The organism is Lipingzhangella rawalii, from assembly GCF_031628175.1.
In the GTDB taxonomy this organism is placed as follows: Bacteria; Actinomycetota; Actinomycetes; order Streptosporangiales; family Streptosporangiaceae; genus Lipingzhangella_A; species Lipingzhangella_A rawalii.
In genome coordinates, this window is sequence record NZ_JAVLVT010000001.1 from 571,669 (window position 1) to 629,339 (window position 57,671).

General features: G+C 67.9%; 47 protein-coding genes, 2 pseudogenes and 1 riboswitch (2 of these 50 only partly in view). Of the genes and pseudogenes, 24 read left to right on the forward strand and 25 right to left on the reverse strand.

Going from position 1 to position 57,671, the window contains the following annotated elements:
* Nucleotides 1–1,006 carry the 3' portion of an allantoicase gene (gene alc / locus RIF23_RS02570; RefSeq protein WP_310910688.1) on the forward strand. Its footprint begins 131 nt before the window's first position, so the window shows 1,006 of its 1,137 coding nt (coding positions 132–1,137); its start codon lies off the left edge, out of view; its stop codon occupies nt 1,004–1,006.
* Nucleotides 1,007–1,232: 226 nt separating this feature from the next.
* Here alc and RIF23_RS02575 read toward each other — a convergent pair whose 3' ends face one another.
* The gene (locus RIF23_RS02575; RefSeq protein ID WP_310910689.1) at nt 1,233–1,874 is read right to left on the reverse strand and encodes a hypothetical protein; all 642 of its coding nucleotides are present in this window, start codon (nt 1,872–1,874) and stop codon (nt 1,233–1,235) included.
* A 688-nt stretch (nt 1,875–2,562) separates the two neighbouring features.
* Between RIF23_RS02575 and RIF23_RS20760 the strand changes: the two are divergent.
* From RIF23_RS20760 to RIF23_RS02610, 8 genes and pseudogenes are all read left to right on the forward strand, one after another.
* Nucleotides 2,563–2,964: pseudogene (locus RIF23_RS20760) on the forward strand (transposase); the annotation flags it as partial.
* A gap of 215 nt (nt 2,965–3,179) precedes the next feature.
* Entirely contained in the window at nt 3,180–4,145 is a 966-nt protein-coding gene (locus RIF23_RS02580; RefSeq protein WP_310910690.1) for a terpene synthase family protein, read from the forward strand.
* 247 nt (nt 4,146–4,392) lie between these two features.
* A complete protein-coding gene (locus RIF23_RS02585) occupies nt 4,393–4,632 on the forward strand; it encodes a hypothetical protein (protein WP_310910691.1) in 240 nt (79 codons plus the stop codon).
* 196 nt (nt 4,633–4,828) lie between these two features.
* The gene (locus RIF23_RS02590) at nt 4,829–5,419 is read left to right on the forward strand and encodes a DUF1648 domain-containing protein (RefSeq protein ID WP_310910692.1); all 591 of its coding nucleotides are present in this window, start codon (nt 4,829–4,831) and stop codon (nt 5,417–5,419) included.
* Between the two features lie 584 nt (nt 5,420–6,003).
* A complete protein-coding gene (locus RIF23_RS02595; RefSeq protein WP_310910693.1) occupies nt 6,004–7,578 on the forward strand; it encodes an ABC transporter substrate-binding protein in 1,575 nt (524 codons plus the stop codon).
* A 37-nt stretch (nt 7,579–7,615) separates the two neighbouring features.
* A complete protein-coding gene (locus tag RIF23_RS02600) occupies nt 7,616–8,566 on the forward strand; it encodes an ABC transporter permease (protein WP_310911216.1) in 951 nt (316 codons plus the stop codon).
* Nucleotides 8,563–9,486: an ABC transporter permease gene (locus RIF23_RS02605; protein ID WP_310910694.1), complete on the forward strand. Its 924-nt coding sequence runs from the start codon at nt 8,563–8,565 to the stop codon at nt 9,484–9,486. Before RIF23_RS02600 ends, RIF23_RS02605 begins: the two co-directional genes overlap by 4 nt.
* Nucleotides 9,487–9,491: 5 nt before the next feature.
* Nucleotides 9,492–11,180, forward strand: coding sequence for an ABC transporter ATP-binding protein (locus RIF23_RS02610; RefSeq protein WP_407659358.1), 1,689 nt, complete (start codon nt 9,492–9,494; stop codon nt 11,178–11,180).
* Nucleotides 11,181–11,243: 63 nt separating this feature from the next.
* Here RIF23_RS02610 and RIF23_RS02615 read toward each other — a convergent pair whose 3' ends face one another.
* Genes RIF23_RS02615 through RIF23_RS02625 form a run of 3 tightly spaced genes read right to left on the reverse strand, consistent with a single transcriptional unit; the run spans nt 11,244 to nt 13,794 of the window.
* Nucleotides 11,244–12,116, reverse strand: coding sequence for a metal ABC transporter permease (locus RIF23_RS02615; protein ID WP_310911218.1), 873 nt, complete (start codon nt 12,114–12,116; stop codon nt 11,244–11,246).
* The gene (locus RIF23_RS02620; protein WP_310910695.1) at nt 12,116–12,865 is read right to left on the reverse strand and encodes a metal ABC transporter ATP-binding protein; all 750 of its coding nucleotides are present in this window, start codon (nt 12,863–12,865) and stop codon (nt 12,116–12,118) included. The genes RIF23_RS02615 and RIF23_RS02620 overlap by 1 nt, the downstream gene beginning before the upstream one ends.
* Nucleotides 12,862–13,794 (reverse strand): metal ABC transporter substrate-binding protein, encoded by a 933-nt coding sequence (locus tag RIF23_RS02625; protein WP_310910696.1) that lies wholly within the window; start codon nt 13,792–13,794, stop codon nt 12,862–12,864. Before RIF23_RS02625 ends, RIF23_RS02620 begins: the two co-directional genes overlap by 4 nt.
* Nucleotides 13,795–13,990: 196 nt before the next feature.
* On the opposite strand from RIF23_RS02625, the gene RIF23_RS02630 reads away from it, so the two are divergent.
* Nucleotides 13,991–14,830, forward strand: a complete 840-nt coding sequence (locus tag RIF23_RS02630; RefSeq protein ID WP_310910697.1) for an MHYT domain-containing protein — start codon at nt 13,991–13,993, stop codon at nt 14,828–14,830.
* An 8-nt stretch (nt 14,831–14,838) separates the two neighbouring features.
* Here the strand turns inward: RIF23_RS02630 and RIF23_RS02635 are convergent, their stop codons facing one another.
* Entirely contained in the window at nt 14,839–15,537 is a 699-nt protein-coding gene (locus RIF23_RS02635; RefSeq protein ID WP_310911219.1) for a metal-dependent transcriptional regulator, read from the reverse strand.
* 165 nt (nt 15,538–15,702) lie between these two features.
* Between RIF23_RS02635 and RIF23_RS02640 the strand changes: the two genes are divergently transcribed.
* Nucleotides 15,703–17,079, forward strand: a complete 1,377-nt coding sequence (locus RIF23_RS02640) for a dicarboxylate/amino acid:cation symporter (protein WP_310910698.1) — start codon at nt 15,703–15,705, stop codon at nt 17,077–17,079.
* A 522-nt stretch (nt 17,080–17,601) separates the two neighbouring features.
* Entirely contained in the window at nt 17,602–21,018 is a 3,417-nt protein-coding gene (locus tag RIF23_RS02645; protein WP_310910699.1) for a DNA polymerase III subunit alpha, read from the forward strand.
* Nucleotides 21,019–21,062: 44 nt separating this feature from the next.
* Here RIF23_RS02645 and RIF23_RS02650 read toward each other — a convergent pair whose 3' ends face one another.
* From RIF23_RS02650 to RIF23_RS02660, 3 genes are all read right to left on the reverse strand, one after another.
* Nucleotides 21,063–21,374, reverse strand: a complete 312-nt coding sequence (locus tag RIF23_RS02650; protein WP_310910700.1) for a DUF4190 domain-containing protein — start codon at nt 21,372–21,374, stop codon at nt 21,063–21,065.
* Between the two features lie 89 nt (nt 21,375–21,463).
* Nucleotides 21,464–23,041, reverse strand: a complete 1,578-nt coding sequence (locus RIF23_RS02655; protein WP_310910701.1) for an aldehyde dehydrogenase family protein — start codon at nt 23,039–23,041, stop codon at nt 21,464–21,466.
* A gap of 148 nt (nt 23,042–23,189) precedes the next feature.
* On the reverse strand, nt 23,190–23,525 hold the full coding sequence (locus tag RIF23_RS02660) for a DUF4190 domain-containing protein (RefSeq protein ID WP_310910702.1): 336 nt from the start codon (nt 23,523–23,525) through the stop codon (nt 23,190–23,192).
* 500 nt (nt 23,526–24,025) lie between these two features.
* On the opposite strand from RIF23_RS02660, the gene RIF23_RS02665 reads away from it, so the two are divergent.
* The 6 genes from RIF23_RS02665 (at nt 24,026) to RIF23_RS02690 (ending at nt 30,841) form a co-directional block, all read left to right on the forward strand.
* A complete protein-coding gene (locus RIF23_RS02665) occupies nt 24,026–25,588 on the forward strand; it encodes a sodium/proline symporter (RefSeq protein WP_310910703.1) in 1,563 nt (520 codons plus the stop codon).
* Between the two features lie 195 nt (nt 25,589–25,783).
* Nucleotides 25,784–26,527 (forward strand): (Fe-S)-binding protein, encoded by a 744-nt coding sequence (locus tag RIF23_RS02670; protein ID WP_310910704.1) that lies wholly within the window; start codon nt 25,784–25,786, stop codon nt 26,525–26,527.
* On the forward strand, nt 26,524–27,978 hold the full coding sequence (locus RIF23_RS02675; protein ID WP_310910705.1) for a LutB/LldF family L-lactate oxidation iron-sulfur protein: 1,455 nt from the start codon (nt 26,524–26,526) through the stop codon (nt 27,976–27,978). The genes RIF23_RS02670 and RIF23_RS02675 overlap by 4 nt, the downstream gene beginning before the upstream one ends.
* Complete coding sequence (locus tag RIF23_RS02680) at nt 27,971–28,621, forward strand: LutC/YkgG family protein (protein WP_310910706.1); 651 nt, start codon at nt 27,971–27,973, stop codon at nt 28,619–28,621. The genes RIF23_RS02675 and RIF23_RS02680 overlap by 8 nt, the downstream gene beginning before the upstream one ends.
* Before the next feature lie 161 nt (nt 28,622–28,782).
* Nucleotides 28,783–30,087 carry a citrate synthase gene (locus tag RIF23_RS02685; protein ID WP_310910707.1) on the forward strand — a complete coding sequence of 435 codons (1,305 nt, stop codon included), beginning with the start codon at nt 28,783–28,785 and terminating at the stop codon, nt 30,085–30,087.
* 181 nt (nt 30,088–30,268) lie between these two features.
* A complete protein-coding gene (locus tag RIF23_RS02690; RefSeq protein ID WP_310910708.1) occupies nt 30,269–30,841 on the forward strand; it encodes a GTP-binding protein in 573 nt (190 codons plus the stop codon).
* Nucleotides 30,842–31,128: 287 nt separating this feature from the next.
* On the opposite strand, the gene menD is transcribed toward RIF23_RS02690, so the two are convergent.
* The 3 genes from menD to menB are packed head-to-tail and all read right to left on the reverse strand — an operon-like array spanning nt 31,129 to nt 34,700.
* Nucleotides 31,129–32,850: a 2-succinyl-5-enolpyruvyl-6-hydroxy-3-cyclohexene-1-carboxylic-acid synthase gene (gene menD / locus RIF23_RS02695; protein WP_310910709.1), complete on the reverse strand. Its 1,722-nt coding sequence runs from the start codon at nt 32,848–32,850 to the stop codon at nt 31,129–31,131.
* Nucleotides 32,847–33,842, reverse strand: coding sequence for an o-succinylbenzoate synthase (locus RIF23_RS02700; RefSeq protein WP_310910710.1), 996 nt, complete (start codon nt 33,840–33,842; stop codon nt 32,847–32,849). Before RIF23_RS02700 ends, menD begins: the two co-directional genes overlap by 4 nt.
* A 21-nt stretch (nt 33,843–33,863) precedes the next feature.
* A complete protein-coding gene (menB, locus tag RIF23_RS02705) occupies nt 33,864–34,700 on the reverse strand; it encodes a 1,4-dihydroxy-2-naphthoyl-CoA synthase (protein WP_310911220.1) in 837 nt (278 codons plus the stop codon).
* A 101-nt stretch (nt 34,701–34,801) separates the two neighbouring features.
* On the opposite strand from menB, the gene RIF23_RS02710 reads away from it, so the two are divergent.
* The gene (locus tag RIF23_RS02710; RefSeq protein WP_310911221.1) at nt 34,802–36,010 is read left to right on the forward strand and encodes an AMP-binding protein; all 1,209 of its coding nucleotides are present in this window, start codon (nt 34,802–34,804) and stop codon (nt 36,008–36,010) included.
* Nucleotides 36,011–36,221: 211 nt separating this feature from the next.
* Nucleotides 36,222–37,574 carry an RNA polymerase sigma factor gene (locus RIF23_RS02715; RefSeq protein ID WP_310910711.1) on the forward strand — a complete coding sequence of 451 codons (1,353 nt, stop codon included), beginning with the start codon at nt 36,222–36,224 and terminating at the stop codon, nt 37,572–37,574.
* A 182-nt stretch (nt 37,575–37,756) separates the two neighbouring features.
* On the opposite strand, the gene RIF23_RS02720 is transcribed toward RIF23_RS02715, so the two are convergent.
* The 3 genes from RIF23_RS02720 to RIF23_RS02730 all read right to left on the reverse strand — a co-directional run bounded on the left by RIF23_RS02720 (nt 37,757) and on the right by RIF23_RS02730 (nt 39,253).
* The gene (locus RIF23_RS02720) at nt 37,757–37,936 is read right to left on the reverse strand and encodes a hypothetical protein (RefSeq protein ID WP_310910712.1); all 180 of its coding nucleotides are present in this window, start codon (nt 37,934–37,936) and stop codon (nt 37,757–37,759) included.
* Between the two features lie 98 nt (nt 37,937–38,034).
* On the reverse strand, nt 38,035–38,427 hold the full coding sequence (locus RIF23_RS02725; RefSeq protein ID WP_310910713.1) for a hypothetical protein: 393 nt from the start codon (nt 38,425–38,427) through the stop codon (nt 38,035–38,037).
* 421 nt (nt 38,428–38,848) lie between these two features.
* Nucleotides 38,849–39,253, reverse strand: a complete 405-nt coding sequence (locus tag RIF23_RS02730; protein ID WP_407659361.1) for a hypothetical protein — start codon at nt 39,251–39,253, stop codon at nt 38,849–38,851.
* A gap of 101 nt (nt 39,254–39,354) precedes the next feature.
* On the opposite strand from RIF23_RS02730, the gene RIF23_RS02735 reads away from it, so the two are divergent.
* Together RIF23_RS02735 and RIF23_RS02740 are read left to right on the forward strand one after the other, a co-directional pair.
* Nucleotides 39,355–40,032 carry a TetR/AcrR family transcriptional regulator gene (locus RIF23_RS02735; protein WP_407659362.1) on the forward strand — a complete coding sequence of 226 codons (678 nt, stop codon included), beginning with the start codon at nt 39,355–39,357 and terminating at the stop codon, nt 40,030–40,032.
* Nucleotides 40,033–40,082: 50 nt separating this feature from the next.
* Entirely contained in the window at nt 40,083–40,778 is a 696-nt protein-coding gene (locus RIF23_RS02740; protein WP_310910714.1) for an endonuclease V, read from the forward strand.
* Here RIF23_RS02740 and RIF23_RS02745 read toward each other — a convergent pair.
* On the reverse strand, nt 40,775–41,428 hold the full coding sequence (locus tag RIF23_RS02745) for an alpha/beta hydrolase family protein (protein WP_310910715.1): 654 nt from the start codon (nt 41,426–41,428) through the stop codon (nt 40,775–40,777). The genes RIF23_RS02740 and RIF23_RS02745 overlap by 4 nt on opposite strands.
* 26 nt (nt 41,429–41,454) lie before the next feature.
* The gene (locus tag RIF23_RS02750) at nt 41,455–42,714 is read right to left on the reverse strand and encodes a tetratricopeptide repeat protein (protein ID WP_310910716.1); all 1,260 of its coding nucleotides are present in this window, start codon (nt 42,712–42,714) and stop codon (nt 41,455–41,457) included.
* A 230-nt stretch (nt 42,715–42,944) separates the two neighbouring features.
* Between RIF23_RS02750 and RIF23_RS02755 the strand changes: the two genes are divergently transcribed.
* Both RIF23_RS02755 and RIF23_RS02760 read left to right on the forward strand, forming a co-directional pair.
* Nucleotides 42,945–43,577: an MgtC/SapB family protein gene (locus tag RIF23_RS02755; protein WP_310910717.1), complete on the forward strand. Its 633-nt coding sequence runs from the start codon at nt 42,945–42,947 to the stop codon at nt 43,575–43,577.
* Between the two features lie 159 nt (nt 43,578–43,736).
* On the forward strand, nt 43,737–45,176 hold the full coding sequence (locus RIF23_RS02760) for a PhoX family protein (RefSeq protein WP_310910718.1): 1,440 nt from the start codon (nt 43,737–43,739) through the stop codon (nt 45,174–45,176).
* Nucleotides 45,177–45,377: 201 nt separating this feature from the next.
* On the opposite strand, the gene gcvP is transcribed toward RIF23_RS02760, so the two are convergent.
* The 9 genes and pseudogenes from gcvP to RIF23_RS02805 form a co-directional block, all read right to left on the reverse strand.
* Nucleotides 45,378–48,278 (reverse strand): aminomethyl-transferring glycine dehydrogenase, encoded by a 2,901-nt coding sequence (gcvP, locus tag RIF23_RS02765; protein ID WP_310910719.1) that lies wholly within the window; start codon nt 48,276–48,278, stop codon nt 45,378–45,380.
* 76 nt (nt 48,279–48,354) lie between these two features.
* A riboswitch (glycine riboswitch) is annotated at nt 48,355–48,444 on the reverse strand.
* Nucleotides 48,445–48,654: 210 nt separating this feature from the next.
* A complete protein-coding gene (locus tag RIF23_RS02770) occupies nt 48,655–49,266 on the reverse strand; it encodes a MerR family transcriptional regulator (protein ID WP_310910720.1) in 612 nt (203 codons plus the stop codon).
* A 306-nt stretch (nt 49,267–49,572) separates the two neighbouring features.
* Nucleotides 49,573–50,043 (reverse strand): bifunctional nuclease family protein, encoded by a 471-nt coding sequence (locus tag RIF23_RS02775; protein WP_310911224.1) that lies wholly within the window; start codon nt 50,041–50,043, stop codon nt 49,573–49,575.
* A 264-nt stretch (nt 50,044–50,307) separates the two neighbouring features.
* Nucleotides 50,308–50,847 (reverse strand): FHA domain-containing protein, encoded by a 540-nt coding sequence (locus RIF23_RS02780; RefSeq protein ID WP_310910721.1) that lies wholly within the window; start codon nt 50,845–50,847, stop codon nt 50,308–50,310.
* Between the two features lie 339 nt (nt 50,848–51,186).
* Nucleotides 51,187–53,685 (reverse strand): mannose-1-phosphate guanyltransferase, encoded by a 2,499-nt coding sequence (locus RIF23_RS02785; protein WP_310910722.1) that lies wholly within the window; start codon nt 53,683–53,685, stop codon nt 51,187–51,189.
* 127 nt (nt 53,686–53,812) lie between these two features.
* Nucleotides 53,813–54,388 (reverse strand): annotated as a pseudogene (locus tag RIF23_RS02790) (CDP-alcohol phosphatidyltransferase family protein); the annotation flags it as partial.
* Nucleotides 54,389–54,595: 207 nt separating this feature from the next.
* Entirely contained in the window at nt 54,596–55,492 is an 897-nt protein-coding gene (locus RIF23_RS02795; RefSeq protein ID WP_310910723.1) for an ArsA family ATPase, read from the reverse strand.
* Nucleotides 55,489–55,839 (reverse strand): cory-CC-star protein, encoded by a 351-nt coding sequence (locus RIF23_RS02800; protein WP_407659363.1) that lies wholly within the window; start codon nt 55,837–55,839, stop codon nt 55,489–55,491. Before RIF23_RS02800 ends, RIF23_RS02795 begins: the two co-directional genes overlap by 4 nt.
* Nucleotides 55,840–55,887: 48 nt before the next feature.
* Nucleotides 55,888–57,671: the 3' portion of a carbon starvation CstA family protein gene (locus RIF23_RS02805; protein WP_310910724.1), read on the reverse strand. 13 nt of this gene lie beyond the right edge of the window; the window shows 1,784 of its 1,797 coding nt (coding positions 14–1,797); its start codon lies off the right edge, out of view; it ends in the stop codon at nt 55,888–55,890.

A 57,671-nucleotide genomic window follows, 5' to 3' on the forward strand; every position in this document is an offset into this window, starting at 1 on the left:
GGGGGGTGCGGTCCTCGCGGCCAACGACGAGTTCTTCGCCGACCGAGAGAACCTGCTACGCCCGGAACCTCCCCAGTTCGATCCGCACGCCTTCGGCAACAAGGGCAAAATCATGGACGGCTGGGAAACCCGCCGCCGCCGCGGCGCGGACGGAACCCGACCGCACGTCAGTGCGGACGACCACGACTGGGCACTGATCCGGCTGGCCCTGCCCGGGATCGTGCGCGGAGTCATCGTGGACACCGCCCACTTCCGCGGCAACTACCCCCCGCGGGTGAGCGTCGAGGCCGCCCACGTCCCGGGCACGCCCTCCGTGCAGGACCTCCTCTCCCCCGAGGTCACCTGGACCGAGATCGTCCCCCCGGCGGCGGTGCGGGGGCACGCCGCCAACGGCTTCCCGGTCACCGAGGAGCGACCCTGGACCCACCTGCGGCTCAACCAGTACCCCGATGGGGGCATCGCCCGACTGCGGGTGCACGGTGACGCCACGCCGGATCCGACCTGGCTGGCCGCGCTGGACAGCTTCGACCTCGCGGCTGTCGAGCACGGCGGGCGCGCCGAAGACGCCTCGGACGCGTTCTTCTCCCCGCCGAACAACATCATCCTGCCGGGCCGCTCCCGCAAGATGGAGGACGGCTGGGAGAACCGGCGCCGGCGCGACCTGGGCAACGACTGGGTGCGGCTACGCCTGGCCGCACACGGCGCGATCCGGGCGGTGGAGGTGGACACCAGCTACTACCTGGGCAACGCCGCGGGCTGGCTCACCCTCTCCACCTGCGACGCCACCACGAACAACCCGGAGGATCCGGCCAGCTGGAGCCCGGTGCTGGAACGGGTGACGCTCCAGCCGGACGCGGTGCACCGCTTCCCGCTGGACACGGCGGCCACGGCCACCCACGTACGCGCCGAGGTGTTTCCCGACGGAGGCATCGCCCGGCTGCGCTGCTTCGGCAGCCTCACCGCGACGGGACGGGCAGACCTGGAGCGCCGCGCCGCACACACGTGAGCCGCGGGGCGACCACATGGGGCCAGCGCGGCGACATCGTGCGCGGGACGGACGCGCTGGCCCCACCCACCGGGTGTGGCCCCCATCGGCCTTTCCTCGCCCCCATCGACTTCTCCTGACCTCCATAGTGTGGGGGGCCGCCCCCAGGCGTGATAGGCGCCTCGAAGCCACCCAGACCCGACGGACGGCGACGGGCCGCCACGTGGACCTATACGGCGGGATGTGCTTAGCCCGGTGGGCTCCGGGGCGTGTAGTCGACCTGGAAGAAGCCACGCACCCCACGCGTGATTCCCAGATTGTGCCCGAGGATCGCCGGCGGGTCAGTGCGGATTGTGATGGCGACGTCATCGCGGGGGCCACGGTTGGGGTCGTAGACCCGAACCACCGTGGAGGTGTTCTGCTCCGTGTAGGCGTAGGCGAGCACCTGGTGGTTGTGCCGCAGCTGGGCCGGAGCCGCCCCCGCCACGGTCACCAGACCCAGCGGCACCGGCACACCGCGTATCAGGAGATTCGCAATCGACGGCCACTGCCCCCGAATGGTCCGTACCGCGGCCTGGGCGTCGTTGAGCAGCATCCAGCGGTAGTAGCCGAGCACCCCCGGAGCCGAACACCACGAGTCGACGATCCGGCGCACAATGTAGCCGTAGAGCGCATCGTCGCGCCCGGGACGGGTGCAGGGCGCGGGCCAGCGGACGTGGAAATAGTCGGCGGCCACAAACACCATGCCGCCACACAGCCCGTTACCCGCATTGCCGATGCCGACACGTCCCACCGGGGTGGCCAGCCGGACCGCAGGCTGTCTCGGCCAGGAGTTGACAAACCCCAGCCCATGCCGTGACGGCAGGAACAGGTCGTCGGCAGTCCGCATTCCGGGACTCCTCGTACTCCTTGACCGACACACTCTCACTGACGATCACTCACTGTGGCGACTCGGACTCCTCATTACCACCGTACCGCGCTGATCCCCGCGGCCACGGATTACCCGAGCTTGCCGCCCCGACGCTGATGAGCTCAGGGTCCCGCGCCACGGTGGCAGCCTCCGCAGACCAGGTAGACGCAGCGCCCCAGCGCTCGACCTCAGTGACAGTCGGGAAATTCGTTGAGGGGAGGTGACTGGCTGCGTGATCTGCGGATTCGCCTGCGGATACAAGGAAGCTCCTGGTAGAGCCATGGGTGTCGAATCCATACGGCTTGACCAGGAACTTCGATGCCATTCGACCGCATCGGCACACGGGCGCGCGACCGTTTCCCAGCGATCTCTCCCACGCCGAGTGGAAGGTGCTCGCTCCGCTGCTGCCCCGGACCACGCGCCGAGGACGCCCCTGCCGGCACTCGGCCCGCGCGATCGCCAACGCGATCCGGTTCCTGGTGCGCAGAAGCCCGTCTACTGGTACTTCCACCGTCGGGCCGCCCAGGGCACGGTCCACCGCCTGCACTCCGTGCTGCGCCACCGCGTCCGGCCGGGCCGCGACCCCCACCCGAGCGCGGCGATCATCGACTCCCAATCGGTGTGCGGCGCCGACACCGTCCCCACGTCCTCGTGAGGCTGGGACAACGGCACGAAGGTCAACGGCCGCATGCGCCACCTCGCTGTCGACGTGCTCGGGTTGGTGCTCGCAGTGGTCATCACCCCGGCCAACGCCCAAGACCGCGACGCGGCCAGACCGCCCCTCGCCCGCATCGCCGCTGCGTCCCCGACTACGAACGCCTGCCCGCCCATCACGAGGCCATGCTTCTGTGGGCCACCACCAGCCACATGCGCAAACGACTCACCTGATCAGAATTTCCCGACTGTCACTGAGGATCTGACTCGCGATACAGGCACACCGCGCGTTCGCACAGCTCACCGGGGTATTTTCTCGGCGCTGGCACAACAACTTCCTTCCTCGGTATGCCTGCGAGCAGACCAGACTTGGAAGTCTCCGGACAACCAGGGGAAGCTCAATGCGCAGGTGTGAGGATCGACGGTGGCATGGAAGGTTGTTGGGTGGTTAAGGTCGAACTGGTGGGGCCCGCTTTATAGGGAGCGGGTCGAGGCAAAAGAGGCGATGGATGGACCTACCTGGTACAGACGCGTGATTCCAGTCAGATCTGGAGTACGGAGCGGCGCAGGGCTGCTTTGCTTGTTTCGGTGTCCTCGATTCGATGAAGGCGCAAAGCGGGAGACCTGGCTATGCAAAACATTGACTTCCCGTTTCCTTCCTCCCCGCGGCGCAGCTGGGACCTTGAGGCAGCGCACGAGCGGGACCTGCAATGGGTCACCTCCTGGGGGCTGGTCGACACCAACCAGGCCCTGCACCGGTACCGGAAATGGGGAATAGGAGCCCTCGCGGCCCATGCCTTTCCAGAGGCGGTTGGCCCAGACCTGGAACTAGGGGCCAATGCTCTGGGCTGGTTCACCCTGTTCGACGATCAATTTGACGGTCCGGTCGGTGAACAGCCCAAGGAAGTCGTCAACATCTGCCATGACTTGCTGGGCGTCCTCAACGGGCAGCACACTCACCTTGACGGCCCCTTTCGTGCGTTGGCCGGAGCACTCCGCGACCTGTGGGAACGCAGCACGCACGGCATGTCGGACGCTTGGTGCGGGAGGTTCCACCGGAGTTGGGAGTTGACCTTCGCTGGTTTCGTCCAGGAGGCCGAGGACCGTGTAAGACATGCGGCCCCTGACCTCTCATCCTATTTCCACAAACGAGTTCGGAGCTTGGGCACGTACCTGTGGTGTGCCCTCGTGGAACGGCTGGAGGAGTGCCCCGTCCCGGAACGGGCATGGGAATTTCCTGCCTTGGGTGAGCTACAGTACCTGCACGGTGAGCTCTGCGTCATGGTCAACGATGTCTTTTCCCTTGACCGGGAGACGGACCTAGGCGACGTTGACGGGAATCTAATCTCCTTGCTGTGTCAGGACCGAAGTATCACTGTCCCACAAGCAGTCGCGGAACTGATGCCTCTCGCCGAGCGAACGATTCAGGCGATAAACCAACATCAGGCCCGACTGCCGAACATCGGGGATCGGCTCCGATTGTCTGCTGAGGAGCGGGCGCGACTGACGCACTATGCCACGTGCCTGGCCGCAATGAGCCGCGGCAACTACGACTGGAGTCGGCAGACTCTGCGCTACCGGGCCGCCGACGCATAGCGCGACACGGAGGTTCTACTGAGGTTTTCTTGGTTCTGTGGGTATGAAGTGCTGGATTGTGTGAGCATCGCGGCATGTCCCTCACTACTAGGTCGTGTGGAGTTCAAGTCAGGAGTTTGGTTGATCGTCTGCGCCTAGGCTGGGAGGCTTGATAGATCCTGAGTCATGGTGCGAGGCGATCTCACCGACGAACAATGGGCCCTGATCGAACCCCTTTTCCAGAACGGCCGCTGTCAAGGTTGCGGGAGTGCGTGTCGAACTGGACCTTTCGGACGCGATCGACTTCGCCGCCGAACGCAAGCGGTTGGAAAAGGATCTGGCCGAGACCGAGAAGCGTAAGGCATCTGCCGAAGCGCAGCTAGCCAACTCCTCGTTCACCAGCAAGGCCCCGGAAACGGTCGTGGAGCACGTCCGTACCCGGCTCACGGAAACCGAAGCCGAGATCGCGCGGATCAGCAACCAGCTCGCTGCACTTCCCCAGCCCTAACTCTCGTCAATGTGCAGTGCGTACGCACTGCACAGGCGTGTCGTTTGTTACCAACGTGCCCGAACCCCACAGGCCACTCCGGTGCGGGTGGGCAGGCCCGCGACCCGGCCCCATCCCAGGACCAGCCCCACATGGGGGCGGTAGCCTGTACGGGACCCCGGGCAGCCCGGGGAAGGGAACGGAGACAGCGCCTGGCATGCCCACCTCGACTACGCCGACGTCCTACCAGCCTCCGGCCTACCCGCGCGGACACCTGTTGGCCGGAGTGGGTGTCCTGCTGGCCCAGCTCGGCACCGGCATCGCCGTGTATCCGCACCTGCCCGAGGAGATCCCCCGGCACTTTTCCGCCAGCGGGGCGGTGACCCTGACCGCGACCACCCCGCTGTCCGCGTTCGGCCCGGTGCTCATCTACGCGGCGCTGCTGGCGCTGTTCGCAGCAGCGACACGACTGGTGCTACACACCCTCCCCCGCGACCACCCGGATGCTCCGCCGCCGCTGCGGGACGGCAAGCTGAACCGGCCTGCCACCCGCGCCGATGCAGCCCGCGGGGCCATCGCCCTGATGGCCACCGCCTGGATCGTTGGGCTGGTGTTCGCCCTGGCCAGTGCCGGAGTGTGGTTTCCCGGGGCGGTCGGATACGCCCCCTGGTTCCTGCCGGTCCTGCTGGTGCTGCTTGCCGCGACACTGATCCCCAGCGGCGTGGCCCTCTACGCCCGGTGGCGGGAGCGGCGCGATGGGTCATCCGGTGTCGACAGCGGCACCAGCGATGGTGGCGAACGACTGTAGTCGCGCACGCCGCACAGCTCGGTGTCCCGGCCAGCACGGTGTCCAGGTTCCAACCCATCCGCCCGTGCGGGGCGGGGCGTGCGAGTCCCCGCGGGACAAGCGGTCCGGTCAGGCTTGTCCCCAGCAGCGCCGGCGAGCGGCGCTGACTCGGGGCGAGGTCGATACGCCGTGCGCACGCATCGGGCTGCTCGGCGGATCCGAAAGTCGCCATCGGCACAACCCAAGCAGTACCCGTAGCCGGGTGGAGCGTCCTCTGGTCGGTGCCGGTCACGGCCGATGGTGATGCGGCGTGGATGGTGCCCTCCAGGCCTGCGGGGCGGGAGGTAACCAACGGACCAACCAACCGCAACGCCATAACTGATCATCCAGTTGAATCGCTGCGCTGGCAACACGCTTTGATTACCGACGTGTGGCGGTTCCGTTACACATCTAAAGATGAGTTGAAATGCAGGGAAACCTGCCTTCAGACTCGATGATCGTGCCGAGACCACCAGTGCCCCCCAGGCACGATATTGCGATTCTCGCATTGACTTGGGGGTTGGCGTCGGACACATGCCCTGTACCCGAGCCTGTTGAGGTGAACCGTGCCAAGAGGCCATACCGATTCCGTCGCGCCGTCTCCCCCCGGGTGGGCCCGCCCCCGCCTCGCGGCGACCGCGGCCGCGGGTCTTGCCGTGACCCTGCTCGCCACCGGCTGCGGCACCGATGCCGACGAGACCGGGGACGCCACCCTGAGCGTCGGCGTAGCCGGGGGATCCGCGTCGGACACCATCGATGGCCACATCGCGGTCGACAACACCGACATCGCGCGGACCTTCGCGCTGTACGACACCCTGACGGAGTTCAGCGACGACTTCACTGTCCAGATGGCTCTCGCGGAATCGGTGGAGCCCAACGAGGACGCCACCGAGTGGACCGTCACGCTGCGCGAGGACCTGCACTTCTCCGACGGTGAACCCATCACCGCCGACGACGTCGCCTTCTCGATGGAACGCATCATCGACCCGGATGATCCCAAGACCGGGGCGACCGCGCTGGACGGGTTGAACCCCGAGGAGATCGAGGTCGTTGACGAGCGCACGGTCACGCTCGGCTTCGACGACGGATTCGTACACCTGCCGGAGATCCTGGCGGAGTACTACAACGCCATCGTGCCCGAGGGCTACGACCCGGACGAGCCAGTGAGCTCGGGTCCGTTTGCCTACGAGAGCTTCGAGCCGGGCGAGCGCAGTGTGTTCGTACGTAACGAGCACTACTGGCGCGAGGACCAGCCCCAGATCGAGGAGCTGGAGATCGTCAACTTCCCGGACGACACCTCCCGCGTCAACGCTCTCATCGGTGGGCAGGTCGATGTGATCAGTCAGGTGCCGCACGCGCAGATCGACACGATCGCCTCCGACACCGACCTGGAGATCCTGGAGTCCGAGACTGGGATGTGGCTGCCGTTCACCATGCGGGTGGACCGTGAGCCCTTCGACGACGTGCGGGTGCGGCAGGCCTTTCGCTTGATCGTGGACCGTGAGGAGATGGTCGAGCAGGCGCTGTCCGGCTACGGCACCGTCGCCAACGACCTCTACTCGCCCTACGACCCGGCCTACGCCGAGGACATCCCACAGCGGGAACAGGACATCGACGAGGCCCGGGAACTGCTGGCCGAGGCCGGCTACGAGGACGACCTCACCGTGGAGCTGGTGACCGGTCCCATCAACACCGGCGCGGTGGAGTCCGCACAGGTGTTTGCGGAGCAGGCCGCCGAGGCCGGGGTGACCGTCGAGCTGCGCGAGGTTACCTCCGAGGAGTTCTACGGCGACAACTACCTGGAGTGGGACTTCGCCCAGGACTTCTGGGGGACCCGCAACTACATGTCCCAGGCGGCCCAGGGCACCATGCCCGACGCACCGTTCAACGAGACGCACTGGGACCACGAGGAGTGGACGGAGCTGGTCGAGGAGGCCAAGGGCACCGTCGACGACGAGGAGCGCGCCGAGCTGTTGCGTGCCGCCCAGGAGATCGAGCACGAAGAGGGTGGCCTCATCGTGTGGGGCTTCGTCAACCTCGTGGACGCCCACCACAGCGACGTGCAGGGATTCGAGGAGTCGGCGACGGGACACCCGCTGACCTCCTACGGTTTCCACCGCGTGCAGATCGATGGCTCCTGAGGCTGGCGTTCGGGCCGGCCGGTCCGAACGCAGTGCGCTGCTGCGTCTCGTGGCCGGCCGGCTCCTGCTGGGACTGCTGACCCTGTGGGCCGTGTCGGTGGTGGTGTTCCTGGCCACGCAGGCGCTTCCGGGTGATGCAGCCCGGTCGGTGCTCGGCCGGGAGGCCACCCCGGAGCGGCTCGACGCGCTGCGTGAGCAACTCAATTTGTACGACCCGCTAGCGGTCCAGTACGGCAAATGGCTGGTGGGGGTGCTCACCCTGGACTTCGGGGTCTCCTTCGCCAACCAGGCGCCGGTGGCCGAGTACCTCGCCCCCAGGATCGCGAACTCCCTGTGGCTGATGGGCATCGCCGCAGTGGTCGCCACCCCGGTGGCGCTGTTCCTCGGCGCCTACAGCGCGGTGCGGCGCGACCGGGTCGTCGACCACGCCACCTCCCTGGCCACGCTGGTGATGGCCTCCCTGCCGGAGTTCGTGGTGGGGATCTGTCTGATCCTGCTGTTGTCCACGGGATGGCTGAGCCTGTTCCCACCCGTGTTCGGCGGGGACTCCGGGCAGGTGTGGGCCAGCCCGGGGGAGCTGGTGCTTCCCGTGCTCACCCTGGCAATCGCGGTGAGTCCACCGATCGTTCGGATGATGCGGGCCTCGATGATCGAGGTGCTGGAAAGCGAGTATGTGCAACAGGCCCGGCTCAAGGGCCTCCCGGAACGTGTGGTGCTGCTGCGGCACGCCGCGCCCAACGCCATCGGACCCGTCGCGCAGGTCATCGCCCTACAGCTGGCATGGCTGGCCGGCGGCGTGGTGGCCGTGGAGTTCCTGTTCCGGTTCCCCGGGGTGGGGCTGGCACTCATGGACGCGGTCCAGGGGCGTGATGTGCCGATGGTGCAGGCTGTGGTGCTGCTGATCGCCGCGGTCTACATCCTGGTCAACCTGCTTGCCGACATCGTGGGCCTGGCCGCCAACCCGAAGGTGAGGGTTCGCTCCGCATGAGTGTTCGCAATGTTCGCAGTGTTCGCACCAATGCCGACCCATCACCGGCGGCGCAGAGTGCAGACCCCGTCGAGACCTCCCGGCCCATCGGCCTGTTCCGCACCGCCTGGGGCCACGGCCGCACCAAGGTCGGTCTCGGACTGGTTGCGACCGTGGTCGCAATCGCTGTCTTCGGTCCGCTGCTGAGTCCGCACACACCCACCGAATTCGTGGGCCCGCCCAACCAGTCCCAGGTGGACGGGCTGCTGTTCGGCACCGATGATGTCGGCCGAGACGTGTGGAGCCGGTTCCTCAACGGCGGGCTCACCCTGCTGCTGCTGTCCCTGTCGGCGGCGCTGGGGGGCGTTGCCGTCGGCGCGCTGCTGGGGATCGTCGCCGGCTACCGCCGCGGTTGGCTCGACAACACCATCATGCGGACCAACGACGTCGTTCTGGCCTTTCCCCAGCTGATCGCCGCCCTGTTGGTCGTCTCGATCATCGGGCCGCGGGTCTGGCTGATCGTGATCGTGGTCGCCATCACCCACGCACCACGGGTGGCGCGCGTGATCCGCGAAGCCACCCTGCGGGTGGTCGAACAGGACTTCATCAAGGCAGCGGAGTCGATCGGGGTCGCGCGGTGGCGCATCATGCTGCGCGAGATCCTGCCCAACATCACCAGCCCACTCCTGGTGGAGCTGGGGCTGCGCCTGACCTACTCCATCGGTCTCGTGGCGGTGCTGGGATTCCTGGGAATGGGGATGGAACCGCCCACACCCGACTGGGGCATGATGATCAACGAGAACCGGCTGGCGATCACCATCCAGCCGTGGGCGGTGGCGCTGCCCGTGGCTGCGATCGCCGTGCTGACCATCGGCGCCAACCTGGTCACCGACGGTCTGTCCAGAGCGGCGATCGGGATCGACCGAGGAGTGCAGGAGTGAGCCCCGTGACCAGCCAGACATCACGCGCCGGGACCGGCGACACCGGCGACACCGCCCCGGAGATCCTGCTGGACTGTGCGGACGTCACCGTGGTTGGCCACCCATCTGCGGTGGAGATCATCAGCGAGGTGTCACTGAAGGTACGTCGCGGACAGATCCTAGGCCTGGTGGGTGAGTCCGGCTCGGGCAAGACCACCCTGGGTCTGGCCCTGCTGGCGCACCAGAAGCGCGCCACAACGATCTCCGCTGGTGAGATCACTGTGGGCGAGCACCAGCTGCTGGGGCGGGACGAGCGTACGGTGCGGCAGCTGCGAGGGCGGGCCGTGGCCTACATCCCGCAGTCGCCCGCCTCGGCACTGAACCCGGCCCTGCGCCTACGCACCCAGCTCCAGGAGGCACTGGGTTCGGCCGGCGCCGACGGTCGGCTACCGGAGGGCACCACGATCGAGACGCGGGTGCGGGAGGTGCTGCGGGAAGTGGCCCTGCCCGACGACGACGTCTTCCTGAACCGCTACCCGCACCAGCTCTCCGGGGGCCAGCAGCAGCGGGTGGCGATCGCGATGGCGTTCATCGGCTACCCGGAGCTGATTGTTCTCGACGAACCCACCACCGGGCTGGACGTGACCACCCAGGCCCACGTGTTGGACACGATCCGCGCGATGACCGGCGAGTACGGAGTCTCGGGTGTGTACATCAGCCACGACATGGCGGTGGTAAGCCAGCTCTCCGACGAGATCGCGGTGATGTACCGGGGGGAGCTGGTTGAGCAGGGGCCGGCCCGGTCGCTGCTGCGCGATCCCCAGCACGCCTACACCCGACGGCTGTTGGCGGCGGTGCCGCGGCTGCACACCGACGGGGCACCGGACCCGTACCTGGACGGCGGGACCGTCCCGGCCCGAAGCCGCAGCGTGACCGACTCCGCTGAACACGACGCGGATTCGATGCCGCTGCTACGGGTGCGGGATCTTGCCGCCCGGTACGGACGCACCACAGTGCTGCACGACATCAATCTGGATGTGCATCGCGGTGAGTGTGTGGCACTGCTGGGTGAGTCCGGCTCGGGCAAGACCACCCTGTCCCGGGCGGTCGTGGGCCTGCATCGGCAGTTCTCCGGGCAGCTCCAGCTGGACGGTCAGCCCCTGGCGACCTCCAGCTACCGCCGGGACTGTACCCAGCGTCGCCGGGTCCAGTACATCTTCCAGAACCCCTACGAGGCCCTCAATCCGCGGCAGCGGGTCAGTGAGCTGATTCTGCGGCCGCTGCGGCACCTGTGCGGGCGCGTGGAGGATCCGGAGCGGGTGGTGGCCGCGTCCCTGGAGCAGGTTTCCCTGCCGGCACGCTACGCCTCCCGGTTTCCCGACCAGCTCAGTGGCGGTGAACGTCAACGTGTGTCCATCGCGCGCGCCATCGCCACCCAGCCGGATCTGCTGATCTGTGACGAGATCACCTCCGCGCTGGATGTGTCGGTGCAGGCCGCGATCGTGGACGTGCTGCGCTCGCTGCAACAGGAGGGGTTGGCCCTGCTGTTCGTCACCCACAACATCGCGCTGGTCAGCAACGTCGCCCAGCGGGTGGCCGTACTCAACACCGGGGAGATCGTCGAACACGGTCCGGTGGCCGAGGTGCTGGCCCAGCCCAGTCACCCCTACACCCGGGCTCTCATCGCCGATGCGCCAAGCTTTGAGGCGGCCTGACGGCGGGATCGTCCCCGCCCACGCCGGGCCGCCGGCCGCAGCTGATCGTATGCGTTCCTTCGATCAGGTGGCCCCGGCCCGGTCGGGGCGGCGGCGCGCCGCCAGGCGCCACAGCACCCCGCGTTGTGGCGCCGCCAGATAGGCCAGGGTGAAGGCGGCGGTCTGGGCGAGAACGATGGTGCCTCCCGTGGCGAGGTTGGCGTGGAAGCTGACGTAGGTGCCGATGATCGCGGCCAGGACCGCGATCGCTACCGCGATCAGCAGCATCCGCTCGAAGGAGTTGGTGAGCAGGTAGGCGGTCGCGCCGGGAATGATCACCATCGCCACCACGAGGATGATGCCGACGGCTTGCAGTGCGATCACCACAGTGAGGGCGAGCAGCCCCAGCAGCAGCGTCTCCAGCCGGCGGGGACTCAGCCCGATGGCGTGGGCGTGGGTGCGGTCGAAGGCGAACAGGGTCAGGTCACGGTGTTTGAGAAGCACGACCACGCCCACGACCGCGGCCATAACCAGCACCTGCACGATGTCGGAGTTGGAGACACCCAGCACATTGCCGAACAGGATGTGAAACAGGTCGGTCTGGCTGGGAATCCGGGAGATCAGCACCACCCCGAGGGCGAACAGGGCGGTGAACACGACCCCGATGGCGGCATCCTCCTTCACTCGGGAGGTGCGGCTCACCGCCCCGATGAGGGCAACCGAGCCCGCACCGAACACGAGAGCACCCACGGCGAAGGGAAGCCCCAACACATAGGCCAGAACCACCCCCGGCAGTACCGCATGCGAGACCGCGTCTCCCAACAGGGACCAGCCCAGCAGGGTGATCCAGCAGGACAGCACGGCACAGGCGGCCCCGGCGACCACGGCAACCAGGAGGGCCCGCCACATGAAGTCGAAGGTCAGGGGGGTGACGATCCAGGCGATGAGCTGGTCCATCACGGCTGGGCCCCCAGGGGGGCGGTGGGAACCGTGAAGATTCCGGCGAGGTGTTCGGAGGTGAGTACCGTCTGGGGCGGACCGTGAGCCAGCAGGCACTGGTGGAGCAGGGCGACCTCGTCACACAGGGTCGTGAGGTTACCGAGGTCGTGGGTGGAGACCACGACAGTGTGCCCGGTGGCGGCCAGGTCCCGCAACACCATGGTGAGGGTGTGCTGGGAGCGGGCGTCCACCCCGGCGAAGGGCTCGTCCAGCAGGAGAACTGCGGCCCCCTGGGCGATCGCGCGGGCCACGAAGGCCCGTTTGCGCTGGCCCCCCGAGAGCTCGCCGATCTGACGGTGGGCCAATTCCCGCAGGCCGAGACGGTCAAGTCCGTTGTCGACGGCCGCGTGGTCACCGGTGCGGGGACGTCGGGTGATCCCCATGTGTGCGTAGCGGCCCATCATGACCATGTCGCGCACCCGGACCGGGAAACTCCAGTCCACGCGCTCGGCCTGAGGGACATAGGCCACCAGGCCCTGGCTGCGGGCCCGGGACGGAGGCTGACCGTGCAGGGCGACCGTTCCGGAGCTCAGCGGGACCAGCCCGGTCAGTGCCCCGAAGAAGCTGGACTTACCCGAGCCGTTGGCCCCGATCAGTCCACAGATGCGGCCCGGCCCCACGGTCAGGCTGACCTCGGTCAGAGCCTGCACCTCGCCGTAGCGGACGGTGACCCGGTCCGCGGCCACGGCCGGGGGGACGGTGGTCATTGTGCCTCCAGTCCGTCAGCGATCGCCTCGGCGTTGTGCTCCAGCATGTCCAGATAGGTGGGTACCGGCCCGTCGGGCTCGGACAGGGAGTCGACGTAGAGTTCCGTACCAAGCTCGGCTCCGGTCTCTTGGGCGACCTGTCGTTGGGCGCTGTCGTTGACTGTGGACTCGCAGAAGACGGTGGGGACGTTGTTGTCGGAGACGAACTCCACGACGTCGGCGATCTGTTGTGGCGTGCCCTCGGTTTCGGCGTTGACCGGCCACAGGTAGTGCTCGGTGAGTCCCACGTCGCGTGCCAGGTAAGAGAAGGCGCCTTCGCAGGTGACCAGGGCGCGGTGCTGCTCGGGGATCTCCTCCAGCCGCTCGGTCAGGCCGGTGGCGATCGTCTCCAGCTGCTCGTGGTAGGTCTCGGCGTTGGCCTCGATGTCTGACTCAGCCTGGGGAGCCAGGTCGATCAGGGCCGCGGCGATATTGTCAACATAGACGTGTCCGTTGTGCACGGACATCCAGGTGTGGGGGTTGGCTTCGCCCTCGTGGTCTCCGGAGGCGATGGGGATCTCCTCGATCCCGTCGGTCACGGTGACGCTGGGGGCGTCCACCCGGTCGGTGAACTGGTCGAACCAGGCTTCCAAGCCCAGCCCGTTGTCCAGGATCAGATCGGCGTCCTGGCCGCGGACGAGGTCGTCGGGGGTGGGTTCGTAGCCGTGGATCTCCGCGCCGACGCGGGTGATCGATTCGACGTGGACCGCGTCCCCGCCCACCGCTTCGGCCATGTCCGCGAGCACGGTGAAGGTTGTGAGCACGGTGGGGCGCTCGGAGGGGTCGTCCTCGGTTTCTGCCGGGGCCGCGCCACACGCGGCGACCGTGGTGAGTCCGACAACGACGACTCCCCACTGCTTTACGTTGGCCCAATCTCCTTTGTTAGCCACGCCAAACTTTTTATCACACCAGGGGCGAGCGAACGAGCCCCACCGGAGGCCAACGGCCTCTGCCAACCCCCGCGGTGGCCGCATTTGGCCAGGCCACTGGGCCTACATCCAATTACCAGCTGGTAAGTTCATGGGGTAGATCACCAGGAAACACCCATGGAGCAGGCGCCAGTTGACGGCGCACGGGGAGACCGCAATGACCGGTGTCGAGCACTTTGCCCACGGCTTGACCACTCCCGTCCTCGCCTATGTCGTCTCCGTTCTGGGCTCCCTGGGTGGCCTGCTGGCCACCTCCCAAGCGCGCACCGGTGGCCGCGCCAGTACCGGATGGCTCGCCCTGGGAGCCCTGTGTATCGGCACCGCCGGCATCTGGGCGATGCACTTCATCGCCATGCTCAGCTTCACGATTCCGGGCGCCCCGATCCGGTACGACGTGGGCCTCACTCTCGCCAGTGGGCTCCTCGCCGTGGGGGTGGTCGGTGCCGGGCTGGCCCTGGCGGTGCACTGGCAGAACCTGACCGGGCTATGCGCCGGCGGCGTGGTGACGGGTCTCGGGGTAGCCGCCATGCACTACCTCGGCATGGCCTCCATGCGCGTGGATGCCCACGTCAGCCACGATGTACGGCACATCGTCGCCGCGGTCCTCATCGCGGTGGTTGCAGCCACGCTGGCGCTGTGGTTCGCGCTGCGGCTGCGCAGCGGCTGGGCCCTGCTCGGCGCATCCCTGCTGATGGGGGCAGCCGTGTCCAGCATGCACTACACCGGCATGTTCGGCATGTCCGCCCACGTTCCACAGGACGGAGCAGCAACCCCGCACGGCGCCGAGGGGCTGGACTTCTTTCTGCCCCTCTTCATCGGCCTGAGCGTCCTGCTGCTGTTCACTATCACCCTGTGCCTCATCGCCCGATCCGAGGACTCTGTGAATCCCTCTGTGGACCCCGACGAGTCCACCCGAAACCAGGCGCCACCAACCGCGCCCACCCCACCGCAGGGACGCGCCTCGGTCTGGCAGGCGTCCACCCACCCCAGGGAATAAGGCCCCGCTCAGCCCTCCGGCCCATCCGGAAGCACCCACAGCGCCTGGGCCGCGATCAGACCCAGGGAGCGTCGCTCCTGGGCATCGTCCACCCCCACCTGCACCACCAGGGGACCGCCAAACGGCTCCCGGTCGATCACCCGAACCCGCGTCCCAATCCGCAGCCCGTGCTCGGCCAGATAGCGCAACAGTTCCGGATCGGAGTCATTCACCCGCACGATGGTGCCCACCTCGTCCGGATCGGCCTCCGACAGTAGGTGTGTCTGGGGCGCGGCGATGGTGCCCTCCCGGGTCGGGATCGGATCCCCGTGCGGATCCACGGTGGGGTTGCCCAGATGTTCAGCGATCCGCTCCACGAACCGGTCCGAGACCACGTGCTCCAGGATCTCCGCCTCGTCGTGCACCTCGTCCCAGGAGTAGCCCAGCGCCTCTACCAGGTAGGACTCGATCAGACGGTGGCGCCGCAGCACCTCCAGAGCCAGCTTCTCCCCAGTGGTGGTCAGGTGCACGTCGCCGTAACGAACGTGCGCCACCAGGTCGAGGTCACTGAGTTTGCGCAGCATCCCCGAAACCGAGGAGTTCGACACCGTGAGCCGTTCGGCGATCCCGGAGATCGTCACCGGACCGGTCCCGCGCTCCTGGAGGTCGTAGATGACCTTGACATAGTCCTCGACCGACGTCGACGGCCGCTCGGATGCTGTGCCCATGCTCGTACGGTACGACACCGCAGCACCCCACACCGCCATGGCTCGCCCAGGCCGTGTGGGGGCGGTGACAGCCGCCCCGCAGCATGCCTACGATTCTGGCACGATCCCCCGCCGCCGAGGATGCCCTGACCCCGCCGCACCGACGAGGAGAGGCCAGCCTCCACTATGTCCACCACTCCCCTGTCACCCTCGCCCCGCCGCACCGCGCCGACCCACCTACTGCTGGCGGCATGGCGCGGCTACCTCGCCTTCCCCCTGATCTGGAAGATGCTCATCGCTCTGGCTATCGGGGCCCTGACCGGACTGATCGTCGGCGAACCCGTCACGGTGGTCGAACCGCTCGGGCAGGTCTTCCTCCAGCTGCTCCAGATGCTCGTGGTTCCGCTGATCCTCACCACCCTGATCGCCGGGGTGGCCTCCATCAACCCGGCCCGTCTGGGCAGCATCGGCCTCAAGGTGCTGGTGTTCTACCTGGTGACCTCGGCGCTGGCCATCACCATCGGCATCCTGCTGGCGCTGGCCATCACCCCGGGGGCCGGGCTGTCGATGCCCGGGACGACGGATGAGGAACCCGAAAGCCCGCCGGCACTGTCCGAGGTGTTCCTCGACATCATTCCGGAAAACCCGTTCGCCGCCATGGTCGAGGGCAATGTGCTGGCGGTCATTTTCGTCGCCATCGCGGCCGGAATCGCCCTGGCGTTCATGCAGAACAGCGCGAACGACCACACCCGGGAGTTGGGGGACTTCCTGCGCCGCGGCGTGGACGGCGCCGTCGAACTGGTGTTTCGCGTGGTACGGGGCGTGCTGGAGTACGCCCCGGTGGGCGTGTTCGCGCTGATCGCCGTCGTGTTGGCCGAGACGGGGGCCGAGGCGCTGCGGCCACTGCTGGAGCTGACCGTGGCGACCTACGGCGGGATCGCCCTCCAGATCCTGGTCTACGTCGGGCTGCTCACGATCTTCCGTGCCGCCATCGGCCCGTTCTTCCTCGCCGCCAAGGACCCGATGCTGACCGGATTCGTGACCCGCTCCAGCGGAGGCACACTGCCGGTGACGATTCGGGCCGCGGAGCGACTCGGTATCCGCAAGGGGGTCTACGGATTCACCCTGCCCTTCGGCGCCACAGTCAACATGGACGGCACGGCGATCTACGTCGGAGCCGCCACCGTATTCGTGGCCAACGTCGCCGGGGTGCAGCTGAGCCTGATTGAACTCGCCACGGTGGTGATCGTCGGGGTCCTGGCCTCAATCGGAACCGCGGGGGTTCCGGGGGCCGGACTCATCATGCTGTCGCTGACCGTGACCCAGGCCGGCCTCCCGTTCGCCCCAGTGGCCCTTGTCGCCGGAATCGACGCGATCCTGGATATGGCGCGCACCATGTGCAACGTCACCGGAGACCTGGTCGCCACCCGAATCATCGCGGGCACCGAACCCGGAATGCTGGCCGATCCCGGATCCGCGCCGGCGGAGAGCACCGATGCGGCCGCAGGCACCGATGGGAGCGGAAGCGACGGCACGGGCACAGCTGCGGACCGATCCGACTAAGGCGTGTTGTTTGGCGAGTCCGCGGGGTGGGGCAGCGCCCCGGGCGTGTATGAGAGCCGGCGGAGCGGCTGGAGGGACGCGTCCACGCCCCGCCGGCCGTCGTGCGGGGGCATGGGGGCTGCGGTGGCCGTGGGGCGCATCCCCCGCTACCCGGGGGGACACACTTCCCGGCACGACGGCCAACAGAGTGGACGCGGGGTAGACGTCGCCAGGCCAGGCCCAGCCTCGTTCCCACCCCCGAAAGACACTGCCTAGCCCGGGTCGCACCAGCAGCCCCTCCCCACCATCGGGTTTCGGTCGCAGGCAGGCACCGCCACGAGGGATGGTGTCTTCGCAGCTCACCGCGATATCAGGTACGCTGTAGCTAATTACAGTCGAACTCTAGTTCGATTTTGGGCCTGCCTTCCCCCGGCTGGAGTCGCCACCTGGCCACCCCAGCCGTGGCCTGACCCCACCAACGAGGAGGAGGCCCGTGCACCACACGTCTGTCCCGTTTTCGACGCACCGTCCGGTGGCCCACGGATGAGTACAGGGTTTGCCCACCTCAACGTGGTCTCTGCCTCCTCCATGCGCCACGGAACCTCTCATCCGCACGTCCTCGCTGACCGGGCCGCGGAACTGGGGATGGACACGCTCGCGTTGACCGACCGGGACGGGGTGCACGGCGCGGTCGCCCACGCCCGCGCCTGCGTGCAGCGTGGACTCCGACCAGTCCTGGGGGTGAACCTGGCCGTTGCGGCCCCGGACGGGGGACGCGTCACCCTGCTGGCGCGCGGCCGGCGGGGCTGGGCGAGTCTGTGCCGCGTCGTGACCGCGGCCCATGCCACCGGCGACACCCCGGGCACTCCCGCGATCCCCGCCGCCGGGCTCGCCGCCGACGGACTGATCCTGTTACTCGGCCCGGACTCGGATGTGGGACGTGCCGTGGCCCGCGGACAACCGAACCGGGCCCGAAGGCGGCTCCTGCACTGGCGGTCCCTGTATCCCGAGGCGGAAACGCTGGCCGTGGAGCTGGTGGACCACTACGGACCCGACCAGCGGCGAAACGCCCGGGCCATGCTGCACCTGGCCACCGAAACCCGCACCCTGGCCGTACTCAGTAACGCGGTGCGCTATCCGCACCCCGACGACGTCGAGGTCGCTCACCTCCTTGACGAGGTCCGTCGTTGGCTGCCCGGGGGAACCGGAGTCACCCCCCGTTCCGCCGGCAGCCCCGCCGACACCGGACAGGCCTACCTCAAGAGCACCGACGAGATGGCGGCCCTCGCCGAACGCATCTGCGGCCCGGACCGGGACGCCGTGGCGCGTCTGCTGGCCCACACCCGAGCCCTCGCCGAGTCCTGTGTTCTGGATCCGGCCGCGGACCTGGGGCTCGGGCACCCCCACCTTCCCGACATCGCCGACGCCGGCCTGCGCCTGTGGCAGGAGTGCACCGAGGGGCTCACCCGACGCGGTCTGGAACACAACGACCAGGCACACCACCGTCTGGCCCAGGAACTGTCCGTCATCGAGCACCAGGGCGTGTGCGCCTACTTTCCCGTGATCGCCGACATCACCAGGCGCATCCGGGACCGGGGAATCCGAACCGCGATCCGCGGCTCGGGGGCGGGCAGCCTGGTGAACTACCTCCTCGGAATCTCCGAAATCAACCCGCTGGAGCGGGGACTACTGATGGAACGTTTCCTGACCACCAACCGCACCGGCCTTCCCGACATCGACCTGGACGTGGAGTCCGCCCGGCGGCTGGAGGCCTACCAGGTGGTGTTCGACGCCTACGGTGCACCCGACGACCAGGGCACCTACCAGCGTGTCGCGTGTGTGTCGATGCCGGAAACCTACCGCGCCCGCGGAGCACTGCGAGACGTGGGCCGGGCCCTGGGAATCCCCCCGCACGACATCGACGCCCTGGCCCGATCCTTCCCCCACATCCGTGCCCGCCAGATCAGCTCCGCGGTCGAGGACCTGCCCGAACTGCGGTCGGCCGCGCTGGACCGCTACCCGATGGCGGAGCTGTTCCGACTGGCCGAACGCCTGGACGGTCTCCCCCGCCACCAGGCCATGCACCCGTGTGGAATCGTGGTCTCCGACGCCCAGCTTCCCGACCGCGCCCCTACCCAACCCAGCCAGTCGGGCTATCCCATGGTCCAGCTGGACAAGACCGACGTGGAGGCCATGGGGCTGATCAAACTCGACGTGCTGGGCGTACGGATGCAGTCGGCGATGGCACACGCGGTGGCCGAGGTGGAACGCACCACCGGCCACCGCATCGACCTCGACACACGTCCCGGCCAGGATCCGGCCACCTACGCGCTGATCCGTTCCGCGCGGACCCTGGGATGTTTCCAGATCGAGTCGCCGGGACAGCGTGAACTGGTAAGCCGACTCCGCCCCGCCAGCATGGACGACCTCGTCGTGGACATCTCCCTGTTCCGGCCCGGACCAGTCAACAGTGACATGATCACCCCGTTCCTGGCCGTGCGCGACAATGAGCGTCCGCCGCTCGCCCCCACCCGCGTCCTGGCCGAGGTACTGGCCGAGACCGGTGGGGTCATCGTGTTCCACGAACAGGTCCTGGCGGTACTCCATACCATGACCGGATGTGGTCTCGACACGGCCGAGGCCATGCGACGTCGGATGGACACCCCGGACGGCCGGGAGCAGGTACGTCGCCAGGTCACCACCATGGCCGCCGAATGCGGCCACGATCCCGCCACGATCGACCAAGTATGGTCCCTACTGGAGTCCTTCGGGGCCTTTGGTTTCTGCAAGGCGCACGCCGCCGCGTTCGCAGTGCCCACCTACCAGTCCGCCTGGCTGAAACGACACCATCCCGCGGCGTTCTACGCCGGAGTGCTGACCCACGACCCGGGGATGTATCCCAAACGCGCCCTGGTGCAGGACGCACGCCAGTTCGGGGTACCCCTGCTGGGCGTGGACGTCAACCACTCGGACCGAGCCTGGCGGGTGGAACCCACAACAGACCCGACAGATGCGTCTCAGCGGCGGCTGGGGCTGCGGGTTCCCCTCGGCGACGTGCAGGGAATCAGTGACCCCGAGGTGCAGGCGGTCATCGCGGGGCGTCCCTACACCTCGCTCGCCGACTTCACCGAACGCGCCCACATCGCACACGACGTGACCGAACGTCTCGTGCTACTGGGCGGGTTTGACGCGGTACACGGCGTGGGCGACCATCCATCGGCCCCCAACCGCCGAGACCTGCTGTCCTGGTTGGGAGCGAACCGTGGCCGGCGCGGCGGGCCACGGCGCAGTGGCGGGCAGGTCCCCCTCACGATGCTCGACTCCCCACCAGCAGGGGAATTCCCCCGCCCTACCAGCTCGGAGCTCAGGCGGGTGGAACTCGCGGAACTCGGTTACGAGGTCGAGTCCCACATCATGCGGGAGTACACCGAACTGTGCGCACACCTGTACGCCCACCACGGCGCGGTTTCGGCTCGCGACCTGGAAACATGCCGTCCCGGCGCGGAGGTGATGGTGCTCGGGGTCAAGGTGGCGACCCAGACCCCGGCCGTGCGTTCCGGGCAGCGGGTCATATTCACCACCCTCGACGACGGAAGCGGACTGGTGGATCTGACCTTTTTCGAGTCGGTCCAGGAACACTGTGCCGCCACGGTGTTCGGATCCTGGTTGTTGGCCGTACGCGGCCGGGTCACGCGTCGCGGCACGGGAATATCCACCCTCACCGCCACCCGGGCCTACGACCTGGCCGAACTGGACCAGCTGTGGCGCGAGCACGGCGCGTCGAAGCTACACGCCCGACTCCAGCAAACACCCCGTGCGTCCTCGCTGCGCAGTGTGGGCGGAACCCGTGTCCGCCACGAAACCGGAGCGAGAGTCTCCCCCTACGCCGACCTCGACACGGGCGTACAGCAGGCGCCGCGCCGACTGTGGTATGCGAGCCCGGGCAGCACGGGTCGGTGACGGTGTGGGGCCGGCACGTATCCGGCCCCACACCGCACGCCCCCTCATTCGAGGGTCTCAAGTTCCTCGTCGTAGGCGATCCAGAACTCGTCCATGAACTCCGCCCAGAACCCGGTCACAACCAGCAGCAGCATGGTCAGTACGCTCAACCCGAACAGCACCCAGGCGATGATCGCGCACACCCGAGACGCCTGCGGGTTACTGCGGGTCTGTACCAGCGCGATAATCGCCAGTACCAGCCCGGGCAGAGAGGTCAGGCAACACATCAGCAGCCCGACCACGTTGGCGATAAGGGCCGCGATCGCGTTGCCCTGACTCGCCGACGACGGCGCCGCCCCTGACGGACCCGGAGGCATACCGGCCCCCGGCGGTCCATATCCTGGATACCCCAATATTCCTCGCTTCGTGCCATCCATCCCCGAGGATGCGTCCCGGGACGACCGACCTAGGCCAGCCGGAATTCGAGATCTGCCTCGACCTCTCCCACATCCATCTGGGCCTTCTGTAGGGATCCGGAGTAGTCCCAGTTCAGCGACTGCCAACGGGTGAACTGGTCCAACACCCAGATCCCGGACAGCCTACCCCCGTTTCCGGAGCGGCCGTTTCCCCCGAACGGCAGATGCGCCTCCGCGCCCGAGGTGGAGTTGTTGACACTGACCATTCCGGCGTTGATCCCCGCGCGGAAGGTGAACGCCGAGCGCGGATCGTTGGTGTAGATCGCGCAGGACAGGCCGTATCCGGGGCGGTTGGCCAGCTCGATGGCTTCCTCGAGGTGACGGTAGCTGGCCATGCCGATGATGGGGCCGAAGGTCTCCTCGGTGAACACCTTGTCCTCGGGGCGTACCCCGTCCAGGATCACCGGGTGGTAGTACAGTCCGGCCTCCGGATCCCCCATGAACCCCTCCCGAGGGTTCGCCGAGGTGATACGGCCGGTTGCGGTGGATCCCAGCACCCGGTGATGATCGCAGATCCAGTTGAGAAAGCCCTCGTAGCGGTCGGCGAACCGCTCGTTGATCATGGGGCCGTAGACGACGTCGGTCCGCCCCGGGTCACCCACGGTGGCCTGCCGGGTGAGGGTGTCCAGACGGCTACGGAAGGCATCGTGCACCGACTCGTGTACCAGCACGGTGCCCAGGGAGGTACAGCGCTGACCCGCGGTGCCGAATCCGGAGAACAGCGCCGCCTCGGCCGCGGTGTCCAGATCGGCGTCGGCGGTCACCACCATCGGGTTCTTTCCTCCCAGCTCCAGGCAGGGGGTCTGGAGGTGTCGGCCACACAGCTCGCCGATCCGCGAGCCCACGACACTGGAGCCGGTGAACCCGACCTTGTCCACCACCCCCTCCCCCAGCGCCGCGTCCAGTCCGGCGAAGGTCTCCTCACCCGAGGCATAGACGAGGTTGAGCACCCCCTCGGGGATCCCCGCGCGGGAGAACAACTCGTAGAATGCCCAGGAGCACACCGCCGCATACTCGGCGGGTTTCCACACCACGGCGTTTCCGGCCAGCAGCGCCGGGACGATGTACCAGGAGGGCACCGCGACCGGGAAGTTACCCGCGGTGATGATGGTGGCGACCCCGACCGGATTACGGAAGGTGAACAGCTGCTTATCCGGCATCTCGGAGGGAACCGTGTGTCCGTACAGGCGGCGTCCCTCACCCCGGAAGTACTCGCAGGTATCGATGATCTCCTGGACCTCTCCCCGCGCCTCGACGATCGGCTTGCCGATGTCGCGGGTGACCGCCTGGGAGAGTTCCTCCTTGTTCCGACGTACCAGTTCGGAGATGTTCCCGATGACCTGGCCACGGACCGGGGCGGGGACCCGGGCCCATTTCTCCTGGGCCTGGCGGGCCGCACGGGCAGCCTGAACGACAGCGTCGCGGTCGGCCAGGCTGACTCGGGCCAGGACCTCCTGGGTCCGGGCCGGATTCACACACGGAAATGGCTCGGCGGTGGCGGGTAGCGTGGCGCCGGCGACGACGGACCGAAGATCTGCGGGCGTGGCCGGGGCGGACGAGTCAGACACCGAGGGCTCCCTTGCTGCATACGGTGAACGATTCGTCGCCACGGAGACACCGGATCACTCGGGGTCTCCGTGGCGACAGCGACGGTCCCAACCTTCCCACCGTCCCGGGGCCGCGCGCCATACCCACAGACCGGGACGGACACCGCGATCAGTAGTAGTAGGTCTCCTCGTACATCGCCGGTAGATACATCGCGGGAAGCCCGAACAGGAACAACCACACGATGCCGATGATCAGGGCCAGCCCGAACAGCACCCAGGCAATGATCGCGCACACCCGCGAGGTCTGCGGGTTACTTTCCGCGGTGACCAGGGCGATGATCCCCAGCACCAACCCCGGCAACGCCACCAGGCAGCACATCACGAGGCCAACGACGTTCGCGACCAGGGCACCGATCGCGTTTCCCTTGCTGGCCGGCGGTTCGGTGGGGCCCGAGGGCACGCCGTAGCCGTACTGGTTGGGCGGACCGTACCCCGAATAACTCACAGAGACTCCTCAGAAGTAACCATGCACTGCATCTCACCAGCATGCGAGGCTATACGCCAGCCACACAGCGTGCCCCGGGGGCTTGGCTTCTGCCACACCAACGCCCTACCCTGCCCGAAATTCGGTGTCGAGGACACACCGAAAACAGGCAGGCAATCATCCGATCATACGAGGTAACAAATGATCTTCGCGCTGGTGATCCTTCCGCTCGCCATCCTGGCTCTGGCCGGAATCTGCTTTGTGGCGTTGCGGGGGACATAACGGGTGTCAGCAGTGACTTCCACACCTACTATTAAGTAAAACCAGAGGGTAACCACACGCTGCTCGCTCCCCCCTCTGGTCTCAACGCGTGATCTCTCCTAACCTGCCCATCGCACGAAACATCCCCCAATTCCAGGAGAGACCACGCACATGCTCTTCACTCTGATCGTGCTCCCCATCTTGGTCCTCGCAGTGGCCTTAGTGGGCTTCCTGCTGACCGGGGGCGAGGTGACGCGCTGATGATCACCGCGGACGTTTCCGTCGACGTCAACCCCACGATTGTCACCTCCTTCGCAATCTATCTGGCACTGATATTCGCGATCGCGATCTATGCCGCCCGCAGATGGACCGGAAGCATGGAGGGCTTCTACCTCGGCGGGCGCAAGGTCGGAAACTTCGTGGTCGCCCTCAGCGCGGTCACCTCGGGACGCAGTGCCTGGCTCGTCCTGGGCGTAACCGGAATGGCATTCGTGGACGGCGCATCCGCGGTGTGGGTGGTCCCCGGATACATCCTCATGGAACTGTTCCTGTTCCTCGTTGCCGCGCCACGACTGCGCCGTTTCACCGGCCGCATGCGCGACATCACACTCCCCGACTACTTCACCAGCCGACTCCAGGGCGGGCTGAAACTACGCCACCTCACCGTGTGGGTGCTGGTGATCTTCATGATCGTCTACGTCGCATCACAGTTCGACGCCGGCGGGAAGGCCTTCGCCAGCACATTCGGCCTCGACCAGGATCTGGGAATCTGGATCACCGCCCTCATCGTGCTGTGTTACACGCTGGTCGGCGGCTACGTCGCCGTCGCCCTCAGCGACATGATCCAGGCCTGCTTCATGCTCTTCGGTCTGGTGGTACTGCCCATCGTGGTGATCACCAGCCTCGGCTGGGGCGGAATGATCGATATCCTGCACGCGCTGGATCCCGCCCTCCTCAACCCCTACGCACTCGGCGTGGGCGCCATCATCTCCGGTGTGGGCATCGGACTGGGCTCGCCCGGCAACCCCCACATCCTCGTGCGGTACATGTCCATCGACGATCCAGCCAAACTGCGTACCGCGGCCCTCTGGGGAACCGTGTGGAACGTCCTCATGAGCTGGGGAGCGGTCTACATCGGCCTGGCCGGACGTGCCATCTACCAGGACGTGGAGGCCCTACCCGGGCAGGACACCGAGCAGCTCTTCCCTTACCTGGCTGCCGACTATCTCCCACCCCTGATCGTCGGCTTCCTCGTCGCTGCCGTGTTCGCCGCGATCATGTCCACGGCCGACTCCCAACTGCTGGTGGGATCCTCCGGAATCGTCCGCGATATGTACGAGCGGATGCTGCGTCCCGAACGCCGACCCAGCCAGCGCTACCTGGTGCGACTGAGCCGCCTGGTGGTCCTGTTCCTGTGCCTGTTCAGCGCCGGACTACTGTACGTGCCCTACGCACAAACCACAGTATTCTGGCTCGTGCTGTTCGCCTGGGCCGGACTCGGCGCCGCATTCGGACCACCCCTGTTGATATCCCTGTTCTGGCGCGGCGCCACCGCCGCCGGTGCCGCCGCCGGCATCATCACCGGAACGGTTGTCACCATCACCTGGTTCACCATGGACCAGTGGGCACCCGAACTCGCGGCGGCGATCCCTCCCGGCCTGGACTACGAACTGATCCCGGGCTTCGCTGCCTCCGCATTGGCCGTGTGGCTGGTCAGCCTGGTCACACGCCGACCAAGCGACGTCGACCGCATCATGGCTGACCTCGCCTCCGGCCAGGACGCATCCACCGAGCCAGCCCACGGCACGACCACCCCCTCCTGACCCGACGCCGACACACCGCACACACCGGACCGGATCCCGCGGTGTGGGTGCACTGCCCGTCCTCGGCGTAGCACCCACACCGCGCCCGCCCCGAAACCCGAAGCCGCGGCGCCCCCGGGATACCGTCGTTCGGCGCGTCGATGTGGGTCCCACGTCCACCCATATCGGACACTTGACGGTAAGGAGGCGACGCGGATGCGGATCGCGCTTTTCGTGACCTGCGTGAACGACACGCTCTACCCGCGCACCGGACAGGCCGTGGTGCGCCTGTTAGAGCGCCTCGGCCACCAGGTCGATTTCCCACAGGCCCAGACCTGCTGCGGCCAGATGCACTACAACACGGGCTACCGCGACGCAGCCACGGACCTGGCCGTGCGGTTCCTCCGCACCTTCCAGGACCGAGCTGAGGCCATCGTGGTTCCCTCCGGGTCGTGCGCCGCGATGATCCGGGACAACTACCCCCGCCTCGGCGCCCCGGAGAGTCGACTGCGCCGAGTTAGTGCCCAGGTCACGCCGCGCGTCTACGACCTCTCGGAGTTCCTGGTCGACGTCCTCGGCATTACCGACGTGGGGGCCTACTTCCCCCACCGGGTTACCTACCATCCCACCTGCCACGGCCTGCGGATGTTGGGCCTGGGCGATAAGCCCACCCAACTGCTGCGCGCGGTGCGCGGTCTGGAACTCCTCGACCTGGAGGGGGCCGCGGAATGCTGCGGCTTCGGGGGCACGTTCGCGGTCAAGAACCCGGCCGTATCGACAGCCATGGGCTCGGACAAGGCCCGGCACATCGCCGCCACGGGCGCCGAGGTCGTCTGTGCCGTGGACAACTCCTGCCTGATGCACATCGGGGGCACCCTCCAGCGGGAACGCGCCGGAGTCCGCGCCGTCCACCTCGCCGAGATCCTCGCCGCAACGGAAGCGGAGCCGATTCCAGCATGAGCCGCACATTCCTGGGGTTGCCGCCGTTCGGTGCGGCCTCCCAGACAGCCACCACCAACACCCAACTCCGCCACAACCTTCGTCACGCCAGCCACACCATCCGCGACCGCAGAGCGGAGGTCGTCACCGAGCGCGCGGACTGGCCGCAGCTGCGCGCCGCGGGAGCCGCGATCAAGGACCGCACACTACGCCACCTGGATCACTATCTGGAACAGTTGGAACGCGCGGTCACCGCGGCCGGGGGAACCGTGCACTGGGCCCGCGACGCCGACGAGGCCAACGCGATCGTCACCCGCCTGGTCCACGAAACCGGCGAGGACTCGGTGGTCAAGGTCAAGTCGATGGCCACCCAGGAGATCGAACTCAACCAGGCACTGGACCAGGCCGGGATCACCGCCTACGAGACCGACCTGGCGGAGCTGATCGTCCAGCTCGGCGACGACCTACCCTCCCATCTTCTCGTACCAGCCATTCACCGCAATCGCTCCGAGATCCGGGAGATCTTCGCCTCCCAGATGCATCGCTGGGGACGCGGGGCTCCGAGCGACCTCACCGACGATCCCCACGACCTGGCCGAGGCGGCCCGGCAACACCTCCGGGACCGGTTTCTGAAGGCTAAGGTCGCCGTCTCCGGCGCGAACTTCGCGGTGGCCGACACCGGAACCATGGTGGTGCTGGAGTCCGAGGGAAACGGACGCATGTGCCTCACCCTGCCCCAGACCCTGATCTCGGTGGTCGGTATCGAGAAGGTGGTTCCCAGCTGGCAGGACCTGGAGGTGATGCTTCAGCTGCTGCCCCGTTCCGCAACCGGGGAGCGGATGAACCCCTATACCTCCACCTGGACAGGCGTGCATGCGGGGGACGGTCCACAGGAGTTCCACCTGGTGCTGCTGGACAACGGCCGCAGCTCCGTCCTGGCCGACGAGGTGGGCCGCCAGGCCCTGCGGTGTATCCGCTGCTCGGCCTGCCTCAACATATGTCCCGTCTACGAACGCACCGGCGGCCACGCCTACGGATCGGTGTATCCCGGCCCGATTGGCGCGATTCTGACCCCGCAGCTGGGGCTGGTGGACCGCGAGGTCGCACGGGAGCTGCCGTATGCCTCCACCCTGTGCGGCGCCTGCTACGAGGTGTGCCCCGTGGCCATCGACATCCCCGAGGTGCTGGTCCACCTTCGCCAGCGCTCGGCCAACGGCTCCGGACACCGACTGGAGCGCGCGTCGATGGCCGTGGCCAACTGGATGCTTGCCGACAGCACCCGCTTCTCCTGGATCCAACGAGCCGCCAGCGCGGGACGCCACCTGGCGCCGCGCCACCTTCCCGGATCGTGGGGACGCGCCTGGACCGACACTCGCAACCTCCCCGAAATCCCCGCGGCCAGCTTCCGCTCCTGGTGGAGCTCCAGAACGAGTTCCACCTCCGGCACGCAACGGGACGATAGACATGACTGAGGCCCGCATCGAGATCCTCAACCGCCTACGCAGCGCCCTCGCCGACGTGCCCGACCGGGAACGCCCCGAGGACGTCACCGTGACCCGCGACTACGCCCAGGCGGGCGCCGGTTCCCCTGGGCTCCGCGACACTGAGCTCGTCGACCGGCTCCAGGAACGGATCGAGGGCTATCAGGCGTCGGTGCGGCGCGTTGGCAGTGCGGACCTGGCCTCGGCGATCGCCGCTGCGCTGGAACAGCGCTCGGCCCGCCGCGTCGCCGTTCCGGACGACCTTCCCGGCTCGTGGCTGGCCCGGACCGGCTGCGAGCTGCTGCCGTCCACACGGCTGAGCCACGCCACCCTGGAGGCGGTAGACGGCGTGGTAACCGGCTGCGCGGTGGCGGTGGCCGAGACCGGGACCATCGTGCTGGACTCCGGTGTCGCACAGGGACGCCGGGAGCTGACCCTGCTACCCGACTACCACCTGTGCGTGGTACGACACGACCAGATTGTGTCCGGAATACCGCACGCTCTGACCCGACTGGATCCACGCCGGCCCCTGACCTGGATCAGCGGTCCCTCGGCGACCAGCGATATCGAGATGCACCGCGTCGAGGGTGTACACGGTCCGCGCACCTTGGAGGTACTGATCGTCACGACCTGAGTCGCCGTAGTGGCCTAGCCACCCCCGGATGTGGGTGGAGGAATGCCCCTCGTTACCGTGGGGTATCTCAGATCCCCTGGGGATCCATGCCGGGATTCCGCGTTGATCCGTGGCACCGGAGTCCCGGCGTCGTGCCCGTCCGAACACTGAGAGGCCCGCGAATGTCCGATCCGACCAAAGCCGAGTCCACCGCCGCTCTCCACTACGCGGGCACGGAGCTGGAGTTGCCGGTGACCTCCGGCACCGAGGGCGCTCCGGGTGCCGATATCCGGCAGCTCCTCGGGACCACGGGGCTGGTCACCCTGGACCCCGGCTTCGGCAACACAGCGGCGTGTTCCTCGGCGATCACCTATATCGACGGGGATGCCGGAATCCTGCGTTATCGTGGCTACCCGATCGAGCAGCTGGCCGACAAGGCCAACTTTCTCGAGGTTTCCTACCTACTCATCTATGGCGAGCTGCCCACCGCCACCGAGTATGCCGACTTCGCCGAACGCGTCAGCCGGCACACGATGCTCGACGAGGACCTGCGCCAGTTCTTCAGCGGCTTCCCACGCAACGCCCACCCCATGCCCGTGCTCTCTTCAGCGGTCTCCGCGTTGTCCACCTTCTACCAGGACACACTCAACCCGCGGGACGACGAGGCCCAGGAACTCGCCACAGTACGGCTCATGGCAAAGCTGCCCACCCTGGCGGCCTACACCTACAAGAAGTCCATCGGGCAGCCGTTCCTCTACCCCGACAATTCCCTCGGGCTCGTGGAGAACTTCCTGCGGCTGACCTTCGGTGTTCCGGCCGAGGAGTACGGGCTGGACCCCGAGATCGTGCGGGCGTTGGACCTGCTGTTCATTCTGCATGCCGACCACGAGCAGAACTGCTCCACGTCCACGGTTCGCCTCGTCGGCTCCTCTGAAGCCAATCTGTTCTCCAGCATCTCCTCGGCGATCAACGCACTGTCCGGACCGCTGCACGGCGGCGCGAACGCCGCGGTGATGGACATGCTGGAGGAGATCAAGGCATCCGGCGGCGACGTCGACTCCTTCGTTCGCCGGGTGAAGAATAAGGAGGCCGGGGTCAAGCTCATGGGCTTCGGTCACCGGGTCTACAAGAACTACGATCCACGCGCCCGGCTCGTCAAGAACGTGGCCGACACCATCATCGGAAAGCTCGCCGGAGGCGACGAACTTCTCGACATCGCCACCGCGCTGGAGGAGCGGGCGCTGAGTGACGACTACTTCGTGGAGCGTAAGCTCTACCCGAACGTTGATTTCTACACCGGCCTGATCTATCGGGCCATGGGATTCCCGACCCACTTCTTCACGGTGCTGTTCGCGCTCGGTCGTCTTCCCGGGTGGATTGCCCACTACCGGGAGATGGTGCACGACCCCGCGACCAAGATCGGTCGGCCGCGCCAGATCTACACCGGCGCCGCCGAGCGTTCCTTCGTCCCCATGGAGCAGCGCTAGATGTCCGGCTAGATGTCCGGGTGGCGGGGCGCGGTCCACCCCGCCACCCGGATTGGACACAATCCTCCATCGGCGCGGCGGTCCGTGCGGAATTGCCCCACAACGATAGGATGAACCCTGTTCCAGGGTGAGCCGCCCCTGCCGGATCGCGTCTGCCCCCCGACTGCCGTAGGAAGCGCTGATGGTCGATTCTGGCGACCCCGTTCCCGACATTCTCAAGATCGTTATCGCCGGTGGTTTCGGCGCCGGAAAAACCACGTTCGTCGCCGCCCTGAGCGAGATCGAGTCTCTGCACACCGAGGAGCTGATCACCACCCACAGCGCGGGAACGGACGACCTTCGGGGCCTGGACCAGAAGACGACCACCACCGTGGCACTCGACTTCGGCCGGGTCACCCTGGACCAGTCCACGGTGATCTACATGTTCGGTATGCCCGGCCAGGACCGGTTCTCGTTCATGTGGGACGAGCTGGCCCAGGGTGCTCTGGGAGCCGTGGTCCTGGCGGACACCCGCCGCCTCGAAGACTGCTTCCCCTCCATCGACTACTTCGAGAACCGCGGGCTGCCGTTCGTGGTCGCGATCAACTGCTTCGACGGCTACCGCTCGCACCTTCCCGAGGACGTGCGCACCGCCCTGTCCCTGAACACCGATGTTCCCCTCATGCTGTGCGATGCACGGCGACGCTCCTCAGTGAAAACCGTCCTGGTCGAGCTGGTCGGGCATGTGCTGGAACAGGAACTCATGCGCGCCTAGAAGGCTGCTGAAGATCTTGGAGACAGGGCGTGGAGGCCCCCCGTGAGGCCGCCGGCGGCGTCGCGCCCCCCGCACGAGGGCCAACGGGAAAGGGCGGGGGGAGGAATTTCGGCCGCGCCCAGGGAATCCCCCATATGCCGGGCCGACGGGGCGTGGTTCGGGTGCTGCGGCCCCGGGGAGACACCCCCGGACCGGGCCACACACGCCCCCGCACCACCGAGGCGACCCGGGAGGGGGGCTACTCCAGCCGTCCCCACCCAACCTCCCGGCCACCACACCGGCCTAGTTCAGCCCACAGCCTCCTGCACAGCCGCACGCAGACGCCTTCGCACCTCAGCCGATGCGGCACGCCGAGTCCGGAACTCCAGCAGACGTACCCCCGAGCCCACCACGTGTTTGGGGAGGTCCTCGGGCTCCTCCAACAGCGTGTACTCGATTCCCGCCATCTGGGCCACCCGTTCGGGGCTCACCCCGTGCGGCGTACCGAACAGTCGTTCGAAATCCGGGTGACTGGCCTGCTCCAGCTCCGAGAAGATACCGCCCCCGTCGTTGTTGACCACGACCAGACACAGGTCCACATCCGGTTCCTCGGGCCCCCGGATCAAACCGTTCTGGTCGTGCAGCAGAGCCAGGTCACCCACCAGCGCGGCCGCCGGCCCACCGCCGGCTGCCTGATGGGCCAGCGCCGCTCCCAGGGCCGTGGACACGGTTCCGTCGATCCCACTGACTCCCCGGTTACCCAGCAGCCGCAGACCCGTCCGGGGATACATGGCCGCGTCCAGATCCCGGATCGGCATGCTCGCACCCACGGTGAGTAGGGAGCCGGCCGGGAGTGCCGCCGCCAGGTCCCGCGCCAGCCGCGGCTCGCTGGGCTCTGCCGTGTCCAGAACCTCATCGAGGGCCTGACGGGCATGAGCGTCGGCTCGGCGCCAGGAGCGGGACCAGGCACTGTCCGGGTCGCATCCGCCGGGAGCCACTACCGCGGACACGACGTCCGTGGCGGTACGCACCGGGTCAGCGAGACGCCGCACGTCCTCCGGGTTTCCCACCGCGACGTGCCGCCGGGCGGTACGAAGAAAAGCGAGCAGCTCTCGGGACAGCCCACAGCGCCCCACCGTGACCACCACATCGGGCCGGTTCTGTCGGATGAACCCCGGGTGACCGAGCAGATAGCGGTAGGCGGATAGCGCCAGCCGGGGATCCCGGCGCGCGTTGGACGTGGGCTCGGCGAGCAGGGGCCAGCCCGTGGCCGCCGACAACTCGAGATAGGGCTCGGGATCGTAGTCGCCGTCACCACACACGATCACCCCACGCTCCACCTCGGGCAGTGTCAGGGCACCGGCCTGGTTAGGCTCCTCGTGCACCAGCAGCCAGGGCTTCCCGTCCTCGCGCCCCGCCAGCGGCTCCGGCCAGGAGTCGGGTTGGGGGCCGTGTGTCCCCGGAAGAAGTGGCTCCCGGAAGGCCACGTTGAGATGGACCGGTCCGGCCACCCGCCCGCGCGCCTGGGCCCAGGCGCGCGCCGCCAGTGACCGCCAGTAGGCAACCATCCCCGGCACCGCCTCGGGCACTCCCACCTCACTGAACCACCGCACCGCACCGCCGTACAAGCCGAGCTGGTCCACGGTCTGGTTGGCGCCGGTGTCCCGGAGTTCGGGGGGACGGTCGGCCGTGAGCACCAGCAGCGGCACCCCACTGCGATCCGACTCCAATACCGCCGGATGGAAATTGGCTGCGGCCGTACCGGAGGTACACACGACGGCGACCGGGTGTCCCTGCCGCCGGGCCAGCCCGAGCGCCAGGAAGGACGCGGAACGCTCGTCAATGCGGACGTGCAGCCGAATCCGCCCGTCCGCGGCCAGCGCCAGCGCCAGCGGGGTGGACCGCGATCCCGGAGCAATCACCGCCTCACGCAGGCCGCAGCGAGCCAACTCGTCCACCAGCACCCAGGCCAGGGCCGTGGCTGGGTTGGTCTCGGGGCTCGGGGAACCCTCGGACCTCTCGGAACTCACCGACCGTCCTCCACCGCGTCGCCTCCCCCCGCCACCGCGGCCTGCCGTGCCCGCAGCAGCCATTCCTGCGGATCAACCTCCACCCCCGCGAGTAGCTGCCGATCCACCTCGGGGCGGCGGACCTCCACATGCCCCGCAACAACCCGCAGTGGCTGTGCGCACACGTCGGTCTCCAACAAGTCCAGGGTGCCCAGGCCGCAGGCGTATGGCAGCTTCGGTAGCGCCGCGGCAAGAGCCACACCGGCCGCCAGCCCCACAGAGGTTTCCACCGCACTGGACACCACCACGGGCAGGTCACACCGCTCGGCGACCCGCAGGGCCGCACGCACTCCCCCCAGGGGTTGGGCCTTGAGCACGACGATGTCGGCCGCGCCTGCCGCGCGAACCCGCAGAGGGTCCTCGGCCCGCCGGATCGACTCGTCGGCCGCCACCGGAACACGCACCCGCCGCCGCACCTGCGCGAGCTCCTCCAGGGTGGCACAGGGCTGCTCCACATACTCCAGGCGGTAGCGGTCCAACACACCCAGCATCCGCACCGCAGTGTCCACATCCCAGGCGCCGTTGGCGTCCACCCGAATGTTCCCGTCAGCTCCCAGCGCCTCGCGCACCGCCGCAATACGCTCCCGGTCCGCCTGCTCGGGCTGGCCCGGCTCGGCGACCTTGACTTTGGCGGTCGCACAGCCCGACTGCGCCACAATCCGGGCTGCCTGCTCGGGTGGCACCGCCGGAACGGTGACGTTCACCGGAACGCGGCTGCGCAGCGGTTCCGGCCAGCCCACCTCGGCAGCTTCCCAGCAGGCAGCCCACCAGCGGGAACACTCCCGCGGGGGATACTCCGGGAACGGCGAGAACTCGCCCCACCCGGCCGCCCCACGCACGAGCAGACCGTGACGGGTGGTGGTGCCGCGAAACCGGGTCCGCATCGGAATCGCGAAGGCGTGCCCGGAGGTTGGACCCTCGACATCGCCGGAATGGTGTAAAGCCTCAGTCATACGCCTGGTGCAGGGTCCCGGTCAGGGCCGACGCGGAAACTTGTCGAACTCCGGGGCGCGCTTCTGTTTGAAGGCCTCCCGCCCCTCCTGGGCCTCCTCGCTCATGTAGTAGAGCATCGTGGCGTCGCCGGCGAACTGCTGCATGCCCGCGGCCCCATCCGTGACCGTGTTCATGGCCCCCTTGACCATCCGCAGGGCCAACGGGGACTTCTCCAGCATCTCCTGGGCCCAGGCCACGGTCGTGGACTCCAGTTCGGCCAGCGGAACCACGGCGTTGACCATGCCCATCCGCTCGGCCTCCTCGGCGGTGTACTGCCGGCACAGATACCAGATTTCCCGCGCCTTCTTCAGCCCCACGGTCTGGGCGAGCAGCCAGGAGCCGTACCCGGCGTCGAAGGAGCCCACCTTGGGCCCGGTCTGGCCGAACCGGGCGTTGTCGGCGGCGATGGTCAGATCACAGCACACCTGGAGGACATTGCCACCGCCGATGGAGTACCCGGCCACCATGGCGATGACGGGTTTCGGTATCCGTCGGATCTGCACCTGGAGGTCCAGTACGTTCAGGCGGCCGATGCCCTGGTCGGCGACCGGGTCGGCACCCGTCTCATCGACATACCCGTCGTCGCCTCGGATCTTCTGGTCCCCTCCGGAACAGAAGGCGGCCTCACCGGCACCAGTGAGAATGATCACGCCCACCGCGGAGTCGTCCCGCGCCACATGGAAGGCCTGTTCCAGCTCGAACAGGGTACGCGGCCGGAACGCGTTGTGCCGCTCGGGACGGTTGATCGTGATCTTGGCAATGCCCTGCGCGGTCTCGTAGATGATGTCGGTGTACTCGCCTGACCGCTGCCAGTCGATCACGGTGCCTCCCCAATTGCTGCTCGCCGGACGTCCCCGCCGTGGCGTACGACGGCGTACTTACCCAGCACTGCCCCAGTACTGCCCTAACCTTAACCGGCATGGGTAGTCGACCGTTGCAGGCGGTCCAGGGCCTGGACGCCGCACGCCTGCGAGATGCTCTCGCTTCGGCACTGGACGGCCACGGGCCGGCACTGCTGCCTCTGCCCGAGGACGCGCCGGAGACCGTCATCCGGGAGCTGGTGCAGGCGATGCGTCCCCAGAGCCTGCGGACCCCCCAGGGGGTACACTCCTTGCCGCAGATCACCCCACAGCCGGTGCGAGACGACACCGCCCTCGTGGTGGCTACGTCCGGCAGCACGGGCAGCCCCAAGGGTGTCGAGCTGTCGCCACGGTCTCTCCTGGGATCCACACATGCCTCCCTGCGCAGAATCGGGATCGACCCCACGGCAGAGCCTGCTGCGGGCCAGGCCCGCCCCTGGCTGTGTGTCCTTCCGACCAATCACATCGCCGGAATCCAGGTGCTGCTGCGTTCCCTGGTCAGTGGCACGGAGGTGTTCCAGGTCCCGTTCGCTGCGGCGCAGGTGAGCGCCTGGGCCGAGGCCCACCGTCCGCACGTCTCCCTCGTGCCCACCCAACTGCGCCGGCTGATGGCCGCGGGGGTCGACCTCGGTTGGTTCGACAGCATCCTGCTGGGCGGGGCGGCGGCCGAGCAGGAGCTGGTTTCGACGGCGCGGGCCGCCGGGGCACAGCTGCACACCACCTACGGAATGAGTGAGACCTGTGGCGGGTGTGTCTATTCGGGTGTGCCCCTGGCCGGTGTCGAGGTGGAGCTGGACACCGACGGGGTGATCCACCTGGGTGGTCCCGTGGTCTGCAACCGGTACCGACGTGACCCCGAACTCAGTGCGCAGCGGCTCAGCACCCACCACGGGCAACGCTGGCTGGCCACGAGTGACGTGGGGCGCTGGGACGATCAGGGGCGCCTCCACGTGGAGGGGCGAATCGACGACGTCATCAACAGCGGCGGCCACAAAATCCTGCCGGAGCGGGTGGCCCAGCCGCTGCGCAGCCATCCTGCGGTGGCCGACGCCGTCGTGGTGGGCGTACCGGATCCGGAGTGGGGGCAACGGGTGGTGGCCGTCGTGGTTCCGACCGATACCGAACGTCCGCCCCACCTCGCGGAACTGAGAGACTGGGTCCGGGACCGCCTACCAGGATACGCGGCTCCCCGGGAACTGCGGGTACGCGCACGCCTTCCCCTGTTACCCTCCGGGAAGCCCGACCTGGCCACACTACGGCAAGGATAGGAACCCGACCCCGAATGGGTACGTCCAACAGTGAGGAGCACACTGCCGACCAGACGGAGGCCAGAGCGGAGTGAGGTACGTCACGACCACCGAGACCCAATCGCAACCGGGAACATTTGACTCTCTCACACGTTGGACATAGTGGCGCGCCCAGACGGCGGATACCGTCCCGCCGCGTGCCTGACGTCTTGGAAGGGAGGGAGGTGCCCTCATGTCGCGCACTGCCCTAGCCACTTCTCCCTCGGCCGACGATTCCGCGACCGCGACACTCGACGAGCTGCTCACGCGGGGGCGCTCCCAGGGGCACCTGTCCCTCGCGGAGCTGCGCGCCGCGTTCGGCGCGGCCGGAGTCAGCCCAGCCGACGCCCGGTCCATCCTGCGCGAGCTCTCCGAGGCCGGCGTCCAACTCGCGAACGGTGGTGACACCCAGAGTGTGGACGAGGACACCGCCGAGGAGAGCCTGGAGGAGGCGCTGGCCGGAAACTCCTCCAGCCAGGAACTCGAACGGGTAGACACGGAGATCGACGGCGGGGCAGCGACTGTCGAGAGCACCGACACCGCCGCCCCGGAGCCGACCGAGCCCGAGACTGCTGAGGCGGATCTGGACGACCAGTCCCCGGCCATGGGGGACTCGGTACACACCTATCTCAAGGCAATCGGGCGCCGCCAGCTCCTGACCGCAGCGGAGGAGGTGGAACTCGCCAAGCGGGTCGAGGCCGGCCTGTACGCCGAGTACAAGCTCGGCTGGATCCACAGCTCCGAGGAGACCACCACCGACGCACCGACCGAGCAGCTCTCCGAGGAACAGCGTTCCGAACTCGAGTGGATCGCCGAGGACGGCCACCGGGCCAAAGCCCACATGCTGGAGGCCAACCTACGCTTGGTGGTGTCGGTCGCCAAGAAGTACAGCGACCGGGGCATGTCCCTGCTGGACGTGGTCCAGGAGGGCAACCTGGGCCTCATTCGTGCGGTGGAGAAGTTCGACTACACCAAGGGCTTTAAGTTCTCCACCTACGCCATGTGGTGGATCCGACAGGCCATCCAGCGGGGCTTCGCCGACTCCGCGCGCACGATTCGCCTTCCGGTGCACGTGCTGGAACTGCTGAGCAAGGTCAGCCGGCTGGAACGGGACATGCACCAGCAGTTGGGGCGCGAGCCCACGCCGGAGGAGCTGGCACACGAGCTGGACAAGACGCCGAGCCAAATCGAGGAGCTGCTGCGCATCACCCGGCAGCCGATCAGTCTCGACTCGACGATCGGGGAGGACGGCGAGACCAGGATCGGCGATCTCATCGAGGACATCGACGCCTCCGAGGCCTCGGAGGTGGTCGACCGCCAGTTGATGGCCGACCAGCTGCGACGTGCCCTGGATGACCTGGAGCCCCGCGAGGCGACCATCATGTCGCTGCGCTTCGGCCTGATGGACGGGCGCCCCCGCACCTTGGACGAGATCGGGAAGCACCTCGGCCTGACCCGAGAGCGGATCCGCCAGTTGGAAAAGCAGTCGCTGTCCAAGCTGCGGCATCCCAGCCGCGCCCAGCAGCTGCTGGACTTCGCCAGCTGACATCGGCAACGGCGCGGCCGGGGCGCCACCCCACGTGACGCACCCGGCCGCTTCGGGCATGCCTGGCTCTGCCCGGACATTCCCGGGCGGAGAGCCCCTCCCGCACCGGCCCAGCGCGCGTCGGGGCCGCCGGGGCCACCCAGGGGCACGCACCGTGCCGTACTGTCGTACTGGATAAGAACCTAGACGAGGGTCTCCAGCACGAGAATGGTCAGCCCGATGAGGACACCCGCCGCCGCCAGCACGTAGCATCCGATGTTTCCGGTTGGCCCCGGGTCACGGGTCACCGGCCCCTCGCTGTGGGCGTCCACGTTCTTGGTCTTGGGCCGCCGAGAGCCACCAGATCCCTTCCGGGCAGCCATACCACACTCCTCGCTCTCGTCGATCACTGCTGACCTGTCGGCACGAGCCTACGTCGCCTCCCGGCATGGTCGGTCGTCGCATCCCGCCCCACCGCGGGTCACAGATGGGGCTCGCAGGCATCCAGGAGGGGGTGATAGGTCTCCTCCATCCAGTCGAGGCTCTCGCTGGCCCAGACCAGATCGTTGTCCTCCACCGCCGTCAGGAACTCGTTGGTGGCGTCGGCGCGCTCGTCGGCGACCCGTGCGGCGTCGCCCCTGCCGTCCATGGCCAGCTCGTCCAGGTCGAAGTAGTGCTCCTCAACCTCGATGAAGTCGTCCTCGCGGTAGGTGCCGTCCAGCTCCAGATCCCGCTCGATCTCGATGGCGGCGTCCTGCGCGGCGTCAACGTAGTCCACAGCGAGCGCACAGCCGTCGCGGGTGGCGCGATCGCTGCCGAGCCCGAAACCGTCGAACAGAGTGGAACAGCCGACCACGATAAGCACGACTACCACCACGAGACAGCCACCCACGCCACATCCGGCCTGACGTCGGCTGGGGCGACGGTACCCACCCCAGTAGCCTCCACCTCGGTAACCGCCGCCAGCCGAGCGGCTGCTACGTCCACGGATGCGACGCCGGACCGAGGGCCGGTCGGATCGCGATCGGCGGGAGCGTCCACGAGAGGAACGGCGTGCGGAACTGGACCGGCCACGGGAACCACCGGAACGGCGCTTACGGGCTTCGGTAAGCGTCATCGGACCACTCCTAGCTGTCGAACACGACACGGGGGATGCTGGACCACAATGTCCGAATGTGCCGCATTGACGCTACCGCAGCTCCCTGCCCACCGCATCTACACAGACCCGCCACAGCGGGGACTCGCCCGGCCGATCCCGGCCACCGGTGCACGGCGCTCGGCGACCCCTCAGCCGGTCATGCGGCCAGGTCCCGGGGGACGCGGGTGATGCCGTGCAGGCGGTGCTCTTCGCGCAGAGTCAGGAGTCGTTCCGCCAGACGTGTCGCCCACCGCACTCGGGGCTTGGCCAGCTGGCGGCGTCGGTAGATGCGATCGGTGTAGCCGCGGACACCCACCGCGACCCGTTCGGCCGCATAGGCCGCCCGCATGGCATCCGTCAGTGCGGCATCGAGTTCGAACGCCAGTTCGCGATCCCGCTGTGGATCGCTGCGACCGGGGTGTCCCTCGCGTTCCCGATGGGCACGCAGTTCCTGCTCCGCGGCACGGGCCCGGTCCAACAGATCTGGTAGCTGCTCGGCCAACTGGCGATCCTGCGCATGCTGTTCCTGGGCCGACCCGGCCCGATCCCACCCCAACATCACCGTCGTCTCCTCCCATAGCTGGAGCCCAGCCCCGACATGCCGGCACTCACCGGGCACGGCTCTCCCGGCGTCACGTGCGGACCAAGTCTAGGATGGCGGGCGTGAGTAGGAACAACGCGGGCCTGAGCACCGAGGCCATCGTCACTGAGGCCCTCCGGATCATCGACGGCCAGGGGCTGCGTCGCCTCACGATGCGGCGACTCGGCGACGCGCTGAATGTCGAGGCCATGGCCATCTACCACCACTTCCCCCTCGGTAAAGAACAATTGTTCGACGCGATCGTCGCCCACATCACGGACGTGGACGACACCCCCCGCAGCGCGTCCGAGCCGGCCTCGCATGACGCTCCCGCCGAACCTGACCCCCGTTCCTGGCGGGAGCGACTCCACGACTGGGCGGAGGCCTACCGTGCGGCCCTTCTGGACCATTCCGGCGCCCTGGCACTGCTCATCAACCGGCGCGCCGACACGCCTGCGGCCCTACGGTCCCTGGAGACGCACTACGCAGCCTTCGCCGAGGCCGGGTTGGCGCCCGACACGATCCCGCGGGCAGCTGCTGCCCTGAACGCCTACGTCACCGGGGCGGTGATCCGGGAGGTGCGCACCCAGTCACCCGCCAGTCCCGATCGAGTTGCCCCCGAGACCGTGGACGGGCGTTATCCCCACGTCGCCAGACTGGCACCCACCGAGGGCGAAGACCACGACCAGAGTTTCCGGTGGGGGCTGGAGGCCCTCCTGAGGGGGCTGGTCGGCTCCACGCACCCCACGGACCGGGCGTGAGCGTCTCCCTGGGCGTATTGCTGGCGCGTGGTGTCTGATGTCCTGGAGTCATGCCTGATCCGACCCCGGCCGAGATCCTCGCCGACCCCCAACTCTGGCCCGCGGAACCACCCCAAGCAATGGAACTGCAACGTCGTCTGGCACCACAGGTGCGGTGTGAACCGCTACCGGCCCGCAGTGTGCGGCTCGTGGCCGGACTGGATGTCAGCTACGACAACACCCGGCTCGCGGCCGCTGCCGTGGTTATGGACCTCACCACGATGCGGGTTGTGGAGACTGCCACCGGCGCCGGGACACCACGGTTCCCCTACGTGTCCGGTCTGTTCGCGTTCCGGGAGCTTCCCCCACTCCTGCATGCCCTGGACGGCCTGCGGTGTCGACCCGACGTGCTGCTCTGCGATGGCGCGGGACAGGCCCACCCGCGCCGGTGCGGCCTCGCCTGTCACGTCGGGGTGCTGTTGAACCGGCCCACGGTCGGCGTCGCCAAGTCCCCGTTGGGCACGCCCGGCGGAGTCCCAGAACGGGGGCGGGGCGCGTGGGCCTCCCAGCGCCACGGTGACACGGAGGTGGGACGGGTATTGCGTACCCGCAGCGGCGTACGCCCGGTGTACGTTTCCGTGGGCCACCGCGTCACACTGGAGGACGCCTGCGCACTGACACTGCGAGCCACCCCGAGCTACCGTCTGCCCGAACCGATCCGGGCGGCCGATCAGCTGTCCCGCCGACGCCTGGCCGAGCAGCACTAGGATTCGACGTGCGCGACCAGACCCCGCTCTGCGAGCCAGTCCACGACCCCGGTCGCCACCTCGCGGGGAGCGCGCGCGAGATCGTGGCGCTCTCCGCGGCGCACTATCACGGTGGTCTCCTCATCCGGTTCGGGGATCCCGAACGGGTCCGATGCCCCGTTGACCACCAGTCTGGGCACTCCGGCAGCGCGCAGTTCCGCGTCCCGAGAGCGGTGGGGTTTCCCTGGTGGGTGCAGCGGAAAAGCAAGCGCCACCACGGCGTGCGCCCCGAGCTCGACAGCGCTCCGGCAGGCCACACGGGCCCCGTTGCTGCGCCCGGCGAGCACCAGGGGAGACTCCCCCAGTCCCGGCCAGGCACGGATCTGGCGCACCACGGTGGTCCAACTCTCGTCCTGCGGCCCGGTGTTCCCCCCGGGTGACCTACGGCCGGCTACCCGGTAGGCCTGGGTGACCATGGCGACCGTCGCTCCCCGTTCCCGGGCCATATCCCGAGTGGCCACCAGGTCCGGGGCGTCGACACCCCCCGCGGACCCGTGGGTGAGAACCAGCAGACAGTTCCGGGCGCCGGGCGCTGTCGTCTCCGGACGGTACAACGTTACTGCCGCGGGGCCACGAGCAGTCTCAATCCGAGCTTCCAGGGGTGGGTCCACGGTGTCGATCCTCGTTCTGCGTGCGTTCAGAGCGTGCCGTCCGGCCAGCCTTCGGGAAGGACGTGGGTGGTGCTGCTGGCGGCACGCCGCATACGTTCACGAAAGTCGTCGTGCAGGGCGCGCCCCCACAGGTAGTCGCCGGGTATTCGCAATACTTCGGCGAGCGCTGCCCGCAATGCGTCGGGACTGGTCTCCTGTGCCGCATGGGCCGTAGCCACCGGGGCATACATTCGTGTCAGCGCGACGAAGAGCTCTCCGAGCAGCATGGGGGTGGATTCGGAGGCCACCGCCGCCGCGATGTAGTCATCCCACCACGGTGCTGGCCTCTCCGGGTCGCCTCGTCCCGGCGGTGGTTCCTGCGGACTCGTCTGCGTAGGGTCCTGGCTGTCCGGGTCGGTGTCCGGTTCCAGGAAGCCGCGGCGCAGCCGCTGCCGCACGGCCTGCGCCACGGCGGAGTCCGCGTGGTCCAGCCCGTGCTGCCACACTTCGACAGCAGCGTCGGTGTCACCGCGGAGAGCCAGGAGACGGGCGAGCAGTTCCACCGCGGCGGCCGCCGTGTCGGGATGTGGGCTGCGCCCGGACTCAGGGTCGGGTTCGCACTCCGTCAGGGCGGCCTCTGCCTCCGCGATCGCCCGTTCCACATGGGTGGCCGCCGAGAGCAGTCGCAACGGCGGGTCGGGGCTTCCCGTGCGCGCTTCCCGCAGGACCTGCTCCGCAGCCTCCAGTTCCCCGCGGGCCAGCCGCCGTTGCGCGCACTCCCGTGCCGCCTGCGCGGCAAGTTCGGGGTCATCGGCCGTCAGTGCCTGATGCCAGTGCGCCTCGGCCTGGTCCGGCTGCCCCGCGTCCTCGGCGATACGGGCCAGGCCATAGTGAGCGGTGGGGCTGTAGCGGCCCCCCGTGTCGAGGCTCAGGACCTGCTGCCAGACGTCACGTGCGGCGGCGTCCTGCCCACGCTGCTCGTAGGACATGGCGAGATGGGCCGCCGCCCGGGGGGCGAATTCCGGGTGCCCCGTGTCGATGGCGATACGCGCCGCCTCCCGCGCATCCTCGAACTGCCCGAGATCGTGGCGTACCACGGCCAGCCCGAGGGCGGCACGCGCCCGGTCGGCGCCTTGGGCGCACTCCAACGCCCGGCTGTACACCTGGGCGGAGCGTTTGAGGTAGCCATGCTCAGCCAGGTCGCGAGCCTGGGCACACAGCTCGACGGGCGGTGTGTCCTCCCCAGCCGTGGCGTCCACATCCGCACTGCTGGAGTGGACCGGCCCGGTATGCGAGTTCGAGGTCAACAAGGCTCCACTCTGCGTGTGCGCGCCCGGTGCGACCGGACGGCAACCGGTTCTCCTGGGAGAGTAGCGGTTCGTGATTGTGGGGTGTGCACCCTAGATTCACCTTTACATTGTAGATTAATAAGAATGCGGCGTCGCCGCCAGCGATAGTGCACGCCACGCCAATCCGAAACGAACACGGAACATAACGCTACGCCCCGGTCCTTGCTAGGCTGCCGGGCGTGGAGTGGATGGCACTCGCGAAGGTTGCCGCCGCTGTGCTGCTCGGCGGCATCATCGGTTTCGAGCGCGAGGTTGAGGCGCAACGTGCGGGACTGCGCACCCATATCCTGGTGGCGCTCGGAGCCGTCCTGTTTACCCTCGCCGGACTCACCATCGACGACATCTCCCCCAGCCGCCTCGCAGCCCAGGTGGCCTCCGGAATCGGCTTCCTGGGAGCAGGCGCGATTCTGCGCGAAGGCCTCACCGTGCACGGCCTGACCACGGCCGCCTCGCTGTGGGTAACCGCGGCCATGGGGGTGGCCGTGGGGCTGGGCTCGTGGACGGCAGCGCTGGCCGCTGCCGTGATCGCCCCCCTGGTCCTGCGGGTGTTGAAGCGGGCATCGGCAGAGCTCACCGTGAACCGCCCGAACCAGCTCGTCACCCTGGAACTCAGTCCGGACCAGGATCCGGTGGACCTAGCCGCCGAGGTGAACTCCCGACTCCCCGGATCCACCGCAACCCGGCTCATGACCACGACCGAAGGCTCAACGCTTCAGCTGATGGTCCGAGCGCCCCGCACCCAGCCCGTGACCACTCTGAATTCCCAGCTACGGGACCTACCCGGCGTGCACAGTGTCACTATCGGCAACCCGCCGACCTGACCCCCGCCCGGGATCGAGCCACCGCACCGTTCATCCAACGGACACTGTCGCGCCCCGTACCGCTGCACGGCTGTTCTCCCCCGACTGAGTCCATGGTCTCCCACCGGGCCCGTGGCTGGCCGCCACCCACGGCCGGCCCGACGCCGAGAGGAGTTACACGTGAACCAGCCTCCCCGTACCCCCCATCGCCGATCGTTTCTTCGCAGCGGACTGGTCGTCGGCGGGGGCGCGTTCGCACTCGCGGCCATGGACGGCCTGGCGGCACGAGCCGCCCTCGCCGAACTCGACACCACAACCAGTACCACTCCCGAAACCGGCGGCTACGGTCCCCTCCGCGACGTCACCCGCACCGACCCGCAGACGGGGTTTCAGCAGACCCTCGCCCTGCCCGACGGATTCGACTTCTCCCTGTTCGGGCTGGCCGGAACCACGATGGACGACGGTCACCGCACTCCCCTGGGCCACGACGGAATGGCCGCGTTCCCCGGCCCGGAGGGCACTGTCCGGCTGGTGCGTAACCACGAAGAACGCAGCGCGCCCACAACCGCACTCCCGGCCGGAAGCCCCGCCCAGCGCTACGACTCCAGGGGCGGCGGCGGGACCTCGACCATCCAACTCCGACTGCAAGCGGACGGGACACCGCGACTGGAACGGATCTGGCAGTCGCTGAGTGGCACCATCGTCAACTGCGCCGGAGGCCCGACCCCGTGGGGATCCTGGCTCAGCTGCGAAGAAACCACGGCAGGGGTGGAGTCCGGCTGGCAGCGCCCGCACGGTTACGTGTTCGAGGTCCCCGCCGGCGCCGGCAGCGAGGTCACCCCCGAACCGATCACCGCAATGGGCCGGTTCGTGCACGAGGCGGTGGCCCTCGACCCCCGCAGCGGGATCGTCTACCAGACCGAAGACCGCGACACCGCCGGGTTCTACCGCTACATCCCCCAGGTGCCGGGAAACCTCGCCGCCGGCGGACGGGTCCAGATGCTGAAGGTCCGCGACGCATGGGCCTACGACACCCGCTCCGGGCAGCGCCGCAACCGACCCATGCGGGTGGAGTGGGTCGACATCGACGACCCGGATCCAGCGGAGGCCGAAAACAATCCCCAGGCCGTCTACGACCAGGGAATCGCCAAGGGAGCGGCCACCTTCGGTCGGCTGGAGGGCTGCACGTGGGGACACGGTGCGGTGTATCTCGTGTCCACCGATGGCGGCGACGCCAACGAGGGCCAGGTCTGGGAATTCCGCCCCGCCGGGGACGCGGGCGGCCTGCTCAGCCTGGTGTACGAGTCACCGGACCGGGACGTGCTGTCCTTTCCCGACAACATCACGGTGTCGCCTCGGCGAAGCCTGCTGCTGTGTGAGGACACCAGCCGCAGCGGCCCTGCCCTCCAGGGTCTGACCCGCAACGGCCAGGTTTTCCCCTTCTGCATCGACGGGGACACCGAAGACGAGTGGGCCGGAGCTACGTTCAGCCCAGACGGTTCGGTTCTGTTCGTCAACCTCCAGGGCAGCACGAGCGGCGACCCCCGCGACTCGGACAGCTACGCACGTCCTGGGCGGACCCTGGCCATCTGGGGCCCCTGGCAGGACGGCATCCTCTGAGGGGAAGGTGCGTGTGGGTGTCGCTGGTGGGCGATCGGTGCGCAGCCCCGCCCACCGGCGCCGGGAGATGGCCTCGCGGTGGCGTTGCGCTGCCGACGGCGCCTCGGAGTGGCCCCGCCACCTGAAGCCGGGGTGTCCACGCAGTGTGGCCGTTGCTGCTGCACGGCCACACCGCGTGGGTCCCCTGGGTCCCGTGGGTGCCTACTCCTGGAACGCCTCCGGGGGCGGGCAGGAGCACACGAGATTCCGGTCACCGTAGGCCTGGTCAATACGGGAAACCGGGGACCAGTACTTTCCGTGGCGCAGGCTGGAGAGCGGGTAGGCCGCCTCCACGCGCGTGTAGGGATGCTTCCAGTCCTCGGTGATGAGGGTTTCGGCGGTGTGCGGAGCGTTCTTCAGCGGATTGTCCTCGGGGTCGAAACTCCCCTCCGCCACACGGTCGATCTCGTGGCGGATGGCGATCATCGCCTGACAGAACCGCTCGAGTTCGGTGAGATCCTCGCTCTCTGTCGGCTCCACCATCAGCGTCCCCGCGACCGGGAACGACATGGTCGGCGCGTGGAACCCATAGTCGATCAACCGCTTGGCCACGTCCTCGTTCGTAATGCCGGTCTGCTTGGCCAGTCCCCGCACGTCCAGGATGCACTCGTGCGCCACCAGACCGTTCGCTCCGGTGTAGAGCACCGGAAAGTAGGGGGCCAGGCGTGCGGCCACATAGTTCGCACTCAACACGGCGGTCTCGGTGGCACGACGCAAACCGCCACCCCCCATCATGCGCATGTACGCCCACGAGATGGGAAGAATCCCGGCGGAACCGAAGGGGGCCGCCGAGACCGGACCAACTCCGGTACGCGGCCCGGCATCCGGCTGGCTCGGATGGTTGGGGAGGAACCCGGCCAGGTGGGACCGCACCGCCACGGGGCCGACCCCGGGGCCGCCACCCCCGTGCGGGATGCAGAAGGTCTTGTGCAGGTTCAGGTGACTGACATCGGCCCCGAACTCCCCCGGCTTGGCGTACCCGAGCAGAGCATTGAGATTGGCGCCGTCCACGTACACCTGCCCCCCGGCCTCGTGGACGAGGGCACAGACCTCGGTGATGGTCTCCTCGTACACGCCGTGCGTCGAGGGGTAGGTCACCATGATCGCGGCGAGCCGCTTCCCGTGTTCGGTGATTTTGGCCCGCAGGTCGTCCAGGTCCACGTTGCCGTTGTCATCACAGGCCACAACCCGCACCCGCATCCCGGCCATGACGGCACTGGCGGCGTTCGTTCCGTGCGCCGACGAGGGAATCAGGCACACGTCCCGGTCCGTCTCCCCACGGGAACGGTGATAGCCACGGATCGCCATCAGCCCGGCCAGCTCCCCCTGCGAGCCCGCATTGGGTTGTAGCGACACCGAGTCATAGCCGGTGACGTCGGCCAGCCACCGCTCCAGGTCCCGCACCAGGGTGACCATACCCTCGGCCTGCTCGAGCGGCGCCAACGGATGCAGCCGTGCGAACTCCGGCCAGGTGATCGCCTCCATCTCCGCGGTCGCGTTGAGCTTCATGGTGCACGACCCCAGCGGAATCATGGTGCGATCCAGAGCCAGGTCCTTGTCCGCCAGGCCCCGCAGATACCGCAACAACGACGTCTCGTTGCGGTGACTGTGAAAGACGGGATGGCGGAGGTAGTCCACCTCCCGGGAGAGCGCGACCGGTAGCTGCCCCGAGGTCGCCGCCGGATCCACGGACTCGGCTCGGGCCGCCGTCTCCGCCGTACCGCTGGGCACGCCGAAAGCCCGCAGAACGTCGCGGACGTGCTCGCTGGTGGTGGCCTCATCACAGCTGATCCCCACCGTGTCGGCGTCCACCCGCAGCAGGTTGATCCCCAACCGGGCAGCCTCGTCCACAACCGACTGTGCCCGCCCGGGAACCCGGGCCCGAACTGTGTCGAAGAAGGAGTCGTGTTGCACGTCGACCCCGGACGCACGCAGCCCAGCAGCAAGCCGCGCGGCGTGGCCGTGCACCCGCTCGGCGATGGCGCGTAGCCCCTCGGGACCGTGGTAGACCGCATAGGTCCCGGCGATCACGGCAAGCAGCACCTGGGCGGTGCAGATGTTACTTGTGGCCTTCTCCCGGCGAATGTGCTGTTCGCGGGTCTGGAGGGCCAGCCGGTAGGCCGGGGTCCCGTTGACGTCGACCGACACGCCCACGAGGCGTCCCGGAAGGTGCCGCTGCAACCCGGACCGCACCGCCATGTATCCGGCATGCGGGCCACCGAACCCCATGGGAACCCCGAACCGCTGGGTGGTCCCCACCGCGATGTCGGCCCCCAGTTCCCCCGGCGAACGCACCATCGTCAACGCCAACGGATCGGCCGCAACCACGGCCTGGGCCCCCCGTTCGTGGGCGGCGGCGATGATCGGCTGTGGGTCCCGGAGCTCACCGCTGGCCCCGGGGTACTGCACCAGTACCCCGAACAGGTCCACATCGGGCAGCCCGTCAGACAGGTCGACGGCCTGGATATCGATCCCCAGCGGCTCGGCCCGGGTCCGCAGCACCGCCAGAGTCTGCGGCAGGATATCGGCGTCCACCACGAAGGTGTCCCCCGCCTTCTTCGTGACCCGCCGCGCCAGTGTCATCGCCTCCGCGGCGGCCGTCGCCTCGTCCAGCAAGGACGCCCCGGCGACGTCCAGCCCCGTCAGATCCGTGACCATGGTCTGGAAGTTGAGCAGCGCCTCCAACCGCCCCTGCGAAATCTCCGGCTGGTACGGGGTGTAGGCGGTGTACCAGGCGGGATTCTCCAGAATGTTGCGGCGAATCACCGGTGGCGTCAGGGTGTCGTGATAGCCGAGACCAATCATCGAGGTCCGGACTTCGTTACGCTGCGCCAACGTGCGCAGCTCCGCCAGGGCCTCGTCCTCACCGGCTGCCTGGGGCAGGGTACCGTCCACTGAGCTGGTGCGGATTCCTTCGGGCACGGCCGCGGCCATGAGCTCCGCCGTGCTCGCATAGCCCACGGTTTCCAGCATCGTGGCACGCTCGTCGGCAGTGGGTCCGATGTGTCGGTCTACGAAACCGACCTGCCGGTTCGCGTACTGCTGGTTCACTGGGTCCGCCATGGAGACCTCCCGGTCGCTGGCCCACTCGGGCCGGTTACACGGTCTCCCCCTCTGTCGCCTCCTGCTCCAGAGTGGCCTCCGCCGCGCGGTCCTGTGGGCCTGAGAGGTTCCGGGGAGGTTGCACCTTCGGCGCCCCTACGGGTGGGGACTCTCCCGCGCGGTATCAGCGGCTCGCACTATTTCGTTGTGGGTGTCCCACTGTAGCTGAGGTGGATCGATCACCAAGAGTCCCCTCCCCCGGGGGGCAGTGAGAACATTGGCACCCTGCCGCGTCCTGCCTCCGGAGCATCGACCGGGAGGGTGCCAACCAGGGTGTCTATCCCCGGCCACGTGGATCGACTGCGGGACGTCGCCATCGGGGGAGTCCGGAGGGCGTCTATCCCGTTTTGCGCTGTCGCCGCCGCCGGGCCAGTTCATCCGCGGGATACTCCGCGCCGGCCTCCTCTGGAGTGGTGGGTACGCGCGACACCGGCTCGCCGGGCAGTTCCCCAAGGGCGTGTTCGAGTTCGTGCCGGACCTGTCCCAGGGCAATACCGAACACCGCGTGCCCGCCCTGGAGCAGGTCCACCACCTCCTCGGTCGAGGTGCACTCGTGCACGGTGACCCCGTCACTCACGAGGGTGATCTGGGCCAGATCGGCGGCGGAACGCTCCCGAAGCTGGGTCACCGCCATCCGGATCTGCTGAAGCGAGATACCGACGTCCAAGAGCCGTTTCACGACAGCAAGGAGCAGAATGTCGGCGAACGTGTAGTAGCCACGCTCGCCGGAACCGTGCCCAGGCCTACTCGGCTCGACGAGCTGGGTTCGTGCCCAGTAGTCGAGCTGTCGATAGGTGATGCCCGCGGCCGTGCACGCTGCGGGAGCGCGATAACCGATATCCATAGGCAGCGCCTCTACGCTCTCGTCACACAGTAGGCCCTGCTCTCCGGCGCGCAACAGCGCTGCCTGTCTGTGGTCGGAGGCTTTGCTTCCGCTGGTGACCGCCACGCCGAACCTCCGGCTTCTCGACCTGCGACGATTCGACACGGGGAGATTTGGGTTACGCCGCAGGTTGCATTCGGTAGCACGTTAGGCGGGGGCTGCGGACACCGTCAACGACATGCCCCGGCGCGTCGCGGAACCATCCACAGGGATCGACGGACGCTGTGCCCGGGACCATCCTCGGTTCATCCCGCCGGCGAGCCCGGAGCACGCCCCAGCTGGCGGCGGGAGCACCACAGGACCTACGGCCACGCACAGTTACCGCACGCCGTGCCACCGTGCCCAGCTCGGGGCGCGCCCGGCCGGCCCCGCTCAGGTGGTGCGGCCGAAGTCCTCGGGGCTGATCTGGTCCAGGAACTCCCGGAACCGCTCGACCTCGTTCTCCTGCTCGTCCGGGATCGGCACTCCCGCCTCATCAATGACGTCCTCGTGAGCGTAGATCGCCGCGCCCATTCGCAACGCCAGGGCGATCGAGTCGGACGGGCGTGCGCTGACCTCGGTCCCGTCTGCGAACACCAACTCGGCGTAGAAGATCCCGTCCTGGAGCCCGGTGATATTGACCGTCTCCAGACTGGCGTCCAGCGCTTGGAGAACGTCGCGGAACAGGTCATGCGTCAGCGGACGCGCCGGGGTTGCTCCCTGCTGTGCGAGGGCGATGGCCGTGGCCTCCACAGCACCTATCCAGATGGGTAGATAGCGCTCCCCATCCGTCTCCTTGAGTAGGACGATCGGTTGATTCGAGGGCATCTCGACTCGGACGCCGACAACCTCCATGTGCTTCACTGCGGCTCCGTCCCACGACTCGGCGCGTTGGACAACGGCACTTGCCACCCGGGGCTGCGCCTCGATTCTCACAGTACCCCGCGCGCCCGCGGCCACACGGAGGCAGTTTTCTCACCGCTACCCGCCGCGCGCCGCACCGCCACCGGATCGACGCATCCACCGTGCGGCGGCACGGTGGATGCGCGTGGTCGTCCGAGCTGTCCAGGTCCGTTCAGATCTGTCCGGAAGATTGTCCGACCGGAAGCAGCCGTAAACGTCGAGAACTCAGGTGCGCTGGGAACTGGTCACCAGGACCAGACGGAACTTACCGATCTGTACCTCGTCGCCGCCCCCGAGTTCGGCCTCGTCAATCCGTTCCCGATTGACATAGGTCCCGTTCAGGCTGCCCACATCGCGCACGGCGAACGAGGTACCGCGCCGGTAGAACTCCACGTGTCGACGGGACACCGTGACATCGTCCAGGAAAATGTCGGCGTTGGGGTGGCGCCCCACAGTGGTGACATCCGAGTCCAGCAGGAAACGGCTGCCGGCGTTGGGGCCACGTTTGACCACCAACAGGGCGGTACCTGGCGGCAGCGCCTCCACGGACGGAGACTCGGCAGGTTCCTCGGCGTCGGTCTCGGTGTCCAGAGCCTGGATCCCGGAGATGGATATGGTCGATGTGGTCTCGCCGGCGGAGTCCCGGGAACGCTGGCCGGTAGATCCGCGGGTGCTACCCGCCTGGAGCGGGGTTCCACAGTTGGAGCAGAAGCGGGCATCATCCGCAACGGCGTGACCGCACTGCGTGCAGTGAACGCTCGGCATCGTCTCGGCTCGGCCTCCTACCCCGCGTACGGCGGTACGTGTTGTATATGTGCGTGCTCCGGGGCGATCGCTGCCGAAGTGCCCGACACTCCGTGGCGAACTCGCTGGTCAGGGCTCACCTCTACGCTACCGCGCCTTCCACGCAGCGTGTGGACCCCGTGGCGGTCGCAAGGCCGGCTCTGTACGCAACTGGCGCTGCACAGCGTCCCTACACCGACCACCACCGTCCATCCCGCCCTGGAGCACTCGACTCTAAACCATATCCGGGCCCGACGGCCCCGTGTGCCAGTGGTTCCGGTGGTCGTGGCCCGGTTCGGGGTCCGGGCCACGACCAGGGGATCAGGCGTCGGCGTTCTCCACCACCAGGGCCCACTCCGCCAGCAGTTGTTGGGCCGTTGCTCCATCGTCGGCCTCCGCCCACAGGTGGGTGACCGCTTCGGAGGGATCGGGAAGCACCAGCACCCAGGATCCGTCCTGCTCTGCTACCCGCACGCCGTCCGTGGTGTCCAGCGTGCGGTCTCCGGCCGCCTCGACGACGGCCCGCATAACACTTCCCTTCACCGCCCAGGGTGTGGGCACCGACCGACGCAGCAGGTGCGCCCCCGGGATCCGCGCGTTGATCTGACTCAACGACAACCGGGCACGTGCCACCAGCCCCAACAGTCGCACGAACGCAGCGACAGCGTCACTCGTTCGGGAGAACTCCGGAATCACGAAACCGCCGCGCCCATCACCGGCAAAGATGATGTCCGGGCTGGTCGCCGCCCGGGTGAGCTGGTCGGTGGCGGTCGCCGTCCACCGAACCGAGACCCCGTGTCCGCTGCACACCTGCTCGGCGATTCGGGTGGTGGTCACGGGCAGTGCAACCGCACCCTGTTGACGCTCCGCCGCCACCAGGTCCAACAGCACCAGCAGAGCCCGGTCACCGGGAACGAGTTCGCCCTTCTCGTCAACCACGGACAGGCGTTCGGCGACCGGGTCGAACCGTACGCCAAGGTCAGCCCGCGCGGAGGCCACGAGCTCGCCCAGGTGTTGCAGATCCCGCATCTCCTTGGCGGTCGTGTCGGTCGGAAACGCCTCGTCGAGCCGGTTGTTGACCGTGAGCACGTCCACGCCCAGACGTCCGAGCAGGCTCGGCAGGATCAGCGCACCGGTGCCGCCGGCACAGTCCACCACGACCTTGAGGCCGGCATCGGCCACACCGGTGAGATCGACCGTGCGTACCAGCTCGTGCGTGTAGGTTTCCAAGCCACGGGAGGGGAAGGACAGTTCCGCGATCTCGCCGGGGAAGGCCCGACGATACTCCTGTCGGGTGAAGACCCGCTCCAGCTTGCGTTGGGCAGCCGGGGACAGGTCCGCGCCCTGGTCGTCCAGGAACAGGATGTCCACGGACTGGGGATCCCCCACCGACGTGCGCAGGGCTATTCCCCCATCGACTCCGCCCTGCGCGGTGTGGAACCGCGCCACCGGGAGGGGTGTGGCTTCCAGGTCCTGCACGTCGATAGCTCCGGCCGTCAACGCGCTGATCACCGCCCGCTTGAGGGTGCGCGCGGCACGCGAGGCGTCACGTGAGGTGGTCACGGTCGCACCCTTGCGCAGGGTCGTGGCGTAGGCACTGGCCAGACGCACCGCGAGTTCCGGCGTGATCTCGACGTTGATGAGTCCGCTGACCCCACGTGGCCCGAAGAGGGACCGCTGGCCCCGAGACTCCCAGATCACGTTGCTGTTGACGACGGCCCCGGCCTCGATCGTCTTGAAGGGGTAGACCTTGACGTCGTTGGCGAGGTATGCCTCGGACTCGACGACACACTCCTCCCCGACGATCACCCCCTCCTCCATTCGGGCGCCGGCCATGACGTCGGTTCCCTTACCGATGACGCAGCCGCGTAGGTTACTGCTGGCACCGATGTAGGAGTTGTCGTGGACCACCGCACGGTGCAGGAACGCTTCCGAACGCACCACGGCGTTCCGCCCGAGCACCGTGAACTCGCGCAACTCTGCACCCGACTCGACCTTGGCATAGTCGCCGACGTACAGCGGACCCTTGAGTACCGCGTCGGGGGCCACGTCCGCCCCCTCGGCGATCCAGACCCCCGGCGAGACCTCGAAACCGTCGATCTCCACATCGACCTTGCCCGAGAGGACATCCGCCTGGGCACGCAGGTAGCTCTCGTGTGTCCCCACATCCTCCCAATAGCCCTCGGCCACATATCCGTACAGCGGATGGCCGTCGGCGAGCATGCGGGGAAACACGTCGGCGGAGAAGTCCACCACCTCCCCCTGGGGGACATAGTCCAACACCTCGGGTTCCATGATGTAGATCCCGGTGTTGACGGTGTCGGAGAAGACCTGCCCCCAGGTCGGCTTCTCCAAGAAGCGCTGGACCCGCCCCTCGTCGTCGATGATGACGATCCCGAACTCCAGGGGATTCTCCACCCGCTTCAGACCGATCGTGACCGCGGCCCCCCGCTCCCGGTGCGAGCGGATCATGTCGCTGAGGTCGATATCGGTCAGCGCATCCCCGGAGATCACCAGGAACGGTTCCCCCCGCAGGTACTGCTCCGCGTTGCGCACACTCCCGGCGGTGCCCAGCGGCACCTCCTCGGCGACGTAACGCACGTTCATCCCGAGTTCCTCGCCATCACCGAAGTAGTTTCGGATCAGGGTCGCCAGGAACTGCACGGTGACGATCGTGTCGTCGAGCCCGTGCCGGCGGAGCAGGCGCAGCACGTGCTCCATGATCGGGCGGTTCACCACCGGCAGCAGGGGCTTGGGCTGGTTCGCCGTCATCGGTCGCAGCCTGGTGCCCTCACCACCGGCCATCACAACAGCCCGCATACTAGATCCACCTCCCCAGTCCAGGTTGCCCACGGTGCACTGACGGTTCTGCTGGGGAGTCCGGAGTGTGTTGTCTGGTCACAGACACGCCGCTCCTCTCGGTCCGGGTGGCGGGGAGTTATCGGGCCCGCGTATGCGCAGTCAGCTTCCAGCTCTGCACCGCGTACAGTGCGCCGGCCCACCAGTAGAGAGCAGTTCCCCAAATCGCGAATGCCCAACCAAGAATCTCGGCCACATCGCCCGCGACACCGGGAGTCCCGGCAACGAAGAGGAGAGGGAAGGCGTAGAGCAGACACAGGGTGGCTGCCTTACCGGCGAAGTTCACGGGCAACGGCCCGTAACCGAAGTAGCGCAACACCGGAAGTGCCGCCACGATCAGCACGTCCCGAAGTACCAGCGCCACGAGCAGCCAGACCGGCACCACGTCCCGGATGACCAAACCGAGCACCGCCGCGAAGATATAGAGCCGGTCCGCCATTGGATCGAGCAACATCCCGACCCGGCTGACCTGGTTCCAGGCCCGTGCAATCTTGCCGTCCAGCCAGTCGGTGACACCCGCGAAGGCGAGGACCCCCAGAGCCCACCAGTCGGCCTCGGGAACGAGGACCAGCCAGAGAAACAGCGGGACACCGAGTATCCGCGCACAACTCAATGCGTTCGGTAACGTCCAGACACGTTCCGATCCGGAGTGCTCCGCTGTCACGTGGATCGCCACCCCACCTCCCGGTCCGTTGTCGAGCCTACCCATCGCGTGCATATCGCCGGTTACGGACGTGCGGAACCACGGTCGGGATTTTCTTCCCCACAGTCGTCACTCGCCGGAACGCCCCACCACCATTCTCGGCCACGCACTGACAGGATGCGGAACCGGGAACCCGGGTATCCAGGTTGCCGCGCGGCGGCACCGGCGTTAACTGAGGTCCCGCAGTCGCTGTACTCCGGTCGGTTCCTGGGCCAGCAGCGGCTGCTCGATCAGCCCGCAGTCGCCGAAGCGCTCTCGAACCTCGGCCAGGATCGCGGGGTCGGCATCCACCGGAACCTGGTTGAGTGCCACGGGTCCGAGACGCAGCCCAGCTTCTTCCAGCTGGCGTCGGGCACGTTGGGTCTCCGCCAGCACCATGCGACGTGGGAGCAACACGAGCCGCACCTCGGACTCTTCGCGTAGCCGTCGTGCCGTGGTCTCCAGGCGGATCCGGCGCGCGTGTAGACGCTGAAGCAGCGGGTCGGTCTGGCCGTCGGGATCATCCCCGCCGATGGCGTCAACGGCCAGGGCCTCGGCGCGCCGGGCGCGATCACGGTGCCGGGCCAGTCCCTGTACCCATGGGGTAAGTAGGCTCGGCAGACTCACCATCCGCAGCAACTGCCCGGTGGGGGCACTGTCCACCACGAGACAGTCGAACTCCTCAGGGACACGCTCCATCGCACCCATAAGCTGGTCGGCCAGGGCCGACTCCACCATTCCCGGTGTCTGGGTGGCGTGGCGGAGGTGGCGCTGCACCGCGGGCATGATCTCGGCCGGCACGACGCTGTGGGCGTCCTCGACGACCTCTGCGACGCGGCGCCGCACGGCGTCCTCACCGTCGGGTTCCCACACCCACAGTCCGGCCACGATCTCGGTCGGGGTGTCTCCGAGTGGCGTGCCCAGTACGTCGGCCAGCGAGTGCGCCGGGTCCGTGGAGATGAGCAGCGTGCGCAGGCCCGCCGCGGCCTGCCCCAGGGCGAAGGCCCCGGCCATGGTGGTCTTTCCCACACCACCCTTCCCGCCGAAGAAGGTGATCGGTTCCGAGCCCGCGGTCTGCACGCTCAACAGCACACCTGAGGTTCACCGAAGGTTTCGGCCCCCATACGCCGATGCCAGTCGTGCAGGTCGGCGACGAGATACGGGACCAGATCCAGCGTCTCGTAGGCCACCGGGTTGGCGACTCCGAGGCTCTCCAGCAACACCAGGGCACGCATCGTGTCCGCCTGCCGCCGGGCCTCACGCTCCCGGGCGTGACCCCAGCGGGAGTCGAAGACCGCCTGGTGGAAAGCGTCGAACCGACGCCAAGCCCACACCACCCGTTGCCAGGCGCGCCGGGCCGGGTTCCCGTTCGGGATTCCCGGGCCCGGACGCTCCTGCGGCTGCTCCGGCTGCTCCGGCTGGATGGGGTGCATGGGCTACGCAGAACCTCCCTGGCCAGCAGGACCGGCTGCTGGGTCGTCCTAGTCTGCGGATGTGCTCTGATCACCACTGTCATCGACGGATGCCCCGGTCTGGGAGCCCGCCGGGTCCTCACTGCGGCCGCTCCAGGCACGGCGCAGGGCGATTGCCGCTTCGACGACCATCCACAATGCCAGGACCAGGATCACCGCGTCCAGCGGCGCCAGGAGGAACACTTCCAGCACGTCGTCGGAACGCACGAAGTCCAGAAGCTGGATGACCAGGGCCCAGGTGGTCATGACCACCAGGAAGACCAGGGGGATCAGCACCATGATCGGATTACGGCCGTTCCTGGTCACCCATACCGCGATCACGGCCAGGGCCAGACCGGCAGTGAGCTGGTTGGTGGTTCCGAACAACAGCCACAGCGTACCCACGGCGAAGTCGCCCGGAACCATCGCGAGGCCGAATGGGATCGCCACGGCCAGCACGGTCGCCAGGGTGACGTTGCGGGACAGCGTGCGTAGGGCACGGCCGGCCGGGCCGTCACGCAGCACCCCGTGGGAGATGTGGGCGACCTCCTGGATGATGTAGCGCTGTAGCCGCACGGCCGTGTCCAGGCTGGTGGCCGCGAAGCTGACCACGACCACGGTCGCGAACACCACACCCACGGCCTCGGGCACGGCAAGGTTTCCGGCCAATCCCGCAACCCCCTGCACGAAGGTGTTGCCCGGGTCGTCTCCGGCCGTCTCCCAGTCGACGTAGAGCGCACCCCAGCTCGTGTCGGCGTTGGCCGAGTACAGCATCACACCCACGGTGCAGGCGAGGATGGAGCACAGGGCCAGGGTTCCCTCCCCGAGCGAGCCCATGTATCCGACGAAGCGCGCGTCGGTCTCCTTGTCCAACTGCTTCGATGTGGTGCCCGAGGACACCAGGCTGTGGAAGCCGGATACCGCACCACAGGCGATCGTGATGAACAGCAGGGGGAACCAGGAAGGCGATCCTTCGGGCACCGACCGGAAAACGGGAGCTTCGATGGTGTTCATTCCCACCAGAACACCGACCAGGATCACCGCCAGCGCCAGCAGCATCTGCTGCTGATTGATGTAGTCCCTGGGCTGGAGCAGCATCCACACCGGCAGCCGCGAGGTGAAGAAGGTGTAGACGAAGATGAGAACCAGCCACAGCGTGGCGGGTTGGATTCCCACCAGCCCGGCAATCGGGTCCACGGTGATCGGGAGGAGCTGTCCCACCGGGATACACACGTAGACGATCAGCAGTGCCACCAGTGACGGCACTAGTGCGGTGCTCCGTCTGCGATACACCACCTGGCCGACCGCGATCGCCAGCGGGATGGTGACCAGGACCGGGAGCACCGCCTCGGGATTGGCAACGAGCAGACCCGCGATCACGATCGCGAACACGGCGTTGACCATCGTCACGAGGAAAAAGATGATCAGCAGGAACAGCACCCGCGAGCGCCGGCTGATCACCTCCCGGGTCAGGGTGCCGATACTGCGCCCCTTGTGCCGGACCGAAACCACGATCGAACCAAAGTCGTGCGCCCCCGACGCGAACACGGTGCCCAGCACCACCCACAGCAGAGCCGGTCCCCACCCCCAGAAGACCGCGATGGCCGGTCCGAGGATCGGTGCGGCCCCCGCCACCGAGATGAAGTGGTGCGCGAACACGATGTGGCGGTTGGTGGGCACATAGTCGACGCCGTCACGCAACTCGTGGGCCGGGGTGGTGAAGGCAGGGTCCAGGGCATAGACCCGATTGGCCAGGTAGGCGGAGTAGTAGCGGTAGGCGAGGAAGAATACCCCCAGCACCACGAGCATGACGA

Excerpts from the sequence above, each read along its gene's own strand:
- RIF23_RS02575 (WP_310910689.1), bottom strand. The coding sequence starts at position 1,874 with ATGCGGACTGCCGACGACCTGTTCCTGCCGTCACGGCATGGGCTGGGG.
- RIF23_RS02580 (WP_310910690.1), top strand. The coding sequence starts at position 3,180 with ATGCAAAACATTGACTTCCCGTTTCCTTCCTCCCCGCGGCGCAGCTGG.
- RIF23_RS02590 (WP_310910692.1), top strand. The coding sequence starts at position 4,829 with ATGCCCACCTCGACTACGCCGACGTCCTACCAGCCTCCGGCCTACCCG.
- RIF23_RS02605 (WP_310910694.1), top strand. The coding sequence starts at position 8,563 with ATGAGTGTTCGCAATGTTCGCAGTGTTCGCACCAATGCCGACCCATCA.
- RIF23_RS02615 (WP_310911218.1), bottom strand. The coding sequence starts at position 12,116 with ATGGACCAGCTCATCGCCTGGATCGTCACCCCCCTGACCTTCGACTTC.
- RIF23_RS02620 (WP_310910695.1), bottom strand. The coding sequence starts at position 12,865 with ATGACCACCGTCCCCCCGGCCGTGGCCGCGGACCGGGTCACCGTCCGC.
- RIF23_RS02630 (WP_310910697.1), top strand. The coding sequence starts at position 13,991 with ATGACCGGTGTCGAGCACTTTGCCCACGGCTTGACCACTCCCGTCCTC.
- RIF23_RS02635 (WP_310911219.1), bottom strand. The coding sequence starts at position 15,537 with ATGGGCACAGCATCCGAGCGGCCGTCGACGTCGGTCGAGGACTATGTC.
- RIF23_RS02640 (WP_310910698.1), top strand. The coding sequence starts at position 15,703 with ATGTCCACCACTCCCCTGTCACCCTCGCCCCGCCGCACCGCGCCGACC.
- RIF23_RS02645 (WP_310910699.1), top strand. The coding sequence starts at position 17,602 with ATGAGTACAGGGTTTGCCCACCTCAACGTGGTCTCTGCCTCCTCCATG.
- RIF23_RS02650 (WP_310910700.1), bottom strand. The coding sequence starts at position 21,374 with ATGCCTCCGGGTCCGTCAGGGGCGGCGCCGTCGTCGGCGAGTCAGGGC.
- RIF23_RS02665 (WP_310910703.1), top strand. The coding sequence starts at position 24,026 with ATGATCACCGCGGACGTTTCCGTCGACGTCAACCCCACGATTGTCACC.
- RIF23_RS02670 (WP_310910704.1), top strand. The coding sequence starts at position 25,784 with ATGCGGATCGCGCTTTTCGTGACCTGCGTGAACGACACGCTCTACCCG.
- RIF23_RS02675 (WP_310910705.1), top strand. The coding sequence starts at position 26,524 with ATGAGCCGCACATTCCTGGGGTTGCCGCCGTTCGGTGCGGCCTCCCAG.
- RIF23_RS02680 (WP_310910706.1), top strand. The coding sequence starts at position 27,971 with ATGACTGAGGCCCGCATCGAGATCCTCAACCGCCTACGCAGCGCCCTC.
- RIF23_RS02685 (WP_310910707.1), top strand. The coding sequence starts at position 28,783 with ATGTCCGATCCGACCAAAGCCGAGTCCACCGCCGCTCTCCACTACGCG.
- RIF23_RS02690 (WP_310910708.1), top strand. The coding sequence starts at position 30,269 with ATGGTCGATTCTGGCGACCCCGTTCCCGACATTCTCAAGATCGTTATC.
- RIF23_RS02700 (WP_310910710.1), bottom strand. The coding sequence starts at position 33,842 with ATGACTGAGGCTTTACACCATTCCGGCGATGTCGAGGGTCCAACCTCC.
- RIF23_RS02710 (WP_310911221.1), top strand. The coding sequence starts at position 34,802 with ATGGGTAGTCGACCGTTGCAGGCGGTCCAGGGCCTGGACGCCGCACGC.
- RIF23_RS02715 (WP_310910711.1), top strand. The coding sequence starts at position 36,222 with ATGTCGCGCACTGCCCTAGCCACTTCTCCCTCGGCCGACGATTCCGCG.
- RIF23_RS02720 (WP_310910712.1), bottom strand. The coding sequence starts at position 37,936 with ATGGCTGCCCGGAAGGGATCTGGTGGCTCTCGGCGGCCCAAGACCAAG.
- RIF23_RS02740 (WP_310910714.1), top strand. The coding sequence starts at position 40,083 with ATGCCTGATCCGACCCCGGCCGAGATCCTCGCCGACCCCCAACTCTGG.
- RIF23_RS02755 (WP_310910717.1), top strand. The coding sequence starts at position 42,945 with ATGGCACTCGCGAAGGTTGCCGCCGCTGTGCTGCTCGGCGGCATCATC.
- gcvP (WP_310910719.1), bottom strand. The coding sequence starts at position 48,278 with ATGGCGGACCCAGTGAACCAGCAGTACGCGAACCGGCAGGTCGGTTTC.
- RIF23_RS02780 (WP_310910721.1), bottom strand. The coding sequence starts at position 50,847 with ATGCCGAGCGTTCACTGCACGCAGTGCGGTCACGCCGTTGCGGATGAT.
- RIF23_RS02785 (WP_310910722.1), bottom strand. The coding sequence starts at position 53,685 with ATGCGGGCTGTTGTGATGGCCGGTGGTGAGGGCACCAGGCTGCGACCG.
- RIF23_RS02800 (WP_407659363.1), bottom strand. The coding sequence starts at position 55,839 with ATGCACCCCATCCAGCCGGAGCAGCCGGAGCAGCCGCAGGAGCGTCCG.